57 protein-coding genes and 2 pseudogenes (1 of these 59 cut by a window edge) are annotated in these 56,909 nt (G+C 66.6%); 16 read left to right on the top strand and 43 right to left on the bottom strand.

All coding sequences use genetic code 11. From position 1 onward, the window contains the following. Positions 1 to 631: the 5' portion of a triose-phosphate isomerase gene (gene tpiA, locus M0208_RS17290; RefSeq protein ID WP_258892902.1), read on the bottom strand. Its footprint begins 131 nt before the window's first position; only the first 631 of its 762 coding nucleotides appear in the window; its start codon is at positions 629 to 631; its stop codon lies off the left edge, out of view. Between the two features lie 108 nt (positions 632 to 739). On the opposite strand from tpiA, the gene M0208_RS17285 reads away from it, so the two are divergent. From M0208_RS17285 to M0208_RS17275, 3 genes are all read left to right on the top strand, one after another. Then, positions 740 to 2,689 (top strand): peptidylprolyl isomerase, encoded by a 1,950-nt coding sequence (locus M0208_RS17285; protein WP_258892901.1) that lies wholly within the window; start codon positions 740 to 742, stop codon positions 2,687 to 2,689. After that, complete coding sequence (trpE, locus tag M0208_RS17280; protein ID WP_258893298.1) at positions 2,682 to 4,172, top strand: anthranilate synthase component I; 1,491 nt, start codon at positions 2,682 to 2,684, stop codon at positions 4,170 to 4,172. Before M0208_RS17285 ends, trpE begins: the two co-directional genes overlap by 8 nt. A 164-nt stretch (positions 4,173 to 4,336) precedes the next feature. Beyond that, positions 4,337 to 5,431: an alpha/beta fold hydrolase gene (locus tag M0208_RS17275; RefSeq protein WP_258892900.1), complete on the top strand. Its 1,095-nt coding sequence runs from the start codon at positions 4,337 to 4,339 to the stop codon at positions 5,429 to 5,431. Here M0208_RS17275 and M0208_RS17270 read toward each other — a convergent pair whose 3' ends face one another. After that, positions 5,432 to 5,854, bottom strand: coding sequence for a hypothetical protein (locus M0208_RS17270; RefSeq protein ID WP_258892899.1), 423 nt, complete (start codon positions 5,852 to 5,854; stop codon positions 5,432 to 5,434). 119 nt (positions 5,855 to 5,973) lie between these two features. Between M0208_RS17270 and M0208_RS17265 the strand changes: the two genes are divergently transcribed. Genes M0208_RS17265 through moaC form a run of 4 tightly spaced genes read left to right on the top strand, consistent with a single transcriptional unit; the run spans position 5,974 to position 8,808 of the window. Then, positions 5,974 to 6,570, top strand: coding sequence for an aminodeoxychorismate/anthranilate synthase component II (locus tag M0208_RS17265; protein ID WP_258892898.1), 597 nt, complete (start codon positions 5,974 to 5,976; stop codon positions 6,568 to 6,570). After that, positions 6,567 to 7,562, top strand: coding sequence for an anthranilate phosphoribosyltransferase (trpD, locus tag M0208_RS17260; RefSeq protein WP_258892897.1), 996 nt, complete (start codon positions 6,567 to 6,569; stop codon positions 7,560 to 7,562). Before M0208_RS17265 ends, trpD begins: the two co-directional genes overlap by 4 nt. Beyond that, entirely contained in the window at positions 7,559 to 8,341 is a 783-nt protein-coding gene (trpC, locus tag M0208_RS17255; protein ID WP_258892896.1) for an indole-3-glycerol phosphate synthase TrpC, read from the top strand. Before trpD ends, trpC begins: the two co-directional genes overlap by 4 nt. Next, positions 8,338 to 8,808 carry a cyclic pyranopterin monophosphate synthase MoaC gene (moaC, locus tag M0208_RS17250; RefSeq protein WP_258892895.1) on the top strand — a complete coding sequence of 157 codons (471 nt, stop codon included), beginning with the start codon at positions 8,338 to 8,340 and terminating at the stop codon, positions 8,806 to 8,808. The genes trpC and moaC overlap by 4 nt, the downstream gene beginning before the upstream one ends. Positions 8,809 to 8,811: 3 nt before the next feature. On the opposite strand, the gene M0208_RS17245 is transcribed toward moaC, so the two are convergent. Further along, a complete protein-coding gene (locus tag M0208_RS17245; RefSeq protein ID WP_258892894.1) occupies positions 8,812 to 10,149 on the bottom strand; it encodes an aminopeptidase P family protein in 1,338 nt (445 codons plus the stop codon). A gap of 225 nt (positions 10,150 to 10,374) precedes the next feature. On the opposite strand from M0208_RS17245, the gene M0208_RS17240 reads away from it, so the two are divergent. Together M0208_RS17240 and lexA are read left to right on the top strand one after the other, a co-directional pair. Beyond that, a complete protein-coding gene (locus tag M0208_RS17240; protein ID WP_258892893.1) occupies positions 10,375 to 11,556 on the top strand; it encodes a molybdopterin molybdotransferase MoeA in 1,182 nt (393 codons plus the stop codon). 55 nt (positions 11,557 to 11,611) lie between these two features. Beyond that, positions 11,612 to 12,268 carry a transcriptional repressor LexA gene (lexA, locus tag M0208_RS17235; RefSeq protein ID WP_258892892.1) on the top strand — a complete coding sequence of 219 codons (657 nt, stop codon included), beginning with the start codon at positions 11,612 to 11,614 and terminating at the stop codon, positions 12,266 to 12,268. Between the two features lie 10 nt (positions 12,269 to 12,278). Here the strand turns inward: lexA and M0208_RS17230 are convergent. Further along, positions 12,279 to 14,396, bottom strand: a pseudogene (locus M0208_RS17230) (ComEC/Rec2 family competence protein); the annotation flags it as partial. Positions 14,397 to 14,425: 29 nt separating this feature from the next. Between M0208_RS17230 and gltX the strand changes: the two are divergent. From gltX to M0208_RS17215, 3 genes are read left to right on the top strand one after another with little or no spacing between them, the layout of a single operon-like run. After that, complete coding sequence (gene gltX / locus M0208_RS17225) at positions 14,426 to 15,847, top strand: glutamate--tRNA ligase (RefSeq protein ID WP_258892891.1); 1,422 nt, start codon at positions 14,426 to 14,428, stop codon at positions 15,845 to 15,847. Positions 15,848 to 15,899: 52 nt separating this feature from the next. Continuing rightward, a complete protein-coding gene (locus tag M0208_RS17220) occupies positions 15,900 to 17,183 on the top strand; it encodes a citrate synthase (RefSeq protein ID WP_258892890.1) in 1,284 nt (427 codons plus the stop codon). A 1-nt stretch (position 17,184) separates the two neighbouring features. Next, positions 17,185 to 17,388 carry a hypothetical protein gene (locus M0208_RS17215; RefSeq protein ID WP_258892889.1) on the top strand — a complete coding sequence of 68 codons (204 nt, stop codon included), beginning with the start codon at positions 17,185 to 17,187 and terminating at the stop codon, positions 17,386 to 17,388. A gap of 21 nt (positions 17,389 to 17,409) precedes the next feature. Here M0208_RS17215 and M0208_RS17210 read toward each other — a convergent pair whose 3' ends face one another. Genes M0208_RS17210 through M0208_RS17195 form a run of 4 tightly spaced genes read right to left on the bottom strand, consistent with a single transcriptional unit; the run spans position 17,410 to position 21,388 of the window. Further along, positions 17,410 to 18,744, bottom strand: a complete 1,335-nt coding sequence (locus M0208_RS17210) for a HAMP domain-containing sensor histidine kinase (protein ID WP_258892888.1) — start codon at positions 18,742 to 18,744, stop codon at positions 17,410 to 17,412. Continuing rightward, positions 18,741 to 19,829, bottom strand: a complete 1,089-nt coding sequence (locus M0208_RS17205; protein ID WP_258892887.1) for a DUF2336 domain-containing protein — start codon at positions 19,827 to 19,829, stop codon at positions 18,741 to 18,743. The genes M0208_RS17210 and M0208_RS17205 overlap by 4 nt, the downstream gene beginning before the upstream one ends. Before the next feature lie 43 nt (positions 19,830 to 19,872). Continuing rightward, the gene (locus M0208_RS17200; protein WP_258892886.1) at positions 19,873 to 21,048 is read right to left on the bottom strand and encodes a hypothetical protein; all 1,176 of its coding nucleotides are present in this window, start codon (positions 21,046 to 21,048) and stop codon (positions 19,873 to 19,875) included. 46 nt (positions 21,049 to 21,094) lie between these two features. Then, positions 21,095 to 21,388: an Hpt domain-containing protein gene (locus M0208_RS17195; RefSeq protein ID WP_258892885.1), complete on the bottom strand. Its 294-nt coding sequence runs from the start codon at positions 21,386 to 21,388 to the stop codon at positions 21,095 to 21,097. Between the two features lie 81 nt (positions 21,389 to 21,469). Between M0208_RS17195 and M0208_RS17190 the strand changes: the two genes are divergently transcribed. Continuing rightward, a complete protein-coding gene (locus M0208_RS17190) occupies positions 21,470 to 23,767 on the top strand; it encodes a hypothetical protein (protein ID WP_258892884.1) in 2,298 nt (765 codons plus the stop codon). Between the two features lie 139 nt (positions 23,768 to 23,906). Here the strand turns inward: M0208_RS17190 and M0208_RS17185 are convergent, their stop codons facing one another. From M0208_RS17185 to thiE, 26 genes are all read right to left on the bottom strand, one after another. Continuing rightward, positions 23,907 to 24,170 carry a DUF1467 family protein gene (locus M0208_RS17185; protein ID WP_258892883.1) on the bottom strand — a complete coding sequence of 88 codons (264 nt, stop codon included), beginning with the start codon at positions 24,168 to 24,170 and terminating at the stop codon, positions 23,907 to 23,909. Between the two features lie 6 nt (positions 24,171 to 24,176). Continuing rightward, positions 24,177 to 25,814: a ribonuclease J gene (locus tag M0208_RS17180; protein ID WP_258892882.1), complete on the bottom strand. Its 1,638-nt coding sequence runs from the start codon at positions 25,812 to 25,814 to the stop codon at positions 24,177 to 24,179. Between the two features lie 98 nt (positions 25,815 to 25,912). Beyond that, entirely contained in the window at positions 25,913 to 26,707 is a 795-nt protein-coding gene (locus M0208_RS17175; protein ID WP_258892881.1) for a type III pantothenate kinase, read from the bottom strand. Between the two features lie 11 nt (positions 26,708 to 26,718). Next, positions 26,719 to 27,423 carry a biotin--[acetyl-CoA-carboxylase] ligase gene (locus M0208_RS17170; RefSeq protein ID WP_258893297.1) on the bottom strand — a complete coding sequence of 235 codons (705 nt, stop codon included), beginning with the start codon at positions 27,421 to 27,423 and terminating at the stop codon, positions 26,719 to 26,721. 2 nt (positions 27,424 to 27,425) lie between these two features. After that, the gene (gene nuoN, locus M0208_RS17165) at positions 27,426 to 28,886 is read right to left on the bottom strand and encodes an NADH-quinone oxidoreductase subunit NuoN (protein ID WP_258892880.1); all 1,461 of its coding nucleotides are present in this window, start codon (positions 28,884 to 28,886) and stop codon (positions 27,426 to 27,428) included. Next, on the bottom strand, positions 28,886 to 30,421 hold the full coding sequence (locus M0208_RS17160; RefSeq protein WP_408988117.1) for an NADH-quinone oxidoreductase subunit M: 1,536 nt from the start codon (positions 30,419 to 30,421) through the stop codon (positions 28,886 to 28,888). The genes nuoN and M0208_RS17160 overlap by 1 nt, the downstream gene beginning before the upstream one ends. Next, positions 30,418 to 32,502 (bottom strand): NADH-quinone oxidoreductase subunit L, encoded by a 2,085-nt coding sequence (nuoL, locus tag M0208_RS17155; protein WP_258892879.1) that lies wholly within the window; start codon positions 32,500 to 32,502, stop codon positions 30,418 to 30,420. The genes M0208_RS17160 and nuoL overlap by 4 nt, the downstream gene beginning before the upstream one ends. 4 nt (positions 32,503 to 32,506) lie before the next feature. Next, the gene (nuoK, locus tag M0208_RS17150) at positions 32,507 to 32,809 is read right to left on the bottom strand and encodes an NADH-quinone oxidoreductase subunit NuoK (RefSeq protein WP_258893295.1); all 303 of its coding nucleotides are present in this window, start codon (positions 32,807 to 32,809) and stop codon (positions 32,507 to 32,509) included. A gap of 8 nt (positions 32,810 to 32,817) precedes the next feature. Beyond that, entirely contained in the window at positions 32,818 to 33,429 is a 612-nt protein-coding gene (locus M0208_RS17145; protein ID WP_258892878.1) for an NADH-quinone oxidoreductase subunit J, read from the bottom strand. 10 nt (positions 33,430 to 33,439) lie between these two features. Beyond that, complete coding sequence (gene nuoI / locus M0208_RS17140) at positions 33,440 to 33,925, bottom strand: NADH-quinone oxidoreductase subunit NuoI (RefSeq protein ID WP_258892877.1); 486 nt, start codon at positions 33,923 to 33,925, stop codon at positions 33,440 to 33,442. Positions 33,926 to 33,927: 2 nt separating this feature from the next. After that, positions 33,928 to 34,974, bottom strand: coding sequence for an NADH-quinone oxidoreductase subunit NuoH (nuoH, locus tag M0208_RS17135; protein WP_258892876.1), 1,047 nt, complete (start codon positions 34,972 to 34,974; stop codon positions 33,928 to 33,930). A gap of 133 nt (positions 34,975 to 35,107) precedes the next feature. Beyond that, the gene (gene nuoG / locus M0208_RS17130; RefSeq protein ID WP_258892875.1) at positions 35,108 to 37,102 is read right to left on the bottom strand and encodes an NADH-quinone oxidoreductase subunit NuoG; all 1,995 of its coding nucleotides are present in this window, start codon (positions 37,100 to 37,102) and stop codon (positions 35,108 to 35,110) included. Between the two features lie 137 nt (positions 37,103 to 37,239). Further along, on the bottom strand, positions 37,240 to 37,890 hold the full coding sequence (locus M0208_RS17125; RefSeq protein ID WP_258892874.1) for a hypothetical protein: 651 nt from the start codon (positions 37,888 to 37,890) through the stop codon (positions 37,240 to 37,242). Between the two features lie 65 nt (positions 37,891 to 37,955). Next, positions 37,956 to 39,257, bottom strand: a complete 1,302-nt coding sequence (gene nuoF / locus M0208_RS17120) for an NADH-quinone oxidoreductase subunit NuoF (RefSeq protein ID WP_258892873.1) — start codon at positions 39,255 to 39,257, stop codon at positions 37,956 to 37,958. After that, positions 39,257 to 39,922: an NAD(P)H-dependent oxidoreductase subunit E gene (locus M0208_RS17115; protein ID WP_258892872.1), complete on the bottom strand. Its 666-nt coding sequence runs from the start codon at positions 39,920 to 39,922 to the stop codon at positions 39,257 to 39,259. The genes nuoF and M0208_RS17115 overlap by 1 nt, the downstream gene beginning before the upstream one ends. Next, positions 39,915 to 40,199: a hypothetical protein gene (locus tag M0208_RS17110; protein WP_258892871.1), complete on the bottom strand. Its 285-nt coding sequence runs from the start codon at positions 40,197 to 40,199 to the stop codon at positions 39,915 to 39,917. Before M0208_RS17110 ends, M0208_RS17115 begins: the two co-directional genes overlap by 8 nt. Continuing rightward, positions 40,196 to 41,455, bottom strand: coding sequence for an NADH-quinone oxidoreductase subunit D (locus M0208_RS17105; RefSeq protein WP_258892870.1), 1,260 nt, complete (start codon positions 41,453 to 41,455; stop codon positions 40,196 to 40,198). The genes M0208_RS17110 and M0208_RS17105 overlap by 4 nt, the downstream gene beginning before the upstream one ends. A gap of 147 nt (positions 41,456 to 41,602) precedes the next feature. Then, positions 41,603 to 42,433 carry an NADH-quinone oxidoreductase subunit C gene (locus M0208_RS17100; RefSeq protein ID WP_258892869.1) on the bottom strand — a complete coding sequence of 277 codons (831 nt, stop codon included), beginning with the start codon at positions 42,431 to 42,433 and terminating at the stop codon, positions 41,603 to 41,605. Between the two features lie 130 nt (positions 42,434 to 42,563). After that, a complete protein-coding gene (locus M0208_RS17095) occupies positions 42,564 to 43,106 on the bottom strand; it encodes an NADH-quinone oxidoreductase subunit B family protein (RefSeq protein WP_258892868.1) in 543 nt (180 codons plus the stop codon). Continuing rightward, positions 43,097 to 43,471: an NADH-quinone oxidoreductase subunit A gene (locus tag M0208_RS17090; protein WP_258892867.1), complete on the bottom strand. Its 375-nt coding sequence runs from the start codon at positions 43,469 to 43,471 to the stop codon at positions 43,097 to 43,099. Before M0208_RS17090 ends, M0208_RS17095 begins: the two co-directional genes overlap by 10 nt. 237 nt (positions 43,472 to 43,708) lie before the next feature. Then, positions 43,709 to 44,521 carry an inositol monophosphatase family protein gene (locus M0208_RS17085; RefSeq protein ID WP_258892866.1) on the bottom strand — a complete coding sequence of 271 codons (813 nt, stop codon included), beginning with the start codon at positions 44,519 to 44,521 and terminating at the stop codon, positions 43,709 to 43,711. A gap of 130 nt (positions 44,522 to 44,651) precedes the next feature. Continuing rightward, entirely contained in the window at positions 44,652 to 45,215 is a 564-nt protein-coding gene (gene efp / locus M0208_RS17080; protein ID WP_258892865.1) for an elongation factor P, read from the bottom strand. 52 nt (positions 45,216 to 45,267) lie between these two features. After that, a complete protein-coding gene (locus M0208_RS17075) occupies positions 45,268 to 45,855 on the bottom strand; it encodes a M23 family metallopeptidase (RefSeq protein ID WP_258892864.1) in 588 nt (195 codons plus the stop codon). Positions 45,856 to 45,859: 4 nt separating this feature from the next. Next, positions 45,860 to 46,870, bottom strand: a complete 1,011-nt coding sequence (locus M0208_RS17070; protein ID WP_258892863.1) for a L,D-transpeptidase family protein — start codon at positions 46,868 to 46,870, stop codon at positions 45,860 to 45,862. 40 nt (positions 46,871 to 46,910) lie between these two features. After that, complete coding sequence (locus tag M0208_RS17065; protein WP_258892862.1) at positions 46,911 to 47,405, bottom strand: GFA family protein; 495 nt, start codon at positions 47,403 to 47,405, stop codon at positions 46,911 to 46,913. Further along, positions 47,402 to 48,082: a thiamine phosphate synthase gene (gene thiE, locus M0208_RS17060; RefSeq protein WP_258892861.1), complete on the bottom strand. Its 681-nt coding sequence runs from the start codon at positions 48,080 to 48,082 to the stop codon at positions 47,402 to 47,404. The genes M0208_RS17065 and thiE overlap by 4 nt, the downstream gene beginning before the upstream one ends. A 235-nt stretch (positions 48,083 to 48,317) precedes the next feature. On the opposite strand from thiE, the gene M0208_RS17055 reads away from it, so the two are divergent. Further along, positions 48,318 to 49,502, top strand: a complete 1,185-nt coding sequence (locus tag M0208_RS17055) for a VacJ family lipoprotein (RefSeq protein ID WP_258892860.1) — start codon at positions 48,318 to 48,320, stop codon at positions 49,500 to 49,502. 173 nt (positions 49,503 to 49,675) lie between these two features. Here M0208_RS17055 and M0208_RS17050 read toward each other — a convergent pair whose 3' ends face one another. The 9 genes and pseudogenes from M0208_RS17050 to gap form a co-directional block, all read right to left on the bottom strand. Beyond that, positions 49,676 to 50,326: a hypothetical protein gene (locus M0208_RS17050; protein ID WP_258892859.1), complete on the bottom strand. Its 651-nt coding sequence runs from the start codon at positions 50,324 to 50,326 to the stop codon at positions 49,676 to 49,678. A gap of 520 nt (positions 50,327 to 50,846) precedes the next feature. Beyond that, positions 50,847 to 51,536: an O-methyltransferase gene (locus M0208_RS17045; RefSeq protein ID WP_258892858.1), complete on the bottom strand. Its 690-nt coding sequence runs from the start codon at positions 51,534 to 51,536 to the stop codon at positions 50,847 to 50,849. A gap of 3 nt (positions 51,537 to 51,539) precedes the next feature. Further along, positions 51,540 to 51,926 (bottom strand): putative quinol monooxygenase, encoded by a 387-nt coding sequence (locus M0208_RS17040; protein WP_258892857.1) that lies wholly within the window; start codon positions 51,924 to 51,926, stop codon positions 51,540 to 51,542. Between the two features lie 2 nt (positions 51,927 to 51,928). Further along, the gene (locus M0208_RS17035; RefSeq protein WP_258892856.1) at positions 51,929 to 52,837 is read right to left on the bottom strand and encodes a class I fructose-bisphosphate aldolase; all 909 of its coding nucleotides are present in this window, start codon (positions 52,835 to 52,837) and stop codon (positions 51,929 to 51,931) included. A 60-nt stretch (positions 52,838 to 52,897) separates the two neighbouring features. Continuing rightward, positions 52,898 to 53,221, bottom strand: a complete 324-nt coding sequence (locus M0208_RS17030; protein ID WP_258892855.1) for a type II toxin-antitoxin system PemK/MazF family toxin — start codon at positions 53,219 to 53,221, stop codon at positions 52,898 to 52,900. Continuing rightward, entirely contained in the window at positions 53,218 to 53,451 is a 234-nt protein-coding gene (locus M0208_RS17025) for a ribbon-helix-helix domain-containing protein (RefSeq protein WP_258892854.1), read from the bottom strand. Before M0208_RS17025 ends, M0208_RS17030 begins: the two co-directional genes overlap by 4 nt. Before the next feature lie 40 nt (positions 53,452 to 53,491). Then, positions 53,492 to 54,682: a phosphoglycerate kinase gene (locus M0208_RS17020; protein WP_258892853.1), complete on the bottom strand. Its 1,191-nt coding sequence runs from the start codon at positions 54,680 to 54,682 to the stop codon at positions 53,492 to 53,494. 8 nt (positions 54,683 to 54,690) lie between these two features. Beyond that, positions 54,691 to 55,089 (bottom strand): annotated as a pseudogene (locus tag M0208_RS17015) (MOSC domain-containing protein); the annotation flags it as partial. A 53-nt stretch (positions 55,090 to 55,142) separates the two neighbouring features. Next, entirely contained in the window at positions 55,143 to 56,147 is a 1,005-nt protein-coding gene (gene gap / locus M0208_RS17010) for a type I glyceraldehyde-3-phosphate dehydrogenase (RefSeq protein WP_258892852.1), read from the bottom strand. A 125-nt stretch (positions 56,148 to 56,272) separates the two neighbouring features. On the opposite strand from gap, the gene M0208_RS17005 reads away from it, so the two are divergent. Next, positions 56,273 to 56,458 carry a hypothetical protein gene (locus tag M0208_RS17005; RefSeq protein WP_258892851.1) on the top strand — a complete coding sequence of 62 codons (186 nt, stop codon included), beginning with the start codon at positions 56,273 to 56,275 and terminating at the stop codon, positions 56,456 to 56,458. Then, positions 56,458 to 56,766 (top strand): cell division protein ZapA, encoded by a 309-nt coding sequence (locus tag M0208_RS17000; RefSeq protein WP_258892850.1) that lies wholly within the window; start codon positions 56,458 to 56,460, stop codon positions 56,764 to 56,766. The genes M0208_RS17005 and M0208_RS17000 overlap by 1 nt, the downstream gene beginning before the upstream one ends. Positions 56,767 to 56,909 lie beyond the last annotated feature (143 nt).

The raw sequence follows: 56,909 nt of genomic DNA, 5'->3' as shown, positions 1-56,909 counted from the left end.
CAGTGACCGATCCGCCATAGAGGATACGCACGCCTTCTCCCTCTTCGCCCAGCAATTCGACCAAGGTCCGCCGGATCGCGGCGTGCATCGCCGCCACGTCGTCGACGGTCGCGGTCCGCCCCGTGCCGATCGCCCAGATCGGCTCGTACGCGATCGCCAGCCAGTCTCCGCCCGCGCCATCGGGCAAGGACGCGCGAACCTGCGCAGTCACCACCGCCTCGGCATCGCCCGCCTCGCGCTGATCAAGCGTTTCGCCGACGCACAGGATCGCGTCCATCCGGTGCCGCAACAGCGCCTCGGCCTTGGCTTTCACCTCGGCGTCCGTCTCCCCCTGCCCGGCGCGGCGCTCGGAATGGCCGACGATCGAGAACACCGCCCCCGCCTCCTTCGCCATCGGCGCGGAGATGCAGCCGGTATGCGCGCCGCTGTCGGCGGAATGCACGTCCTCCGCCCCGATCCCGAACGACGCCCGCGCCGCGGCGGGGGCGATCAGCGTCGCCGGAACCGCGACCGCGACATCGACCGCGCTGCCCCCCCCTGCTCCAGTGATCGCCGCACCGATCGCGTCCAGCTCGGCCAGGCTCGCCAGCGTCCCGTTCATCTTCCAATTGCCCGCCACTAGTTTGCGCATGATCCCTCCCGGATGTGTTTGCCGGGGCGATAGCGGGGACGTTCGCTTGATGCCACCGCATGTCCCCCCTAAAGCGAGCGCCATTCAACGATATTGGTAGCTGTACGGATGCTCGGTTTTTTTCGTCGCATGGTGGGGTCGAAGTTCGGCGGGCTGATCGCCTTCGCGATCCTGGGCGTCATCGCGCTCGCGTTCGCCGCGGGCGACATCACCGGACTGCGCGGCAGCGGCAGCGGCGGCGGCGCGACCGGCTCGGCGGTCGCGACGGTCGGCAAGGAAAAGGTAACCAGCACCGAGCTGACCAGCCGCGTGCAGGACGAACTGAACGGCGCGCGTCAACAGCAGCCGACGCTCGACATCGCGCAGTTCGTGTCGATGGGTGCAGTAGAGGGCGTGCTCGACCGGATCGTCAACGGCCTGGCGCTGCAAAGCTTCGGCGAAGCGCAGGGCATGGCGGTCAGCCCCGCTCTGATCGGCAGCCAGCTACAGGCGATCCCCGCGCTGCAGGGACCGACCGGCAAGTTCGATCAGGCGATCTACGAACGCATCCTGGCGCAGCGCAAGCTGACCGACGCGCAGGTGCAGGACGACATCGCGCGTGAAACGATGGCGCAATTCCTGATCGCGCCGACCGTCGGGGCCAGCCAGGTGCCGGCCGGCATGGCGCTCCCTTACGCCTCGCTGCTGCTGGAAAAGCGCGCCGGCCAAGTCGCGTTTATCCTCACCGCCGCGATGGGCGCAGGCGTTACGCCGACCGCGCAGGAATTGCAGACCTGGTACACACGCAACATCGCGCGCTACACCGTGCCCGAACGCCGCGTGATCCACTACGCTCGCGTCACCGCCGATCAGGTGAAGGCCGCGCCGACCGAGACCGAGATCGCGCAGGCCTATGCCGCCAATCGCGCGCGCTTCGCCCCCAGCGAACGCCGCACGATCGCGCAGGTCACCGTGCTGGATCAGAAAGCGGCCGATGCGCTCGCCGCAAAGGTGAAGTCCGGCACCTCGATCGCCGACGCCGCGCGCGCGGCGGGGCTGGAGGCGCGCACGATCAGCAGCGTAGACAAGGCCGCCTACACCCGTCAGGCGAGCCAGCCGCTTGCCGACGCCGCTTTCTCCGCGGCGCAGGGCGCGGTGGTCGGTCCGGTGCGCGGCGCGATCGGCTTCGTCGTGGCGAAGATCGACAAGATCGAGCAGGTTCCCGGCAAGACGCTGGATCAGGCGCGCGCCGAACTGACCGGCGAGGTCGCGGCGCAGAAGACAACCGAATCGCTCGGCCGCATCCGCGATGCCTTGGACGATGCGATCGGCGACAACGCCAATTTCAACGAACTGGTGAAGGATCAGAAGCTGACGCCGGTGACGACGCCCGCGTTGCTCGCCACCGGGCAGAATCCTGACGATCCCGCCGCCAGGCCCGATCCGGCCCTGACCCAGCCGCTCGCCGCCGCCTTCGCTGCCGAAGAAGGCGATTCGCCGACGATCGTGCAATTGACGCCCGACGGCAGTTTCGCGGTCGTCGCGCTGGAGCGGATCGTCCGTTCCGCGCCGCGTCCGCTGGCGCAGGTCCGCGACGACGTGGCGCGCGACTTTACGGTCGATCGCGCGCGACGCGGCGCGCAGACGGTCGCCCGCGCTGCGCTGACCAAGGTCAACAAGGGCATGCCCCTCGCCACCGCGCTGGCGGAAACGAAGCTGCGGACCCCGGCGGTGCGTCCGCTGGCGGCATCGCGCGCGCAGCTGTCGGCCAACCCGCAGGGCGTCGATCCGACGCTGGCCTTGCTGTTCAGCATGGCGGGCGGCACCGCGAAGATGCTGGAGGCCCCGAACAATCAGGGTTGGTTGCTGGTCAAGCTGAACCAGATCACGCCCGGCGATGCGGCGAAGATCCCCGGCGTCATCAATGCGACGCGCGGCGATCTGGGCCGCGTGATCGGCCGCGAATACGTCCAGCAGTTCAGCGAAGCGGTGAAGGCCGAGTTGAAGGTGTCGCGCAACCCGGATGCGGTCGCCAGCGTGAAGGCGCAGCTGACCGGCCAGGGCGGCTCCAATCCGTAAAGACGCCATCGCGGCGCTGGCGGACGGGCGTCCCGCGCTCGTCTGGCGGCGGCGCGTCGCGGATACTGAAACGCCGGTCGCCGCCGCGCTGAAGCTGATCGAACCGGGGCGTGGCGATTTTCTGCTTGAATCGGTCGAGGGCGGCGCGGTGCGCGGGCGGCACAGCCTGATCGGCCTCGCGCCCGATCTCGTCTTTCGCGCCGAGGGCGAACAGGCGGCGATCAACCGCGACTGGCTGACCGATCGCGCGGCGTTCGTCCCCTGCGCGGAGCCGACGCTTCCGGCGCTCCGCTCGCTGGTGGCGTCATGCCGGATGGACGTGCCCACCGAACTCCCGCGCGCGCTGGCCTGCCTCGTCGGTTATTTCGGATACGAAACGATCGGGCTGGTCGAGAAATTGCCGCCGCCCAAGGCCGATCCGCTCGGCCTGCCCGATATGATGTTCGTGCGGCCGACCGTGATCCTGGTGTTCGACCGGCTGGCGGACGCGCTGTATTTCGTCGCGCCGGTCTGGCCGGGCGGCGATCCGGAAGCGACCTTTGCCGCGGCGGAGGAACGGCTGGATACGATCGAGGCGACGCTCGCCACCGCCGGTCGACCGCCGCGAATCACCGGCGACGCAGGCGAGATCGCGCTGACCCCGACAATGCGCAACGGCCGCTATGCCGAGATGGTCGCCGCGGCGAAGGATTATATCGTCGCGGGCGACATCTTTCAGGTCGTGCTCGCACAGCGCTTCACCGCGCCGTTCGGGCTGCCGCCGTTCGAGCTCTACCGCGCGCTGCGCCGGATCAACCCGTCGCCGTTCCTGTACCACCTCGACCTGCCGGGCTTCGCGCTGACCGGATCGAGCCCCGAAATCCTCGTCCGCGCGCGCGACGGAGAGATAACGATCCGCCCGATCGCGGGCACGCGTCCGCGCGGGAAAACCGACAGCGAGGATGAGGCGAACCGCGCCAGCCTGCTCGCCGATCCGAAGGAACGCGCCGAACATTTGATGCTGCTCGACCTCGGCCGCAACGACGTGGGGCGGGTAGCGGAGGCGGGCAGCGTGCGCGTGACCGACAGCTACAAGGTCGAATTCTACAGCCACGTCATGCACATCGTGTCGAACGTCGTCGGCAGGCTGGATGCCAAGCACGACGCGATCGACGCGCTGTTCGCGGGCTTTCCCGCCGGCACCGTCAGCGGCGCGCCGAAAGTCCGCGCGTGTCAGATCATCGCCGAACTGGAAGGCGAAAAGCGCGGGGCCTATGCGGGCGGCGTCGGCTATTTCTCCCCCGACGGATCGATGGATTCATGCATCGTCCTGCGCACCGCGGTGGTGAAGGACGGCATGATCCACGTCCAGGCGGGTGCAGGCATCGTCGCCGATAGCGACCCGGCCTACGAACAGCGCGAATGCGAAGCAAAGGCCGGGGCCTTGCTAGCGGCGGCGCGCGAAGCGATCGCGCGGGCCAGCGACGCGGGGTTCGGGCAGTAGCTGCGCTGAGGCAGCAGCAATGAAACACCACCCCGGCGAAGGCCGGGGCCCAGTCCGGAAGACGCTCGTCGCGGAAGGATGTTCTCGCCAACTACAAGCGGTGCGACTGGGCCCCGGCCTCCGCCGGGGTGGACTAAAGAAGCGTGGGCAGTAGCATCGGCGGTATGCGTCAAATCTTCCCCCTGCTCGCCCTCCTCGCCGCCCCTGCCACCGCCCAGACGACACCCCCCATAGCCGCGACGCCCGCCCCCGCCCCCGCCTCGCGCTGGCCCATCAAAGAAGCCGACGTCACCCTCCCCGACTTCCGCTTCCAGTCGGGCGAGACGCTCAAGAACCTCCACCTCCACTACACCACGCTCGGCACCCCGCGCCGCGATGCGCGGGGGAAAATCGACAATGCCGTCATGGTGCTCCACGGCACCGGCGGCACGGGAAAGCAATTCCTGTCGCCGCAATTCGCCGACGAACTCTATGGCCCGGGCCAGCCGCTCGACATCACGCGCTACTTCGTGATCCTGCCGGACAATATCGGCCACGGCGCCTCGTCGAAGCCCAGCGACGGGCTGCGGATGAGATTCCCGAAATACGATTATGCCGACATGGTCGCCGCGCAAAAGGCGATGCTGAAAAAGATTGGCGTCGATCGCCTCGAACTGATCCTCGGCACGTCGATGGGGTGCATGCACGCCTTCGTCTGGGGCGAGAGCTATCCCGGTGTCGCGAAACGCCTCGCCCCGTTCGCCTGCCTGCCGGTCGAGATCGCGGGGCAGAACCGGCTGTGGCGAAAGCTGTCGATCGACGCGATCGAGGCCGATCCGGCATGGAACGGCGGGAATTACACCACTCAGCCCACCGCAGGTCTGCGCACTGCGACCAGCCTCCTGCTGATCGCGGGCGCAAATCCGCGTGCGCTACAGCAACAATATCCGACCCGCGCCGCGGCGGAAGGCTTCCTCACCACCGCCTACGCCCGCGCCGCTGCCGGGCGCGACGCGAACGACCTTATCTATCAGCTGGACGCGTCGCGCACTTACGATCCGTCGAAGGCGCTGGAAAAAATCAAAGTCCCGGTCCTGTGGATCAACTCCAGCGACGATTTCATCAATCCGTCAGGTTACGGCATCGCCGAACCCGCGGCGAAACGAATGCCGAACGCACGCTTCATCCTGATCCCGGCAACGCCCGAAACGAAAGGCCACGGCACGCACACCTGGGCGAAATTCTGGAAGGCCGACCTCGCCAGGCTTATGGCGCGATAATCACTGTTCCCCGCCAGGCACCAGAGCGTCGTTCCGTTCCGCCGCACGGCGTTCAGCCGCCCACGCACGCCCTGCGGCGATCGCACAACCAGTCTGCCCGCCCGTACCGACCGGCGAGCACGTGTTGGGCAACCCGCCCGCGACGCGTCCGACCTGATCCGCGGCGGCGGTTTTGTTTACCCAGCTCTGGTTCTGTGACGGCACCTCGGCCCTGTTGCGCAGCTCCTTCGGCACGCGATACTGCTCGTCAGGATCGATCGTGCCGCAAACGACGACTTCATTATCGGTCGACGGCGGACATTTCTCGCCCGGCTTCAGCGTTACACTGCGGACACGATCGGGGGTACGGCCCGTCTCGGCCTGCTGCGCGAAGGCGGCGGTAGGGGAAAGGATAAGCAAAGCGGCGGCGAACGAGCGGAACATGGGAAGCGACCTCCTGGGGACAATATAACGATCGGCGCGCGGACTTTTATCCCCCCTGAACGTGCGCGAAACATTACGTCGCATTGCACGCGCGCGACAACCGGCTATGGGCTGGCGCCATGATCCTGGTGATCGACAATTACGACAGCTTCACCTGGAACCTGGTCCACTATCTGATGGAGCTGGGGACGGAGGTACGCGTCGAACGCAACGACGCGTTGAGCGCGGCGGACGCGCTGCACACCAATGCCGAGGCTTTCCTGATCTCCCCCGGCCCGTGCACGCCAACGCAGGCTGGGATCAGCCTCGATCTGGTCGCCGCCTGCGCCGACGCCGGGCGGCCGTTGCTCGGCGTGTGCCTCGGTCATCAGGCGATCGGGCAGCATTTCGGCGGGCAGGTGGTGCGTGGCGGTCTGATGCATGGCAAGACCTCGCCGGTCAGCCATGATGGCAGCGGCGTATTCGCGGGCCTCCCCTCGCCGTTCATTGCCACGCGCTACCATTCGCTGATCGTCGAGGAGACGCCCGACGCGCTGATCGCCAATGCGACCGCCAGCGACGGATCGGTGATGGGACTGCGCCATGCCACGCTGCCGATCCACGGCGTGCAATTCCATCCCGAGAGCATCGCGACCGAACACGGCCACGCGCTGCTCGCCAATTTCATGGCCATCGCGGGCATCGCGCACCGGATGCCAGAACGGCTGCGCGCGTGACGTCGTTCGTTTCGCTCCCCGATCCGGCGACGCCGCTCAGCCAAGAAGCGGCCCGCTCCGCGTTCGCCGACATCCTCGACGGCCGCGCGTCGGAGGAGGCGATCGCGACGTTCCTGATCGCGCTCAGCGATCGCGGCGAAACGTCGATCGAGATCGCCGAGGCCGCGCGGGGCCTGCGCGAACGCCTGATCCCGATCGCCGCCCCCGCGGGTGCCATCGACGTGTGTGGCACCGGCGGCGACGGGCACCACACGCTCAACGTCTCGACCGCGGTCAGCCTGGTCGTCGCGGGCGCGGGCGTGCCCGTCGCCAAGCACGGCAATCGCGCCGCATCGTCGAAGGCCGGCGCGGCGGACACGCTGGAAGCATTGGGCCTCGACATGGACCGGGCGGGGGCGCTGGCCGAGCAAACGCTGGCCGACCTCGGCATCTGCTTCCTCTTCGCCGCCAACCATCACCCCGCGATGAAGCGCATCACCCCGATCCGGCGGCGGATCGGCAAGCGCACGATCTTCAACCTGATGGGCCCGCTGGCCAATCCCGCGCACGTCACGCGCCAACTGATCGGCATCGCACGGCCCGACTACGTGTCTGTCTACGCCGAGGCGCTGGCGATGCTCGGCGCGGAGGCGGCGCTGATCGTGTCGGGCGCGGAGGGGCTGGACGAGGTTTCCGGCGCAGGACCGACTGTCGCGGTGTCGATCGGCACGGTCGACCTGCCCGCGACGCTGACGCCCGAGGATGCCGGGCTGCCGCGCCACCCGATCGCCGCGATCCACGGCGGCGACCCGTCGTACAATGCCGCCGCACTGCGCGGTTTGCTCGATGGCGAGAGCGGGGCCTATCGTGATGCAGTGCTGCTCAACGCCGCCGCGGCGTTCGTTCTTGCGGGACTGGACGGCGATCTGATGTCCGGCGCGGAACGAGCGAGAGAATCGATCGACAGCCGCGCCGCGGCTAACCTGCTCGATCGCTGGATCGCTTACAAATGAACATCCTCGACCGGATTCTTGCGACCAAGCGCGAGGAAGTCGCCACGCGTAAGTCGGCGTCGTCGGTGGCCGAACTCGACGCCCGCGCGGCCTCACAGACCGCACCGCGCGGCTTCCGCGCCGCGCTCGACGCGAAGGCCGCACACGGCCACGCGCTCGTCGCCGAGATCAAGAAGGCCAGCCCGTCGAAGGACCTGATCCGCGCCGATTTCGATCCCCCCGCACACGCGCGCGCTTATCAGGCAGGCGGTGCGGCGTGCCTGTCAGTGCTGACCGACGAAAAGTATTTCCAGGGGTCCGACACCTATCTGATCGCCGCGCGTGCCGCGTGCGACCTGCCGGTGCTCCGGAAGGACTTCATGGTCGATCCGTGGCAGGCCGCAGAGTCGCGCGCGATCGGCGCGGACGCGATCCTGCTCATCATGGCCGCCATCGACGATGTAACGCTGGCCGAGATCGAGGCAGCCGCGACCGAACGCGGCATGGACGTGCTGGTCGAGGTCCACGACGCGCGAGAACTCGACCGCGCGCTGAAACTCAAATCCCGCCTGATCGGTGTGAACAACCGCGATCTCAGGGACTTCTCGGTCGATTTTGCACGCACCTATGAACTGATCGGCAACGCGCCTGCGGACTGCACCTTCGTCGCCGAAAGCGGCCTCACCACCCGCGCCGACCTAGACGCGATGGCCGAACACAATATCCACTGCTTCCTGATCGGCGAAGCGTTGATGCGCCAGCCCGACGTCGAATCCACCACCCGCGCGCTCGTCGGATGACCCGCCTGACGCATATCGATGAAGCAGGCGCGGCCCGGATGGTCGACGTCGGCGATAAGGCCGCGACGAAGCGCGAGGCGATCGCCACCGGCCGCATTACCATGTCGCCCGAAGCCGCCCGCGCGATCGCCGATGGCGCGGTCTCCAAAGGCGATGTGCTCGCGGTTGCGCGCGTCGCCGGGATCATGGCGGCAAAACGCACCAGCGACCTCATTCCGCTCTGCCACCCGCTGCCGATCACCAGGGCGACGGTGGACCTGAGCGTTGATGACGGGGGCGTAATCGCCACGGCGACCGTCGCCACGACGGGCCAGACCGGTGTGGAAATGGAGGCGCTAACCGCGGTGTCGGTCGCGCTGCTGACCGTATACGACATGGCAAAGGCGATCGACAAGACTATGATAGTAAACGATGTTCACTTGCTGAAAAAGCGCGGCGGCAAATCCGGAGACTGGTCTGCTGCCTGATGGTCACCGATCCCCGATCAGATGAAACCGCGTCTGCCGCCCGTCGAGATACCGCACCGACCGTCCATCGAAATACGCATCCTCCTCCAGCCGGAACTGCACCTTCTGCCCGCCCCATTCCGGCACAGCGCGCGCCGCCGACAGTTCGATCGACCAGGCGGTGTCGGCGCGTAACGGATGCTCCCCCGCCGGCGATGCCTGCTGATTGTCCCAGAAACCGATCGCGCTGCCCGCGGCGTGGCCGTGATAGCCGATCGGATGCGAATAGATCGTCGGCTCCAGCCCGCCCGCCCGCGCCGCCTTGCGCGCATCGGCCAGCATCTGATTGCCCGTCCGCCCGGTCCGGAACGCAGCGGTCAGGTGGTCCTGCACCGCATTGGCCGCCGCCATCCCGGCGCGCAGCCCCGCGGGCGCATCGCGCTCGCCCGGCTTCAGGACATAGGCCAGATGCTGCGTATCGGTGTTGAGGCCCAAGTACGTGATCCCGAAATCGGTCCACAGCATATCGCCGGGCAGGATCACCGCATCGCCGGTCAGTTCCTCCTTCGATCCCTGCCTAAAGATATGCAGCGACGGCTGGAACCACGTCGCCAGCTTCAGCCCGGCGATCCGCTCGCGGAACCACCACACCACGTCGTCCGCCGTCGTCTTCCCCGGCACGACGACCTTGTCCGACAACCCCTCGGCGATGATCGCGTGCGCGTTCCGCACGATTGCCGGATAGCGCGCCATCTCCGCCGGAATGCGCGTTTCGAGCCAGCCGATCGCCAGCGCTCCCGCCGGTGCAATCCGCGCGGCGTATTCGGGCGGCAGCGCCCCGCGCAGTTCCTCATATTCGCCGTGCGTCAGCCCATCGGCCAGCGCGGTCTGCGCGGAGATATTTAGCGCGATCTTCTTCGGCTTGCGCTCCGCCACTAGCGCGGCGAAGCGTTTCCACTGATCGGGTTCCGCCTCAGGCTTCCACGCAGCTTTGAACAGCGTGCCAAGACCGTAGCGGCTGACCGTCATCCGCTCGACCGGCCTGCCCCCGCCGGGATCGAAGAACATCAGGATCGTGCGACGCCGCGCGGAAAAACTCTCCGCGTCCAGCATCGTCGCCACGACCGGATCCTCGACATATTCGCGCGCCACCAGCACCCACATGTCGACGCCCGCCCCACGCATCAGCCGCGGTACGACGGTGTCGAGCCGCTCGGCCAACCATGCGTCCTGAACCTTTGCACGCTCGCGCAGCGGCAGGACGGGCGGAACAGCGATGTCGAACCGCTCGGGCTGGCTCGGCGGCGCAGCCCCGCCCAGCAACAATGCGCCCGCCAGCGCGATCGACATCGGAATCCGCATGGTCGTCCCCTTTTCCCCAAGCCTTACTAGCCGCCCGGAGCATGGTGACAAACGCCGACCGCCTGTGAATGTTGGAAATGTTCTGGCAAGGCTAAAGGCGATGCCGCGCGATCGCCCCCTTCCCGCCCGCCGCCGCCTGCCGCGATCCTTGCCGACGATCGTGAAAAACGCGCTATCGTCTCAACATTCTCAACATTCGCGCGTGGTTTGTCGCGCCGGACACTCGTGAGCCTGCTTCCCGTCGCGGAGGCGCAGGTGCGCCTGCTCGCCTCGGTCGCGCCGGTCGCGGCCGAAACCCTCCCGATCGGTGCGGCGCTCGGGCGATGGGCGGCCGAACCGGTGATCGCCGCGCGGACGCAGCCCGCCGCGGACCTGTCGGCGATGGACGGTTACGCCATCCGCTTCGCCGATCTGCCCGGACCGTGGCGAGTCATCGGGGAAAGCGCGGCGGGGCGGCCGTTCGACGGCACGATCGGAGCCGGTGAGGCCGCACGCATCTTCACCGGCGCGGCGATGCCGAAGGGCGCGGATACGGTGATGGTGCAAGAGGAAGCCGGGCGCGATGGCGATCGTCTGACGCTGGACGGCGAAGGACCGCTCGCGCTCGGCCGCAACACGCGTCGGCGCGGACTCGACTTTTCCGCAGGCGACGTGCTGATCGAAGCGGGTGCGCGACTGACCGCCGCCCGGTTGGCGGTGGCGGCGACTGGTGGCGTCGGCGCCGTCACGGTCCGCCGCCCCGTCCGCGTGGCGATCGCGGCAACCGGAGACGAACTCGTCGAACCCGGCACCCCCGCGTCCGACACCGCGCTCCCCGAATCCAACCGGCTGCTGTTGCGATCGTTGCTCGCAGATTCGCCGGTCGAGATCGTCGACCTCGGTATCCTGCCCGATCGGCTCGACGCCCTGACCGAGGCGTTTCGCGACGTTCAGGCTGACCTGCTCGTCACCACAGGCGGCGCGTCGGTCGGCGACCATGATCTGGTCCGCCCCGCGCTGGAAGCGGCGGGCGCGCAGATCGATTTCTGGCGCATCGCGCTGCGCCCGGGCAAGCCGATGATGGCCGGACGGCGCGGTCAGATGCTGGTGCTCGGGCTTCCCGGTAACCCGGTGTCGGCGTTCGTCACCGCGATCCTGTTCGTCAAACCCGTCGTCGCCGCGCTGGCGGGCGCACACAACCCGCTGCCGCGCACGACCCGCGCGATCCTCGGCGAAGACCTGCCCGCGAACGGCCCGCGCACCGATTATATGCGCGCCGCGTTGACCGATGGCCGGGTCAGCGTTTCGGGCATTCAGGACAGCTCGATGCTGCTCACGCTGGCGCGCTCCGACTGCCTGGTGATCCGCGAACCGCACGCGCCACCAGCGGCGGCTGGCGAATCGGCGGAAATCCTCATGATCGCTTGACGGCAAGCAAAGTGTTCCATATTGGTTCCGCGTCTGTTCGCCGGAGGAACCCGCGATGCTTACCAAGAAGCAGCATGAGCTGATCTGTTTCATCAACGATCGGCTCGCCGACAGTGGCGTGTCACCTTCGTTCGAGGAAATGAAGGACGCGCTGGACCTGAAGTCCAAGTCCGGCGTCCACCGTCTGATCAGCGCGCTGGAAGAACGTGGCTTCCTCCGCCGCCTGCCGAACCGCGCGCGGGCGCTCGAAGTGCTGAAGATGCCCGAGCGCGCCGAGCCGAAGCGGGCGGCCCCGCCGCCGCGCCGCGCCGCGCCCGAACCCGCCAACGACATCATCGAAATTCCGCTGCACGGCCGGATCGCCGCGGGCGTCCCGATCGAGGCGTTCGAGGGATCGACCATGCTGCCCGTTCCCGCCGCCCTGCTCGGCGCCGGCGAACATTTCGCACTGGAAGTGTCGGGCGATTCGATGGTCGAGGCGGGCATCCTCGATGGCGACTACGCGCTGATCCGACGGCAGGACGTCGCCCGTGACGGCGAGATCGTCGTGGCGCTGATCGAGGATCACGAAGCGACGCTCAAATATTTCCGTCGCGAAGGCGCGATGATCCGGCTCGATCCCGCCAACCGCGCCTACGATCCGCAGCGTTATCCCCCCTCGCACGTCCGCGTGCAGGGTAAGCTGTCGGGGCTGCTGCGCCGCTACGATTGATTGCGGCCAGCGTCCACGGATGCTGGTCGCCTGCGCGGTGGACGGTGGTGATGCGGCCGTTCGCCAGCGTGACCGCGATCCCGCCGGTCTGCGCCAGCGTCGGCCGGTCGAGCTTCAGCCAGCGCGGCGTGCAGGTGCGCGGCAGGCGGCGTTCGCTGATCACGATATCCGCCGCGCGGCACGCCGCGACCAGTTCGGCGACCGGCACCAGATAAGCGCTGCGCGTCGCCACGATCCGCCACCGCCGCCCGCCCGCCTCGCGCGTCGCGATGCACAGGTCACGGCTGCAGCGCGCCTCGCGTTGTTCCGCCAGCAACAACGGCTCGCCATCGGCCCCGCCGTTCTCGGCCAGCATCGCCTTCGTATAGTCCCCCGCCCGATCCCGCAGCATCGCCACCGCACCGCTGCCCGTCCGCAACGCGACGTGCCGCCCGTCCCCGGTCACCAGCAGATCGGGCGCAGGCGTCATCATTGCCCACACCGCCCCGGCCGCCAACGGCCCCAGCCCGAGCCGCCGCCATTTCGTCCGCCACAATGCGAGCCACAGCCCGCCAGCGACCATCAATCCGTAGGCTTCGCCGGGCATGGCAGGCAACGCCGCGACCGACCCCGGCGCCGCGGCGACGGTGTGGGCGATCCACAGCAACAGCGCCAGCGCTTGACCGGTCAGCCACCACAGTGGCGCGCCCAGCCCGACCGTATCAAGCAGCAACGCCCCCGCCTCCAGCGGCATCACCACGAACGTCGTCAGCGGGATCGCGACGATATTGGCGACCGCGCCGTAAATGCCCGCCTTGTGGAAATGAAACACCGCGATCGGCATTAGCGCGAGTTCGACCGCCAATCCGGTCATCAGCAACGACGCAAGTCCACGCACCGCCCAGCGCACCCACCCGTCATCCCGCGCCATGAACCATTCTCGCACGCGCGGATGTTCGTGCAGCGCTACGATCGCGGTCACCGCGGCGAACGACAGCTGGAAACTTGGTCCTGCCAGCGATTCCGGCCACAATAGCAGCACAATCACCGCCCCCGCCGCGACGAGCCGCAGCGTCACCGCCTCGCGCCCGATCGCCATCGCGGTAAGCACCAGCAAGGCCGCGACGCACGACCGGATCGTCGGCACCTGGCTGCCCGTCAGCAAGGTATAGCCGACCGCCACCACCGCCGCGACGCCCGCCGCGATCAACGGCACACGGCCCGTCAGCGCCAGCCACGGGCTGAGCGCCAGCAGCCGCGACGCGAGCAGCATCGTCAAACCGACCGCCGCGGTGATGTGCAACCCGCTCACCGACAGCAGATGCGCCAGCCCCGACCGCCGCATCGCCTCCGCATCGTCATCGCTGATCGCACCGGTATCGCCGGTCGCCAGCGCCGCCGCTATACCACCCGCGCTCCCCTCAAGGCGAACGTGAATATGCCGCGACAGCCGCGCGCGCAGCCCTTCCTCGCCCGCGCCGCCGCTAACGATCTCGACTGGCGCGAACCCCCGCCCGGTCGCGCCGATCCCGGCGAACCACGCCACGCGCGCAAAGTCATAAGCGCCCGGCACCGCCGCCGATGGCGGCGGCATCAGCCGCGATCGCAGCCGGACGACTGCGCCTTCGGTCAGCCCCGCCGGCGCATCGGCGGTCGCAACGTTGACCCGCAGCCGCGTCGGCGCGGGATCGGGCGTCCGGTCGATCCACCGCGTCGGCGCGAGCCGCAGCCGCACCAGATCGCGCGCCGGAAGCGCGTCGAGCTGCTCCACTCGCGCCTCGAACTGGACGATCGTCGGTCGCTCCAGGACCGGCGCGCGCACGCGTTCGGCCCGCCACCACACCAGCGACAGCCCGAGCGCGACCGCCAGCGCGCCGATCGCCACGCTGCGGCCCGCTCGGCCACTCCTGCCAAGAGCCACAGCAATCGCGGCGACGGCCAGCGCCGCCAGAACTGCCGCGGTCCACAGCGCCGGATCGGGCAGCACGAACCACGCCGCCACGCCCGCGCCGATCGCCACCGGCAGCCAAAGGAACAGCTGATCGCGCTCCGCCTCAAGCCAACGCTCGACCGCGTCACGCGCCCCGCCGACCGCGGTTTGAAGCGGCCGGAAGCGCGTGCTAGGGGCATTCGCGGCCTTGGTCGCCATCTCGTTTCACAGCCTGGGAGCAAGCGCGCTTGAGCGCAACCATCGATACCGCGGCACCGCCGCGCGACCGAAACGTCGTCACGCGCTTCGCGCCATCGCCTACGGGATTCCTGCATCTCGGCGGCGCGCGCACCGCGTTGTTCAACCTGTTGTTCGCGAGAGCCCACGGCGGGAAATTCCTGCTTCGGATCGAGGATACCGACCGCGCGCGCTCCACCCAGCCCGCGATCGACGCGATCCTGTCGGGGATGACGTGGCTCGGGCTCGACTGGGACGGCGACGCCGTGTTCCAGGCGACCCGCGCGGAGCGTCACGCCGAGGTCGCGCACCAAATGCTCAATAGCGGCCACGCCTATCGTTGCTATCTGACGCCCGACGAGCTTGCCGCGATGCGCGCCGCAGCGGAGGCGGCGAAGAAGCCGCTGCGCATCCGTAGCCCGTGGCGCGACCGAACCGACTGGCCGGACGACAAGCCCTATGTCGTGCGCTTGAAGGCCCCGACCGAGGGCGCGACGACGATCCCCGACCTGGTCCAGGGCGACGTGACGGTTCAGAACGTGGAGATCGACGACCTCGTCCTGCTGCGGTCGGACGGCACGCCGGTCTATATGCTCGCGGTGGTGGTCGACGATCACGACATGGGCGTCACCCACGTCATCCGCGGCGACGATCATCTCAACAACGCGTTCCGCCAGCTACCGATCTATCGCGCGATGGGCTGGCCCGAACCCGCCTATGCGCACATCCCGCTGATCCACGGATCGGACGGCGCGAAGCTGTCGAAGAGGCACGGCGCGGTCGGGATCGAGGCGTATCGCGACGAACTCGGCATCCTGCCCGAAGCGATGGGCAATTACCTGCTCCGGCTCGGCTGGGGCCACGGCGACGATGAAATCATCGACCGCGATCAGGCAGTCGAATGGTTCGACCTGGCGGGCGTCGGCAAATCGCCGTCACGCTTCGACCTGAAGAAACTGGAGAACCTGAACGGCCATTACATCCGCGCCGCCGACGATGCGCGACTGACCGGACTGGTCGCCGAAAAATTCGGTTTCGAGGATGCGGCACGGCGCGACCTGCTTACGCAGGCGATGCCGTCGCTGAAGGCGCGCGCGGCAAATCTGAACGAACTGGCCGCCGGGTCGGCGTTCCTGTTCGCCACCCGCCCGCTGCAGATCGACGAAGCCGCCGCGCCGTTGCTCCAGGATGGCGCATCTGCGCTGCTCACCCGGCTCCACGCCGCGCTTGACGCAGTGCACAACTGGGATACGGAGACGCTCGAAGATGCGGTACGCCGCGTGGCCGAGGATGCGGGCGTAAAGCTCGGTCAGGTCGCGCAGCCGCTCCGTGTCGCACTCACCGGCCGCAAGACGTCGCCGGGCATTTTCGACGTGCTGGTCCTGCTGGGCCGCGACGAAAGCCTGGCGCGCATTGCGGACCACGCCGTCTGACGAGCCTTGACTGGCACCGTCGCAATCGAACGATAAGGGAAGGACGCCCTCCATGACCGATACCGCCAAGCTGTCCATCGCCGGTAGCGACCACGATTATCCGGTGATGTCCGGCACGGTCGGCCCCGACGTCGTCGACATTCGCAAACTCTATGCGCAGACGGGCGCGTTCACCTACGATCCCGGTTTCACCTCCACCGCCAGCTGCCAGTCGAAACTGACCTATATCGACGGCGACGAGGGCGTTTTGCTGCATCGCGGCTATGCGATCGGCGATTTGGCCGAAAATTCGACCTTCATGGAGGTCGCATACCTGCTGCTGAACGACGAGCTGCCGAAAAAGGGCGAGCTGGAACAGTTCGAAACGACGATCACACGCCACACGATGCTGCACGAACAGCTGGCGATGTTTTACCGCGGGTTCCGTCGCGATGCACATCCGATGGCGATCATGTGTGGCGTCGTCGGGGCGCTCAGCGCGTTCTATCACGATTCGACCGACATCCATGATCCGACGCAGCGCATGATCGCGTCGCACCGGCTGATCGCGAAGATGCCGACTATCGCGGCGATGGCGTACAAATACAGCGTCGGTCAGCCGTTCCTTTATCCCGACAATTCGCTCAGCTACACCGGCAACTTCCTGCGCATGACGTTCGGCGTGCCCGCGGAGGCGTATGAGGTCGATCCGGTCATCGAAAAGGCGCTGGACCGCATCTTCATCCTGCACGCCGACCACGAACAGAATGCCTCCACCTCGACCGTGCGGCTCGCCGGTTCGTCGGGCGCGAACCCGTTCGCGTGCATCGCGGCGGGCATCGCCTGCCTGTGGGGTCCGGCGCACGGCGGCGCGAACGAGGCCGCGCTCAACATGCTGCACGAGATCGGGACGGTCGACCGTATCCCCGAGTTTATCGCCCGCGCGAAGGACAAGAATGACCCGTTCCGCCTGATGGGCTTCGGCCACCGCGTGTACAAGAATTACGATCCCCGCGCGACCGTGATGCAGAAGACCGTGCGCGAGGTCTTCGCGGCGATGAAGGTCAGCGATCCGGTGTTCGACGTCGCGCTGAAGCTGGAAGAACTGGCGCTCAGCGACCCGTATTTCGTGGAAAAGAAGCTGTTCCCGAACGTCGATTTCTATTCGGGCGTGATCCTGTCGGCGATCGGTTTCCCGACTTCGATGTTCACCGCCTTGTTCGCACTCGCCCGCACCGTCGGCTGGGTCGCGCAGTGGAACGAGATGATCACCGATCCCGACCAGAAGATCGGCCGCCCGCGCCAGCTTTACAACGGCCCGGCCGAACGAACCTACGTTCCCGTCGGGCAGCGCTGAGATGCGCCGGCTGCGCCCGGTGCTGATGGCGCTGGGCGCCGTCATGGCGTTGATGGGTTTGCTGTGGATCGGCCAGGGGCTCGGCTACATCAACTGGCCCGCCTCCAGCTACATGCTGCAACAGCGCGTCTGGGCAGATTACGGCGCGGCGCTGGCGGTGGCGGGTTTGCTGCTGATCCTGGTGGCGCGTCGGATCAAGCGCTGAGCCAGCCCACCAGCATTCCGTTCACCGCGCAGGCAACGCCAGCATAAACCGCGCGCCCTGCCCGCTCACGCTTTCCACCGTCAGGTCGCCCCCCATCGCACGCGCCAGCCGTCGCGCGATGTACAGGCCCAATCCGCTGCCGCCGGGCTCCCCCGCATCGACGCGTTCGAACTTTTCGAAGATTCGCGCCTGATCGTTCGGCGCGATGCCCTTCCCCTCATCCTCGACCGTCACGACCGCGCGATTTCCCTCGCGCGCCAGACTCAGTCGCAGCGTGCTGCCGCGCGGTGAATAGCGCACCGCATTGCCGATCAGGTTGACCAGGATCTGCAACGTCCGGCGAAACTCCGCCGTCGCAGGCAACGGCCGGTCGGTCGCGCCGCGGTCGATCGTCACCCCGGCATCCGCGGCCCTTACTCCGAGCAGCCCGGCCGCACGCCGCACCACGTCCGCCAGATCGATCTCGTCGGGCGCGGGCGCGAAATCGGGGCGTTCGATCGCCTCGATATCAGCCAAATCGTCGACCAGCCCCATCAGATGCCGCCCCGCGCTCGCGATGTCGGCGGCATAGTCGACGTAATGCGGATCGAGCGGCCCGTCGGTCGCCGCATTGATGCTGTCGGCATTGGCGATGATCCGCCCCAGCGGCCCGCGCAGGATCGGCTCCAGGCGACGGCTGAACGCGGCCGACAATGGCGCATCCTCGCGCGTCGGCTCGGTTGAGACGAACGCGCCGCCGACAAAACCCGCGAATGCGCCCGACGCATCGCGCCGCGCGACTGCGGCGATCAGATAGCGCCGCCCGGTCGGCCGCAACGTCGCTGGCTGATCGGTGAAATCGCGCCGCGCGGCGACCGCATCCAGAATCGGCAATGCGCCGTCGTCATCATTCTCCAGCACGAACAGCGTCGTCAACGGACGACCCAGCACCACCGCCGAATCGAACCCGTGCCGCGCCGCGGCCTCCGCCGGCACGCGCATCACGTTCAGCGCCGCATCGGTCTCCCATATCCAGTCCGCCCCCGGCGGCGGAGCGACATCCGCGGTCGCAGCCGCAGGCGCACACCACGCGGGCCGTTCGCGCAGCGGCGACACCGCGATCGTCACACCATGCTCGCCCGGCGTCGCCCGCACCCAGCAATCGACGTCCTTCTCGCCATCCGCGATCGTCACGCCGCGCGCGACGAGAATGCGCAGCCGCCGCGCCAGCCGCACGATCGTCGCCAGCTGCGGCACCGCGAGTAACTGCCCCGTCCCGCCCCCGGCGCGCGTGTTGAGCGCCGCAAAGTCCGCATCGGCGTCGACCAGCCGATCCTCCCGGTCGACCCGGGCGGTAAGGATGCCGGCGTCGCTCACCGCCTGGATCGCGCCAATGCGCGGACCGCCACGCGGAAATCGCGATGCAGCGCGAGCGGGGCCAGGCTTGCCCGCGCCGCCTCCGAAGGAATGTCGGCGATCGCATCGAGTTCGTCGGCGAACGCCTCGATATCGCGGCGCGGATCAGCATCGGCGAGCGCCAGCCCGATCCGCGCGATGATCGCACGTTCCAGCCCCTGCGTGCGGAGCGCCAGCCACAGCCGGTCGCCCGCCGGATCGAGCACGATGTCGCGCGCCTCGGCGAAATCGATCCCCTGCGCGTGCGCGATCAGCGCGGCGAACAGGGCCACGCGGCCCTCTTCCAGCGCCTCGATCAGCAGGTCGGGCAGCTCCTCCCCGCGCGCATCGATCGCAGCCGCCAGCCGCGTCGCCACCCCCGCGATCCGGTCGCCCTCGTCATGCGCGGACAGGCTGCGCTCCGCCGCATCGGCCAGCGCGCGATCGACCGCGGGCTGCGCGACGCCGCCTTCGTGACGCTCGCGCAGGGCCGCCGCCGTCCACCACACCACGCGGTGATGCAGTTCGGCGGGCAGCTCGCTGCGTCGTCCGACCGCGCGGCGGCGGCTGTCGGCGACCAGATAGGCGGTAGCGGCCTGTGCGATCACCCCGTCGCCGAAATCCACCAGCCGCGGCAACAGGAGCGGCGCAGACCCAGGCTGACGGTTGGCGGCCAGCGCATCGCCGAGCAATTCCTGCCGTACCTGCCCAAGCAATTCGGCCATCAGTTCGCCATCGCGCAGCAATCCCGAATCGATCAGCCGCGCGAAGACCGACGCGGCGGGATCGCCGAACGACGCCGCCTGTCCGGCGAAGCCCTGCGTCGCCAGCGTCCGCCCGGCGTGCGCCGCAATCTCGCGTTCCACGCTGGTCACGACGCTGCGCACGCGTTCGGTCATCGCGGCACGCGTGCGATCGTCGAGCCGCCCGTCCTCGTGCAAGAAGAAATCGTCGATCGCCGTGCCCAGCCGCGCCTCCGCCCACGCCTCCGCGGCGACCGCGCGCGCGAAAATCGGCGCGGCGTCCGGGGGGACTGCCCTTGCGGGGTCGTTGGATTCGACCGTCATGAACCGGGCCATACGGCGAATGTCGTTAAAGCGCCGCTAAGCCTCAGCGTTTCAACGCTTCGATCGCCGCCGCCAAGGTCGCGGTCGCATAGAGCGCGGCGATCGACAGCCCCAGCGTCGGCGCGCCGAGCAGGGTCAGCAGCGTGACGATGATCAGGTAACCGGGCGGACTGCCCCACCAGATCGGGCGCGCCAGGCCCTTCATCGCGCGTTCGCCCATCGCACCGACGGCGACCAGCGCGACCGCGATCACTTCCGCGGTCGCGCCCCCGGCGGTCAGGTCCACCGCGCGTCCCAGCAGCAGCGCCGCCACCGCGGGCGCGACCGACGCGCCGATCGTCAGCGCGCGCGACACGCCCGCCTCGTCGCGCAGCCAGGCATAGGCCGACCCGAGACTGGCGAGCGTCACTCCGGCCAGCGTCAGCGCCAGCCCCAATGTCTCGTAACTCGCCGCGATCCCGATCCAGCCCGACAGCGCAAGCGCGCCCGCCCCCGCCGCCACCGCTGCTCCGGGCACCGTGCGGCGCAGCGCGTGCGGCAATACGATCCGCGCGAGCGGCCGGACGACCCAGCGATCGAACCACCCCGGCCGCGCCGCGATCGTCGCCGCCATCACCGCACGGCTGCGCTCGTCGAGCGCCGCACCACGCCGTTCGATCCCGTGCCCGGCGCGCGCTTCGCCATCGGACAGCGGCAGATGCACCGCGCCCGCCTGCGCCGCGGCGTGGAGCAACGCCGATTGGACGTCGTAATCGCGCGGCATCGCCGCCACCTCGCCCAGACGGCGTGCATCGAGCCGCGCCGCGCCTGCCCACAACCAGCCGCCGCCGATCCGCTCGAACCCGCCCGAAACATCCTCGTCCGACACCACCAGCAACGTATCGCGGCCCTCGCCCGACAGCGGCGCGATCACCGGCTCGGTCGTGACCAGCCCGTCGGCGAGCATCAACAGCCGCGCGAGCGGGTGAAGCTTCGCCGCCGCCTCGGCCGCGGTGCGCACGGTATCGACCGTCACCCCGCGCCGCCCGATCCGCGCCACTGCGCCCAGCAGTTCGGGGGTCAGCCGCGCGACGACGACGACGATCTGCGACGCGCCTGCGTCGATCAGCAGTCGCGCCTGATATTCGATCACCGTCAGCCCCGCGAACGGCAGCGTCGCGGCCAGCGTCCCGGGACGGTCATCGGCATCCTGAACGGCGAAGATCAACCCTGCGAGCATGACGCGCTGTTAGGGCGCGATCCCGCCAATGGCAAAGGGATGAACGCTAAAGCCGCGCCACCGCGCGCTTCAGCTTGCGCAACATGACCGCATCGCGCGAAGGCCCCGTCGCGGCCTCTGTCGCCAGCGACATCAGGCGGACCGCGCCGAAGCTCGCCGCCAGCCCTTTCAGCCGCCACGCCGCGGCGCGCCAGTCGTCCGCCCCGTTCGCCGATTCGAGCGCGATCAGCGCGCGCTGCGCCGAATCAGTGAAGGCTTCACGCAATTCGGCGATCAGCCCGGGCTCGTCGCCCACGGCTGCGGCCAGCGTCGCGTCGATAGCTCCCGGATCATAGGCCATTTCTTAACGGTACGTCGAAAACGTTAACCGCGCGTTGCCTGGGCGGGTTTTTCGGGGCGCGAAACCTGTTACACCTTGGATATGAATGGGGGAACGATCGTCGGGATCCGCGCGGCCGAGGCCGATGCGGTGGAAACGCAACAACCAGCAGCGGTGGAGGCGCAGGAGGGATTCGTGTCCGAAACGCCGGATCATGGCGACTACGGCGATGGTTACGTCGCGCCGTCGCCGTGGCGGATGGCCGGACCGATCCTGCTCGTCGCGCTGTCGGCGGCGTGGGTGCTGGGGTTGCTGTGGCTCGCGCGCGGATCGCTCGGCACGATGCCGCCGCTGGCGCTCGCGCAATTCGCCGCCGCGCTCGCGACCATCCCGGCGCTGGCGGGCATCGTCTGGCTGGTCCTGCTCCGCAGCAGCACCGCGGAGGCACAGCGTTTTGCGACCACCGCACGCGCCATGCGCGAAGAAGCTGTCGCGCTGGAGGCGACCGTCGCGGTGCTGACGCAAACGCTCGACGCCAATCTCGAACGGCTGACCGAACAGTCGCGGATGCTAGGCTCGCTCGGCGACGGCGCGACCGCGAAACTGACCCAGGTCGGCCGTGGTCTGTCGGAGGAGATCGATCAGGCCGACGTCCACGCGCGCTCGCTGGCGCAGGCGGCGGAGACTGCGCAGAACGCGCTGTCGGTGCTGCTGTCGACGATGCCGCGCGCGCAGACTGACACCGAAGCGCTGTCGATGCTGCTCGACCGCACCGGCCTTGCCGCCAGCCAGCACGTCTCGGCGCTCGACGCGCAGATCGTCGCGCTGACCGAACGTGGTCGCGAGGCGGAAGCGGTCGCGGGCGGCGCGGCGCAGAAGCTTGCCGCGCACATGGCGAAGATGGAATCGACCAGCGAAACCGCGGGCGCTCGGCTCGAATCGGTCACCGCGGACATGGCGCGGTCGGTCGACGCGCTGCTCAATCGCACCGCCGATGCGGTCGACGAATCGCGTCGTGGCATCGCCGCGCAGGGCGATGCGATGCTGGCGATGGTCGGAGCGAACCAGGCCGCGCTCGACACCGCCGCGCGCGAAAGCGCCGAATCGCTCGCCGAACGGATCGCGATCATCGAAATCGTCATCGACCGGATCGCCAAGCGGCTGGATACGCAGCGTGTCGCAGGCGACGGTCTGGTGTCCGACCTCGAAGGCGGGCTGGGCCGCGTCGAACAGCGGATCGAGGCGCTTCACGCGCAGGGCGTCGAACGATCGCAGATGCTCGCCGCTTCGATCAGCGCGCTCGGCGGGTCGGCCGACGCGATGACGCTGGCGCTGCAGGCCGGTGACACGATGGCGACCAAGACGATCGCCACCACCGAAACGCTGCTGCTGGCGCTCGACGCCGCGGCGCGCGAGATCGACGAGACGATGCCCGCCGCGATCGACCGGCTGGATGGCCGCGTCGCCGCATCCAAGGCGATCGTCGTGTCGGCGAAGCCCGAACTGCTCGCGCTCGTCACCGCCGCCGAAAGCACGCATGACGCGATCGAGGCGATCGCGCAGGTCATCGCGGATCAGCGCCGCAACGTCGACACGCTGACCGCGACCTTGCTCAACGCGCTGACCAGCGGCCGCACCAAGGCGGACGCGATGGGCGTGATGGTCGACGAGGCGGCCGAACGCGCCAATCGCTTCGCCGACGAAGCCGCGCCGCGCCTGATCGAGGTGCTGATGCGCGTCCGCGACACCGCGACCGCGGCCGCGGAACACGCGCGCGACACGCTGGCGCGGGTCATCCCCGAAGCCGCCGAGGCGCTCGAACGCTCCGGGTCCGCGGCACTCGCGCGCGCGGTGGAGGACGGGCTGGACCAGCAGATCGCGCAGATTGCGACCGTCGCCGAAACCGCGGTCGGCGCGGCGTCGCGCGCTGCCGACCGGCTCGATCGCCAGATTCGCACGATCGACGACGCCGCCGCATTGCTCGACACGCGCATCGACCTCGCGCGCGCCGAACGCGAGGAAGGCGAACAGGACAGCTTCGCCCGCCGCTCGACGCTGCTGATAGAGGCGATGAACTCCGCCGCGATCGACATCACGCGCAGCTTCGGCCCGGAAGTCGCCGACAGCGCATGGGCGGCGTATCTGAAGGGCGATCGCGGCGTCTTCACGCGCCGCGCGGTGCGTCTATTGGAGGCCACCGAAGCGCGCGAGATCGGCGACCTGTACGACAGCGACCCCGGCTTCCGCGATCAGGTGAACCGCTACATCCACGATTTCGAGGCGATGCTGCGCACGATCCTGATCCAGCGCGACGGGTCGTCGCTGGGCGTAACGTTGCTGTCGTCGGATATGGGCAAGCTCTACGTCGCGCTGGCGCAGGCGATCGAGCGGCTGCGGTGATTCAGTAATTCCTCCCCGGAACGGGGAGGTGGCAGCGCGCAGCGCGGACGGAGGGGCAGCCAAGCAATTCCGTCGCTTGTGGCTACCCCTCCACCATGCTGCGCATGGTCCCCCTCCCCGTTCCGGGGAGGAATTTAGATCAGGGCATCAACGCCGAAAACGTCTGCGGCGTCACCCACCCGAACACATAGTTCGCATAGAACAACGCGAACAACGCCGTCGCCACCATGGTCACCCGCACCGCGATCCGCTTCACGCTGAACTCATGCGGCGCGCTTTCGGCTTGGCCCGGCACCAGAGCCGCACCCGCCTCGGCGCTGGTCCGAACCCCGAAGGGCAGGACCAGGAACACCGAAAACGCCCAGAACAGCAAATATATCGCCAGCATCGATGTCCAGCGCATGGCCGCTCAGACCTCGACGATCAGCACGTCGACGACGGGCTTCTTGCCGGTCCAGCGCGTCGCGACGCGGCGTACCGCCAGGCGGATGTCCTCGCGCATCCGGTCGAGATTGCGCGCGTTCTTGCGCGCCGCCTCGCTCGCGGCCTCTTCGGCATCGGCGACGAACGGTTCGCGGTCTTCTTCGACCGGCACGCCCTGCACGCGCACCTGCGGATTGCCCGCCAGCCGCCCATCACGCCCGACCGCGACCGCGACGGCGATCATCCCGTGCAGCCCCAGCCGGCGGCGTTCGTTGATCGTCGTGCCGTCGGCGGGCAGGATCACATCGCCGTCCAGCACCAGCCGCCCGATTGCGGCGTTGCCGACCTTCTGCGGCGCGCCGGGCGCGAGCCGCACGATATCGCCATTGGTCTGCACCAGCGCGCGCGGCACGCCCTGCGACAGCGCGAACCGCGCCTGCTCCATCAGATGCCGCATCTCGCCGTGCACCGGGATCAGCACCTCGGGCTTCATCCAGCCATATAGCGCGGCCAGTTCGGGGCGCCCGGGATGGCCGGACACGTGGACATGCGCCTGCTTCTCGGTGACCATCTCCACGCCGCGTCCAGCCAGAATGTTCTGGATGCGGCCGATCGCGACTTCGTTGCCCGGAATCTGCTTGGACGAGAAGATCACGGTGTCGCCCGCGTCCAGCTTGATCGGATGCGATCCCTCGGCAACGCGCGACAGCGCCGCACGCGCCTCGCCCTGCCCGCCGGTCGCCACGATCAGCACCTTGTCGCGCGGCAGCCGCATCGCGGTTTCCGCATCGATCGTGTCGGGCAGACCCTTCAGATAGCCGGTCGCCTGCGCCACGCGGATGATCCGGTCGAGCGACCGCCCCGCGACGCACAGCTTGCGCCCCGTTTCTTTCGCGACCTCGCCCAATGTGTGCAGCCGCGCCGCATTCGACGCGAACGTCGTCACCAGCACGCGGCCCTTGGCCTTGGCGACGGTCTGCGACAGGCCAAGCCGGACCTCGGCCTCGGAGCCGGACGCCTCGGCGTTGAACGTGTTGGTCGAATCGCAGACGAGGAAATCGATCCCCTTCTCGCCGATCGCCGCCAATTGCTCGCCGGTCGCGGGCGAACCGATGACCGGCGCGGAGTCGAGCTTCCAGTCGCCGGTGTGAAACACGCGGCCATGCGGCGTGTCGATGATCAGCGCGTTCGCTTCGGGGATCGAATGCGCCATCGGCACGAATTCGAACCCGAATGGCCCCACCTTGAACGGCGCGCGCGGCTTCATGACCTTGATCTGGACGCGATCGGCGATACGCTCTTCGTCCAGCTTCCCCCGGATCAGCCCGGCGGTGAACGGCGTGCAGTACAGCGGCACGCCAAGGTCTTCGGCCAGATACGGCAGCGCGCCGATATGATCCTCATGCCCGTGCGTGATGACGATCCCGACCAGATCGTCGCGGCGTTCCTCGATGAAGGCCAGGTCGGGCAGCACCAGATCGATGCCCGGATAGGCGTGGTCGGCAAAGGTCACGCCCATGTCCACCATCACCCACTTTCCCTGGGTGCCGTAGAGGTTGACGTTCATGCCGATCTCGCCCGAGCCGCCAAGGGCGCAGAAAAGTAGTTCGTTCTTGGGAGTCATTATATTCCTAGCTTCGTCGCCGCGGCGTATGCCGAGGCCCATGCCGCATCATGCGGCGCTTCATTTATCTGGGACGCGCCGCGCGCGGCGGGCGATACTTACGGCGTGATATGGGCGCGTTCCCACATGATCGCCAGTCCCTGGATCGTCAGATCGGGTTCGATCGTATCGAATACGTTGGTATGTTGTTCGAAAAGCGTGGCGAGTCCGCCGGTTGCGATGACTTTGACGGGGCGTCCGACCTCGGCCTTCATCCGGCCGACCAGCCCTTCGATCATCCCGATATAGCCCCAATAGATGCCGATGTTCATTTGATCGACCGTGTTGCGGCCGATCACCGACAGGCTTGCGGGCGCCTCGATCGCGATCCGTGGCAGTTTCGCCGCGGCGGCAACCAGCGCGTCGAGCGACAGGTTGATTCCCGGCGCGATGATCCCGCCCTTGTACGCGCCGTTATAGTCGGACAGGTCGAACGTCGTCGCGGTGCCGAAATCGATCACGATCAGGTCGCCGTCGTGTAGCGCGTGCGCCGCGATCGTGTTGACCGCGCGGTCCGCGCCCAGCGACGCGGGTTCGTCGACGTCGATCGCGACGCCCCATTCCACCGGCGGCTTGCCCGCGATCAGCGCGTCGGTCTTGAAATATTTCGACGCCAGCACCTCCAGATTGTGCTGCGCGCGCGGGACGACGGTGGATACGATGACCCCGTCGACCTGGCTACGGTCATAGCCCTCCAGGCTCAGCAGCTGGCTGAGCCACACCGCATATTCGTCCGCGGTGCGGCGCGGATCGGTCGCGATGCGCCACCGCGCCTTGATCTCGCGGCCCCCATTCTCATTGGCCACCAGCGCGAAGACGACATTCGTGTTTCCGGCATCGATCGCGAGCAGCATAAGCGGACCTTTCAGACCAGAAACACGTCGGCGGCGTGAATGACACGGACGCCGCCGTCCGCCAAGCGCAGCACCAGCGCCCCGTCGGCGGCGAGCGTGTCGAACGTCCCCTCGACCGCTTCGCCATCGGGCAATCGCGCGATCAGCGGGGTGCCCGGCGGATGCGCGCGCTCGGTCCAGCGCGCGACGATCGGGGACAGGCCGTCGTGCCGCCAATGGTGCAGCCACGCGGCGAACATCTCCGCCAGCCGCGTGACGAACTCGGCAGGCGTCACCGCAACGCCCTGTTCGGCCAAGCTGGTCGTGACGCGATCGGGCAGATCGGGATGATGCGCGATGTTGACCCCGAACCCGATCACGATCGCATCGTCGGCGCGTTCGAGCAGGATGCCGGACAGCTTCGCGCCATCGAGCAACAGGTCGTTCGGCCATTTCAGCACCAGCCCGCGGGGTGTCGGCAGGAGCAGGCGAACCACCTCCTCCAGCGTCACCGCCGCGACCAGCGCCAGTGTCGCCGGTGGCGGATCGCCCGGCCGTAACCGCACCAACGTGCTGGCGTACAAATTTCCTTCCGGTGAATCCCACGCCCTGCCCTGCCGCCCGCGCCCCGCGGTTTGCCGCTCGGCGCGCAGCCACAGGCCGTCGTCGGCCCCGCTGCGCGCCAGCAGCAGGAGATCGGCGTTGGTCGACCCCGTCTCCGCGACGGTCCGGATCACGGTCAGAACAGCGACGCCGCCGCCGCGTTGGTCCACAGCGCCAGCGCGGGGATCGCCAGATAACCGAGCGGCGACACCAGCACCGCCGCCACCGCGATCAGCCCGCCTTCGACCTTGTCGGTCGGTGCGAACGCCGCGGCGGGTTCGTCGAAGTACATCGTCTTCACGATGCGCAGGTAGTAATAGGCCCCGATCACCGACGCCGCGATGCCGATCACCGCCAGCGGGAACAGCCCCGCCTCGACCGCGGCGTAGAATACCGCGAACTTGGCGTAGAAGCCGAACAGCGGCGGGATGCCCGCGAGCGAGAACATGAAGATGGCCAGCGCCGCCGCCAGCCCCGGCCGCGACCGCGACAGACCCGACAGGCTCTCGATCGTCTCGACCGGCTGACCGTCCTCGCCGCGCATCTGGAGCACGACCAGGAACGACCCGAGCGTCATCGCGACATAGATCGCCATATACGTCATCACCGCCGCGACGCCCTCGGGCGTGCCAGCGGCGAGGCCGATCAGCGCGAAGCCGACATTGTTGATGCTGGAATAGGCCAGCAGGCGCTTGATGTTCGACTGCCCGATCGCCGCGACCGCGCCGAGCACGATCGAGGCGAGTGCGGCGAAGATCACGATCTGCCGCCACTGATCGTCGGCCGGTCCCATCGCCTCGACCGCCACGCGCACGGCGAGACCCATCGCCGCGACCTTCGGGGCCGAGGCGAAGAACGCGGTGACCGGGGTCGGCGCGCCTTCGTAGACGTCGGGCGTCCACATATGGAACGGCACCGCGCTGATCTTGAACGCGATTCCTGCGAACACGAACACCAGCCCGAACAGCAGGCCGAGCGACTTCGCATCACCTGTCATCGGCGCGGCGGCATATGCCCCGGCGATTTCGTTGAACAACGTAGAGCCGGTGAACCCATACACCAGGCTGATGCCGTACAGCAGGATGCCGCTCGCCAGCGCGCCCAGCACGAAATACTTCAACCCCGCCTCGGCCGAGCGCGAATCGCGCCGCATGAAGCTGGCCAGCACGTAGGCGGCAAGGCTCTGCAACTCGAGCCCGACATACAGCGTCAGCATATCCGCCGCCGACACCATGATCCCCATGCCGCACGCCGACAGCAGGATCAGCACCGGATATTCGGGCCGCAGGTCGTCGCCCGCGGTGCGTTTGAAGAACCCCGGCGCCATCACGATCGCCACCGCGGACGCGATGTAGATCAGCACCTTGGCGAACCCGGCGAAGGCGTCGGCGCGGTACAGGCCGTCGAACGCGTCGCCGCCGGTCGAGGCCGGGCCGATCAGCGACAGGCACGCGCCGAGCAGCACTGCGACCGCGGTCCACGACACCGCCTTCGTCGACGCGGTTCCGCCCCAGGCAGCGACCAGCATCAACGCCAGTGCGCCGAGTGTCAGCACAACCTCTGGCAGGGTCATCGCGATCTGCGCTGCGTAATCCATTAGTGCGCGCCCCCATGCGCGGTTTCAGCGGGCGCGGCGGGGACGACCCCGCTTCCGGCGGTCGGCAAGGAATCCCCCGCAGGCTTCGCGCGACCGATCCGCGCCAGCAGCGTCTGCGTATCCTTGCGCATCGGCGCGAGGAAGCTTTCGGGATAGACGCCCATCCACAGCACCACCGCCGCGATCGGCGCGAGCAGCCAGACTTCACGCCGCGACAGATCGGTCATCGCACGCACGTCCTCCGATTTGATCTCGCCGAATACGACGCGGCGATAGAGGTACAGCATATATGCCGCACCCAGGATGATGCCGGTCGTGCACAGCAAGGTGATCGTGGTCGAGACCTGATACGTGCCCATCAGCGCCAGGATCTCGCCGGGGAAATTGCTCGTCCCCGGCAAGCCGACCGAAGCCATCGTGAACAACATGAAGAGTAACGCGTAGCGCGGCATGTTGATCGCCAGCCCGCCGTAACGGCTGATCTCACGGGTATGCAACCGGTCGTAGATCACGCCGACGCACAGGAACAACGCGCCCGACACGAGCCCGTGGCCGAGCATCACCAGCATCGCGCCTTCGATGCCCTGCTGGTTGAACGCGAACAGCCCGATCGTCACGATCGCCATGTGCGCGACCGACGAATAAGCGATCAGCTTCTTCATGTCCGATTGCACCAGCGCGACCAGACTGGTGTAGATCACCGCCACCGCCGACAGGCCAAACACCAGCCACACGAACTGCGCCGACGCCTCGGGAAACATCGGCAGGCTGAAACGCAGGAAGCCGTAGCCGCCCAGCTTCAGCAACACCCCCGCCAGGATCACCGACCCGGCGGTCGGGGCCTGCACGTGCGCGTCCGGCAGCCAGGTGTGGACCGGCCACATCGGCATCTTCACCGCGAACGACGCGAAGAACGCCAGCCACAGCCATGTCTGCACGCTGGCCGGGAAATCATACGCCATCAGCGCGGGGATGCTCGTCGTGCCCGCTTCGATGCTCATGTAGAGCATCGCGATAAACATCAGCAGCGAGCCGAGCAGGGTGTAGAGGAAGAACTTGTAGCTCGCGTAGATCCGGTTCTGCCCGCCCCAGATGCCGATGATCAGATACATCGGGATCAGCCCGGCTTCGAAGAAGATGTAGAACAGGAACAGATCCTGCGCCGCAAAGGTGCCGATCATCAGCACCTCGGTCAGCAGGAACGCGGCCATATATTCGGGCACGCGCTTTTCGATCGCGGCCCACGATGCGCCGATGCAGATCGGCATCAGGAACACGCTGAGCATGATGAGCAGCAGCGCAAACCCGTCGATGCCCAGCGCCCAGCCGAACCGCCCGAACAGCGGCGCATATTCGACGAACTGCCACTGCGCGCCGCCGATGTCGTAGCTGGTCCACAGGATCACGCCGAGCGCGAGGTCGACCAGCGTCGCCGCCAGCGCCAGCCAGCGTGCGGAGGGCGCAGACAGGAATAGGCACGCGACCGCGGCAATCGCGGGTACCGCGAGCATGACGGAAAGGATCGGGAAACTCACGACGCGATCACCCAGGTTACCGCGGCGGTCAGTCCGATCAGCATGACGAAGGCATAGGTATAGACATATCCGGTCTGGAGCTTGCCCGCCGCGCGGCTGCCCATCTGCACCAGCCACGCCGAGCCGTTCGGCCCGAACCGGTCGATCGTCCTCTCGTCACCCTTGTGCCAGAGCAGACGTCCGATCGCGAAGGCGGGACGGACGAACAGCAGATGGTACAGCTCGTCGAAATACCATTTGTGATGCACGAAATCGTACAGCACGTCGAACGTCGCGGTGAACTTCGCCGGGATATTGGTCGAGCGGATATACGCCATCCACGCGATCGCGAACCCGATCACCATCGCGATCGTCGCAGCCAGCTTCACCAGCAACGGCACCTCATGCATGTGATGCATCAATTCCTCGCGGAACGCGATCGACCCGCGCCAGAAGCCTTCGCCCGCCTCGGGCTCGATGAACCAGTGATGGAACACGAAGCCCGCCGCGACCGCGCCAACCGACAGCAGGATCAGCGGCACCAGCATCGACCACGGGCTCTCGTGCGGATGATAGCCGCCTGTCCCCGCAGGCGTCTCCGCCGCGCCCGCCGCGTGCGCATTCGGCGCGTGGCTCGCATCCTCATGCGCCACGTCGCCGTGATGCGCCTCCCCACTACTATCATGGCCATGATCGTCGTGCCCGTGCGCGTCGTGAAGCGCGTGCTGGATATGCTCGCTCGCCGCCCAGCGCGGCTTGCCCCAGAAGGTCAGGAACATCAGCCGCCACGAATAGAAACTCGTCAGCAGCGCCGCGAACGTCCCGACCCAGAACGCCCCCGGCTGACCCGCGGCCCAGCTCACCTCGAGGATCGCATCCTTCGAATGATAGCCCGCAAACCCGCCGACACCATAGATGCCGACCCCGGTGATCGCCAGCGTGCCGAGCAGCATCGCCCAGAAAGTGATCGGGATTTCCTTCCGCAGGCCACCGTAGAACCGCATATCCTGTTCGTGGTGCATCGCGTGGATCACCGATCCTGCACCCAGGAACAGCAACGCCTTGAAGAATGCGTGCGTGAACAGATGGAACATCGCCGCGCCGTATGCGCCGACGCCCGCCGCGAAGAACATATAGCCGAGCTGCGAGCAGGTCGAATAAGCGATGACACGCTTGATGTCGGTCTGCGTCGTGCCGACGGTCGCCGCGAACAGGCAGGTCGCCGCCCCGACGCCGGTCACCACCGCCAGCGCAGTCGGCGACGTCTCGAACATCGGCGACAGGCGGCACACCATGAACACGCCCGCGGTGACCATCGTCGCGGCGTGGATCAAAGCCGACACCGGCGTCGGCCCCTCCATCGCATCGGGCAGCCAGGTGTGCAGCCCCAATTGCGCCGATTTGCCCATCGCGCCGACGAACAGCAGCAGGCACAGCACGGTCATAGTGTCGAAACGATAGCCGAGGAAGCCGATCGTGCTGCCCGCCATGCCGGGTGCGGCGGCGAGGATCTCGGGGATCGAGACGGTGTCGAACACCAGATAGGTGCCGAAGATGCCGAGCATGAAGCCGAGATCGCCGACGCGGTTCACCACGAACGCCTTGATCGCCGCGGCGTTGGCGCTTGGTTTCCTGAACCAGAAGCCGATCAGCAGATAACTGGCGAGGCCGACGCCTTCCCAGCCGAAGAACATCTGGATCAGATTGTCCGCCGTCACCAGCATCAGCATCGCGAAGGTGAACAGCGAGAGATAGGCGAAGAACCGCGGCTGATCCGGGTCTTCCTCCATATAGCCCCAGCTATAGAGGTGGACGAGCGCGGAGACGCTGGTGATGACGACCAGCATGACCGCGGTCAGCGCATCGACCTTCAGCGCCCACGACACGTCGAATGACCCTGAGCTGATAAAATGCAGCACCGGCGTGACGCTCGGCGCGTTCGTGCCGCTCAGGAAGCCGATGAATACCGGCCATGACAACAGGCACGACGCGAACAGCGCGCCGGTCGTAATGACCTTCGCAGGCACGTTGCCAATCGCGCGATTGCCAAGCCCAGCGACGATCGCCGCCAGAAGCGGCAGGAAGACGATGAAAAGGATCAACGGATTACCCCTTCATCCGGCTGGGATCGTCGACCGAAATCGTCCCCCGACCGCGGAAATAGATGACCAGGATGGCGAGGCCGATCGCCGCCTCCCCCGCCGCGACGGTCAGCACGAACATCGCGAAGACCTGCCCGACCAGATCGTTCAGCGCGGCCGAGAACGCGACCAGATTGATGTTCACCGCCAGCAGGATCAACTCGATCGCCATGAGGATGACGATGATGTTCTTGCGGTTCAGGAAGATGCCCAGCACCCCCATCGTGAACAGGATCGCCGCAACGACCAGATAGTGAATCAGCCCGATCGACGCGTTCACAACTGCACCCCCGCACCGATTTCAGGCCGCACATTGCGGGTCGCATCTTGCGGACGGCGCGCGATCTGGCGCGCGATATTCTGTTTCAGCACGCCGGTCCGTTCGCGATGCGTCAGCACGATCGCGCCGATCATGGCGACCAGCAGGACCAGCCCCGCACCCTCGAACACGAACAGATAGCGCGTGTAGAGCAATTGCCCGATCGCCTCGATGTTCGGCACCTCGTCGCGCATCGGGGCAGCGCGTCGTGCCAGGTCGACCCCACCCGCACTCCACGCGCCGACCGCAATGAATATCTCGGCGACGAGCGCCACCGCCAGCGCCAGCCCGATCCACGCATAGCGCACGAACCCGGCGCGCAATTCGGCGAAATCGACGTCGAGCATCATCACGACGAACAGGAACAATACCGCAACCGCGCCAACATAGACGATGACCAGCAGCATCGCGATGAACTCCGCGCCGACCAGCACCATCAGCCCTGCGGCGTTGAAGAACGCCAGGATCAGCCACAGCACCGAATGCACCGGATTGCGCGACGAAATCGTCATCGCGCCGGACACGATCACAGTGAACGCGAAGAGGTAAAAGGCGATCGCCTGAATCATGTCGGCGCGCCTACCGGTATGCCGCATCGGCGGCAAGGTTCGCCGCGATCGCGCGTTCCCAGCGGTCGCCGTTGTCGAGCAGCTTCGCCTTGTCGTAGATCAGTTCCTCGCGCGTCTCTGTCGCGAATTCGAAATTCGGCCCCTCGACGATCGCATCGACCGGGCACGCCTCCGCGCACAGCCCGCAATAGATGCACTTGGTCATGTCGATGTCGTAGCGCGTCGTGCGGCGGCTGCCGTCGTCACGCGGCTCGGCCTCGATCGTGATCGCCTGTGCAGGGCAGATCGCCTCGCACAATTTGCACGCGATGCACCGCTCCTCGCCGTTCGGATACCGCCGCAACGCGTGTTCACCGCGGAAACGGGGCGAGATCGGGTTCTTCTCGAACGGATAGTTGATCGTCGCCTTCGCCTTGAAGAAATACTTCAGCGTCAGCGCGTGCGCCTTCACGAACTCCCAGAGCGTGAACGCCTTGATTGTCGAAGCGATACTCATGCTTAGAATCCCACCCGCTGCCACATGAGCACGCCGGAAACGAGGAACACCCAGAACAGCGACACTGGCAGGAACACCTTCCAGCCCAGCCGCATCAGCTGATCGTAGCGGTACCGCGGCACCGTCGCCTTGATCCAGCTGAACACGAAGAAGAAGAACAGGATCTTCGCGAACAGCCACAGGATGCCCGGCACCATGTACAGCGGCGCCCAGTCGATCGGGGGCAAATATCCGCCCCAGAACAACGTCGCGTTCAGCGTGCACATCAGGATGACGTTGGCATATTCGCCGAGCCAGTAGAGCGCGAACGACATGGACGAATATTCGGTCTGATACCCCGCGACCAGTTCGCTCTCAGCCTCGGTCAGGTCGAACGGCGCGCGCTGCGTTTCGGCGAGGCTCGAGATCAGGAACATGATCGCCATCGGGAACAGCAACGGGTTCAGGAAGAAGCCGTTGATGCCGCTGTTCAGCACGCTGCGCTGCGCCTCGACGATCGCGGTCATGTTGAAGCTGCCCGCCCACAGCACAACCGAGATCAGGATGAAGCCGATCGCGACCTCGTAACTGACCATCTGCGCCGCGGCGCGGATCGCGGAGAAGAACGGATATTTCGAGTTCGACGACCAGCCCGCCAGGATGATCCCGTACACGCCCAATGACGACGCCGCGAGCACGTACAGCAGCCCGACGTTGATGTTGGCGAGTACGACCTCAGGTTGGAACGGCACCACCGCCCACACGATCAGCGCGACGGTGAAGGTGATGATCGGCGCGAGCAGGAACAACCCGCGGTTCGCCGCGGTCGGGATGATCGTTTCCTGCAGGAACACCTTCAACCCGTCGGCGAACGACTGCAGCAGCCCGAACGGCCCGACGACGTTCGGCCCCCGCCGCAGCGCCATCGCCGCCCAGATCTTCCGGTCGGCATAAATGATCATCGCCACCGCCAACATCAGCGGCAGCGCGATGACCAGGATACCGATGATCGTAGCGAGGAACCATGCCCAGCCGTAGTTCATGCCGTAAGAGGTGAAGAACGCGGTCACCAGCAAATCCTCCCCTGCAAGGGGAGGTGGCAGCGCGAAGCGCTGACGGAGGGGTGTTGCGCCATCGAGAAGGTGATACCCCTCCGACGCTGCGCGCCACCTCCCCTTGCAGGGCAGGATTTAAGGTATGCCATCACTCTGCTGCCTCCGCGAATTCCTCGCCGTGCAGCAGTTCCGCCGAACAACGCTGCATCGTCGGGCTGGCGCGGCAGATGGCATTTGTCAGGTAGAAGTCCTGGATCGGATACCCTGCCAGCACCCCCTCCGCCTTCGCATCGAGCGATGGCGGCGACCAGTCGAACGTCTTCAACCCCGGCTCGGCCAGCAACGGCTGCTCCGCCGCCATCGCGCTACGCAATTGTTCGATCGTGTCGAAAGGCAACGTCTTTTCCATCCGTTCCGACAAGGCACGGAAGATCGTCCAGTCCTCGCGCGCATCGCCCGGCGGGAATACCGCGCGTTCGCCACGCTGGACGCGACCCTCCAGATTGACCCACGTCCCCGATTTCTCGGCATAGCTCGCGCCCGGCAGCACGACATCCGCCGCCGCTGCGCCCTTGTCGCCGTGATGCCCGACATAGACCTTGAAGCCCGCAAACTTGCCGAAATCCGCCTCGTCTGCGCCCAGGAAGAACGTCAGCTTCGCATCATGCAGCGCCGAAATTCCCGCCTTCTGCGCATAGCCGAGCATCAGCCCACCCATCCGCGCGGCCGAGAAATGCACGACGTTGTAACCGTTCCAGCCCTCACGAACGACGTTCAGCGTCTTGGCGAGCGCCAGCGTCGCCCCCTGCCCGCCCTTCAACGCCGCGCCGCCGACGATCATCACCGGCCGCTCGGCCTTGCCGAACACTTCAGCCACCGCCTCGGGCAAATCGTTCAACAACGCCAGATCGTCGCCGAGCCATTCGACCTTGTAGGTCAGCTCGGTCTCCGGCCCGATCGCGAAGACCTTCGCGCCCTTCTTGATCGCTTTGCGCACCCGCGTGTTCACCAGCGACGCTTCCCAGCGCAGATTGGTGCCGACCAGCAGGATCGCGTCCGCTTCCTCGACGCCAGCGATCGTCGTGTTGAAATTCACCGCGGCCAGGCTGGACGTATCGTAGTCCATCCCGGTCTGCCGCCCTTCGAGCAGATCGGAGCCGAGCGACGCCAGCAACGCCTTGGCCGCATACATCGTCTCGCAATCGACCAGATCGCCCGCGACCGCCGCAGCGCTCGACCCTGCGTCCACCGCCGCAATCGCCGCGAACGCCTCGTCCCACGTCGCCTCGACCAACCGCCCGTCACGCCGCACGAACGGCCGGTCGAGCCGCCGCCGCACCAGCCCGTCGACCGCGTGGCGCGTCTTGTCGGTCGCCCATTCCTCGTTCACGTCGTCGTTCACGCGCGGCACGCAGCGCAGCACCTGCCGCCCGCGGCTGTCGAGCCGGATGTTGGTGCCGACCGCGTCCATGACGTCTATCGTCAGCGTCTTCTTCAGCTCCCACGGCCGCGCCTCGAACGCATAGGGCTTCGAGGTCAGCGCACCGACCGGGCACAGATCGACGACGTTGCCCGACAATTCGCTCGTCACCGCCTCTTCGAGGTACGACGTGATCTGCATGTTCTCGCCGCGATAGATCGCACCGATCTCCTCGACCCCCGCGACCTCCTCGGCGAAGCGGATGCAGCGCGTGCATTGGATGCACCGCGTCATCACCGTCTTCACGATCGGCCCCATATATTTCTCGGTCACCGCGCGCTTGTTCTCGAGGTAACGCGTGTGCCCGCGGCCGTAGGCGATCGACTGGTCCTGCAGATCGCATTCGCCGCCCTGGTCACAGATCGGGCAATCGAGCGGGTGGTTGATGAGCAAGAACTCCATCATCCCTTCGCGCGCGTGCTTCACCATCGGCGTGTTGGTGAAGATCTCCTGCTTGTCCGCGGCGGGCAGCGCGCACGACGCCTGGGGCTTCGGCGGACCCGGCTTCACCTCGACCAGACACATCCGGCAATTGCCTGCGATGCTCAGCCGTTCGTGATAGCAAAAGCGCGGGATTTCCTTCCCCGCCAGCTCGCACGCCTGCAGCACGGTCGCGCCCTGCGGGACTTCGATCTCTACGCCGTCGACCTTGACTAAGGGCATCAATTCTTCCCTGACGACCCGCGTGCGCGTCGTCGCTTTCCATCATCGCCGCGGCCCCCGCGGCGTTTCGTTCAGTTGACGCGCGGCGCTTGCCCCGGCTTGCCGCCGCGCGCAAGCGTCGTGGGTCCGGTTACCGCTCAACCACCGGTCGGACCTGCCATCTGGTACAGCGTTTCCGCGAGCACCCCGGCGAACATCGATTTGGTCATGTCGCCGCTTTTTTCGGACAGGCACGCCTCGAACGCCGGCTGCAACGCGATCAGCGCAGCCTGTTCCGCCGCGCTTTCAGTATCGGCCAACACCACCGCCCGTGCGGCCGCTGGATCGCGCCGTATGACACATTCAGTGAATCGGCGTTGCTTCACGGGATTATCTTGCCCCGCCGACACATCGCCCTGAACAGCCACCGGCGTGTTTGTCAGCGGCGGCGCGGCGTCTGCATAGTCATTGATGTACGACGCCTTGAACAACGCGCCGCGAAGCGCCGCCGCGCTGAATTGCATCGAGATCGAACCGGTCGACCCGTCGACGCAGTCGCCACGGTTCAGATAGGTCGCGGTCCGCGCCGCATCGCGGCTGTCGGGATCCATCCTCAGGAAGCTGCGGACGTTGCTCGGCTTTTCCCGCAACAGGCACTGCGCACCCGTGGCCAGCGCGCGGCGCGCCTGCTGCGCCTGGCTCATCGTCCCCACCGCCTTGGGAATTTCGGTTTGCATCTGCGCGGCGGCGGGCAATGCGGTCATCGCGACGGCGATCGCCGCCAGGGAACGGAACGTCACAACAGTCATTGCACCCTCCTTCACGATTATTCCGACCGAACTTCCGATAGTGTTATCACCCAACGCCGCGGATTTCACTCCGCCGCCTCCTGCATCGGCGCAAGGTCACCGCCACGCTCGGTGATCCGCCGCTCCAGCTCGGGCCGGAAATGCTTGATCAAACCTTGGATCGGCCACGCCGCGGCGTCGCCCAGCGCGCAGATCGAATGGCCCTCGACCTGCTTCGTCACCTGCTGCAGCATATCGATCTCACCGATCTCGGCGTCGCCGGTGCGCAGGCGCTCCATCACGCGCCACATCCATCCGGTGCCCTCGCGGCACGGGGTGCACTGGCCGCAGCTTTCGTGCTTGTAGAAGTACGAGATGCGGCTGATCGCGCGGACGATGTCGGTCGATTTGTCCATGACGATGATCGCCGCGGTGCCCAGGCCCGATCCGACCGCCTTCAGCCCGTCGAAATCCATCGGCGCGTCCATGATGTCCTTCGCGGGCACCAGCGGCACCGACGATCCGCCGGGGATCACCGCGAGCAGATTGTCCCACCCGCCGCGGATGCCGCCGCAATGTTCGTCGATCAGCTGGCGGAACGGGATGCTCATCGCTTCCTCGACCACGCAGGGTTTGTTCACATGGCCACTGATCTGGAACAGCTTCGTGCCGCGGTTGTTCTCCGCGCCGAAGCTGGCGAACCAGTCCTCGCCGCGGCGCAGGATCGTCGGCGCGACCGCGATCGATTCGACGTTGTTGACCGTCGTCGGGCAGCCGTACAGCCCCGCCCCGGCCGGAAACGGCGGCTTCAGCCGCGGCTGGCCCTTCTTGCCCTCGAGCGATTCGAGCATCGCGGTTTCTTCGCCGCAGATGTACGCGCCAGCGCCGCGGTGGCAGAACACGTCGAAGTCATAGCCCGAACCGCAGGCATTCTTGCCGATCAGCCCGGCGTCGTACGCCTCGGCGATCGCCGCGAACAGCACTTCGGCCTCACGGATATATTCGCCGCGGATGTAGATGTACGCGGCGCGCGCGCGCATCGCGAACCCCGCGATCAGCGCGCCCTCGATCAGCTTGTGCGGATCGTGACGGATGATCTCGCGGTCCTTGCACGAACCGGGCTCGGATTCATCGGCGTTGATGACCAGGAAGTTCGGCCGGTCGGGCTTCGGCTCCTTGGGCATGAACGACCATTTCGTGCCGGTCGGAAACCCCGCCCCGCCACGCCCGCGCAGGCCGCTGGCCTTGATGCAATCGATGATCGCATCCTGCCCGCGCAGCATCAGCGCCTTCGTATCGTCCCAGTCCCCCCGCTTGCGCGCGGCGTCCAGGTTCCACGGCTGGAACCCGTACACGTTGGTGAAGATGCGGTCCTTGTCGGCTAGCATTACCACTGATCCCGGTAATCATGGTTCGCGTCGACCATCTCGCGCAGGCTCGTCGGCCCACCCTCCGGACAACTCACCCGCCTGCCGATCGTCGATCCCGGCTCGGGCCGCTCGCCGTTGGCCAGCGCCTCCAGCACCGCGACCGTCCGGTCATAGTCCAGGTCTTCGTAATTATCATCGTTGATCTGCACCATCGGCGCATTGGCGCACGCGCCCAGGCATTCGACCTCGGTCAGCGTGAACAGGCCGTCGGGGGTCGTTCCGCCCTTCACCAGCCCGCGGTTCTTGCACGCCGACAGCACGTCGTCCGACCCGCGCAGCATGCACGGCGTCGTCCCGCACACCTGCACGTGATAGCGCCCGACCGGGGCCAGATTGAACATCGTGTAGAAGGTCGCGACCTCGTACACGCGCATGTACGGCACGCCGATCGCGCGCGCGACGAACTCGATCACCGGCACGGGCAGCCACCCTTGCGTATTCGTCTCCGCCCCGACCTGCCGCTGCGCCAGATCGAGGAACGGGATCGACGCCGACTGCTCGCGGCCCTTCGGATAGCGCGCGAGGATCTCGTTCGCCTTGCGCTGGCTGTCCTCGGACCACGCAAATCCGCCCCAGCGGGCGCGGGTTTCGGCTTCGTCAGGAATTTGGATTGCGTCAGCCATTCTTCTTTTCCAGTGCCTCGGCAGCGCCCAATGCTCTGATACGCCAGAACTCTCGCCATCCGTGAAGCGCCATTCGCCACGTTCCGAGCGCAAGCCAAAATCCGGCAAACCCAATCATCAACCAAAGGTGCATGGGCTCTGCATCGGCCGGCACGCCGATTGCTAACGCCCAAATCAACAACGGAGCGACACCGATACCCCAAGTTGCGAGCGGCGTACCTGACCAACGCGCCACGTCACGATCGACAAAACCAACGAGCGAACCGAGTACACTCACCGGTCACACTCCCCGAACACGATATCCATCGCGCCAAGAATAGCCGTCGTGTCCGCCAGCATATGCCCGCGGCTCATGAAATCCATCGCCTGTAAATGCGAAAACGCGGTCGGCCTGATCTTGCAGCGGTACGGCTTGTTCGACCCGTCCGACACCAGATACACCCCGAACTCGCCCTTCGGACTTTCGGTCGCGACATACACTTCGCCCGCGGGGACATGATAGCCTTCGGTATACAGCTTGAAGTGATGAATCAGCGCCTCCATCGACTGCTTCATCTCGGCGCGCTTGGGCGGCACGACCTTGCGATCGAGCGATGCGATCGGCCCCTCGGGCATATCGCGCAGGCACTGCTTCATGATCCGCGCCGACTGGCGGACCTCCTCGACGCGCACCATGAAGCGGTCATAGCAGTCGCCGCGCGTGCCGACCGGCACGTCGAAATCCATCTTCGCATAAACGTCATACGGCTGCGACTTGCGCAGATCCCACGGAATGCCCGCGGCCCGGATCATGGGGCCGGAAAAGCCCCACCGGATCGCGTCATCACGGCTGACCGTCGCGATATCGACGTTGCGCTGCTTGAAGATGCGGTTGTCCGCGACCAGCGAAATCGCATCCTCGAACAGCCGGGGCAGCCGCGTGTCGAGCCAGTCGCCGATGTCGGTCAGCAGCTTCAGCGGCGCATCCTGATGCACCCCGCCGGGCCGGAAATAGTTCGAATGCATCCGCGCGCCGCTGACACGTTCGAAGAAGTTCATGCAGTCTTCGCGGATTTCGAACAGCCACAGGTTCGGCGTCATCGCGCCGACGTCCATGACATGCGACCCGAGGTTCAGCATATGGTTAGAGATGCGCGTCAGCTCGGCGAAGAACACGCGCAAATATTGCGCCCGGACCGGCACCTCCAGATCGAGCAGTTTCTCGATCGCCAGCACGAAGCTGTGCTCCATGCAGAGCGGCGAGCAATAATCGAGCCGGTCGAAATACGGGATCGCCTGCGCGTAGGTCTTGTATTCGATCAACTTTTCGGTGCCGCGGTGGAGCAGCCCGACGTGCGGATCGATCCGTTCGATGATCTCCCCGTCCAGCTCCATCACCAGCCGCAGCACGCCGTGCGCCGCGGGATGCTGCGGGCCGAAATTGATCGTGTAATTCTGGATCGCGACATCGCCGACGGTGTCGTGCGCATCGTCGGTCTGGTGGAGAATCTTCGCCACCGCGGGGTCCAGCGTGTCGTGGAGCGTATCAATCATGCCCAACTCCCCACACCACCCCGGCGAAGGCCGGGGCCCAGTTGCCAAGGCCGAGGTCACCGAGCGACGTTCCAGCCAACAAAGCGGTCGCAACTGGACCCCGGCGTTCGCCGGGGAGGTGCAAGTGGGCGAAGAGATACAGCATACTCACTCGCTCTTCTCCGATCCGTCACCCTTGACCACATCAGGATCGCGCGGCTTGCCCTGCGGCGCGTTTCCGGGATGCGATTCGCCCGCGCCGGTCTTCGCGGTGCTGTCGGAGGTCTTCGCCTCGACCGGCTGCTTCACCGGCGTTTCCTTCGCGTCGGCCTTCATGATCTGATCCGCCTTCAGCGGCGTCGGCGCGCCCTTCGCTTCAGGCAACGCCGCCTTCTCGTCACCCGGCAGGACGTATTCCGCGCCCTCCCACGGGGACGTGAAATCGAACGTGCGGAAATCCTGCGCCAGCTTCACCGGCTCGTACACCACGCGCTTCGCTTCTTCCGAATACCGCAGCTCGACGAAGCCCGTCAGCGGGAAATCCTTGCGCTGCGGATGCCCGCGGAAACCGTAATCGGTCAGGATGCGGCGCAGGTCGGTGTTGCCGGTGAACAGCACGCCGTACATGTCGTACACCTCGCGCTCCAGCCATCCCGCGACCGGCCACAGCCCGGTGACCGACGGAACCGGGCTGTCCTCGTCGGTCGATACGTGAACGTGCAACCGGTGGTTGCGCGTCAGGCTGAGCAGGCAATAGACGACCTCGAACCGCTCCGCGCGATCGGGATAGTCGACGCCTGCGATCTCCATCAGCTGCTGATATTCCAGCCCCGGCGTATCGCGGAGCGCAGTCAGCGCCGCGACGATCCCGTCGCGGTGGACGTGCAGCGCGATCTCCCCCGCCCGTTCACAGGAATGGACGAGCGCCGACCCGATCGCCGCCGCAGCCGCGTCGATAATGCCGTCGTTGGTGGTGAAGGCGGGCGCGGGCGACCTCATGAAATCCTCCCCTGCAAGGGGAGGTGGCGCGCGCAGCGCGACGGAGGGGTGACACCCTCTCGACAGCGCGACACCCCTCCGGCGCTGCGCGCCACCTCCCCTTGCAGGGGAGGATTTAGATAGGAGACAATCACCGTTCGATGCTCCCGCTCCGGCGGATCTTACGCTGCAACTGCATGATGCCGTACAACAACGCCTCCGCGGTCGGCGGGCAGCCGGGGACGTAGATGTCGACCGGCACGATCCGGTCGCACCCGCGCACGACGCTGTAGCTATAATGATAGTACCCGCCGCCGTTCGCGCACGATCCCATCGAGATCACGTATTTCGGCTCGCTCATCTGATCATATACGCGGCGCAGCGCGGGGGCCATCTTGTTGCAGAGCGTCCCCGCCACGATCATCACGTCCGACTGGCGTGGGCTCGCGCGCGGTGCGGCACCGAACCGCTCCAGATCATAGCGCGGCATGTTGACGTGGATCATCTCGACCGCGCAGCACGCCAGCCCGAACGTCATCCACCACAGGCTGCCGGTGCGCGCCCATTGGAACAGATCCTCGGTCGAGGTGACCAGGAAACCCTTGTCGTTCAGCTCGCCGTTCAGACCGTCGAAGAAACCCTGATCGGGCGGCAGGATCGCCGCACCCGGTGCAGGCGTAAGTTCTACTCCCAATCGAGTGCTCCCTTCTTCCAGGCGTAAACGAGGCCGAGCGCGAGTTCGGCGATGAAGATCATCATGCTGATCCACGCGGTCCAGCCGAGATCGAACACCGTCACCGCCCAGGGATACAGGAATGCGGCCTCCAGGTCGAAGATGATGAACAGGATCGCGACCAGATAGAAACGCACGTCGAATTGACTGCGGCTGTCCTCGAACGCGGGGAAACCGCATTCATATTCGCTGAGCTTTTCGACCGTCGGCTTGTGGCTGCCGGTCAGCCGCGACACGACCATCGGCGCGAACACGAACGTCCCCGACAGCGCCAGCGCGACGCCCAGAAACAGCAGGATCGGCAGATATTGCGACAGGTCAACCAAGGCGTATCTCGCAAGTGCGAACGGAACGGGGCCGCTTTAGGCGCGTGGGATATGAGGGGCAAGGCGTTGGGGCGGTGAGAATGAATCGCAAAACCCACTAATTCCTCCCCGGCACGGAGAGGGGGACCATTCGCTTCTTCAGCGAATGGTGGAGGGGCAGCCAAGCAAGTCTGTCGCGTGTGGCTGCCCCTCCGTCTCGCGTCGCGAGCCACCTCCCCGTTCCGGGGAGGAATTAGCTTACCTGAGCGCCCCAGCCACAAGCTTGTGCAGCTTGGAATGAATCACATCGTTCGCCGCCAGGAACTCGTTCCGCTCCATCGCCCGATCGCCGCCGCGGAAATCGGTGACGAAACCGCCAGCTTCCTTCACCAGCAATATCCCGGCCGCCACGTCCCACGGCTTCAGGTCGCTTTCCCAATAGCCATCGAACCGCCCCGCCGCGACCCACGCGAGATCAAGCGCAGCCGACCCCAGCCGCCGGATGCCCGCCACCTGTGGCGCCACCGCACCGAAGATGCGGCTCCACTGCACGAAATCGCCGTGCCCCATGAACGGAATACCCGTCGCGATCAGCGTTTCCGACATATCGCGCCGCGCCGACACGCGCAGCCGCGTATCGGTATTCCACGCCCCGCGGCCCTTTTCGGCCCAGAAGCTCTCGTCGGTCAGCGGTTGATAGACGAGTGCCGTCGTGATCTCGCGCTTGCCGTTCGGCAGCATTTCCTCAACCGCGATCGACATCGCGAAATGCGGAATGCCGTGCAGGAAATTACTCGTCCCATCCAGCGGATCGACGATGAAGCGCGGCTTGTTCGGATCGCCCGCGATCTCGCCGCGCTCCTCCATCAGGAAACCCCAGTCGGGCCGCGCCTTGCTGAGTTCCTCGTACAGCGTCTGCTCGGCGCGCTGGTCGGCCTGCGTGACGAAGTCGGCCGGGCCTTTCTTGCTGACCTGCAGATGCTGCACTTCGTTGAAGTCACGACGCAACCGCGGCGCAGCCTTGCGCGCGGCGCGTTCGATGACGGACATGATGCCGGAATGGCTGGGCATTTCTAATCCTTCTCCCTCTCCCCTTCGGGGAGAGGGTCGGGGAGAGGGGCAGTCGGACGGTGGCGCACTGCCCCTCTCCCGACCTCGCTACGCTCGGCCACCCTATCCCCGTCGGGGAGAGGGAGACAGGTCAGTCCGCGCGACGAACGTACGTCTGCTCATACACATCCACGACAATCCGCGTCCCCGCGCCGATATGCGGCGGGACCATCACGCGCACGCCGTTTTCCAGGATCGCGGGCTTGTAGCTGGACGAGGCGGTCTGCCCCTTCACCACCGCGTCGGCCTCGACGATCAGCGCCTCGATCGTGTCGGGCAGCTGCACCGAGATCGGGCGTTCCTCCCACAATTCCATCACCACATCCATGCCGTCCTGCAGGAAGGCCGCGGCATCGCCCAGGATATCGGCGTCCAGCGTGATCTGCTCGTAATTCTGCTTGTCCATGAAGGTCAGCGTATCGCCCTCACGGAACAGGAACTGGAAATCGACCGTGTCGAGCCGCACGCGCTCAAGACTTTCCGCCGAACGGAAACGGACGTTGTTCTTTCGCCCGTCGATCAGGTTCTTCATCTCGACCTGCATATACGCGCCGCCCTTGCCGGGCTGGGTGTGCTGGATCTTGACCGCGCGCCAGATGCCGCCTTCATATTCGAGGATGTTGCCGGGACGAACCTCGACCGCGTTGATCTTCATGAAATGCCTGTGACGTTGAAAAGAGCGTGGGGGAAAGAGTGAAGCGCGGGCCTTAGCGGGGAGAGGCTTTTCCGGCAAGCAGCGGGTAGGGATTGACCGGCTCCCCTCCCCACCAGCCATCGCCTGCGCGCATTCGCGATACCCCGAAATGAAGGTGCGTGTTGCCCGGCCCCGCATTGCCGGTATCGCCGACGAACCCGACCGGATCACCCGCCGCCAGCCGCTTTCCCTCCGCCAGCCCCGGCGCATAGCCGCTGAGATGGGCGTAATAATAAACCCAACCGCGGCTCGGCGAGCGGACGTAGGCGGTGATGCCCCCCGCGTCGCTCTGGAACAGTTTCTCCACCGTTCCCGCCGCCGCCGCGACAACCGGCGCGCCGCCCGGCGCCATAATATCGACCGCCTCGTGATGCCGCGTGCCACCCCCGCGCGGCGCACCCCATGTATCGACCAGCGAGGCGCGCGCCACGCCCGCGACCGGGATCACCAGCCCTAGGTCGTTCGGCGTCGCTTTCTCAAACCGCGCCTTCATGCGTGCGACCGGTGACGGTCCATTACCGGGGCCGAACGACAGCATCGATCCGAACGCCAGCACCGACAAAACGATCAGCGTCAGGATCGTCCAGCCGAGCTTCGTCACGGCTTCACGCCTGGAACAACGCGGGCGTCCCCGCCTTCACCATAAGGCTCAGCCGCGCCACGTCCCAATTGGTCAGCCGGATGCAGCCGTTGCTCTCCGCGCGCCCGATCTCCTTCGGCTCGCTGGTGCCATGAATGCCGTAATGATCCTTCGACAGATCGATCCAAACCACGCCGACCGGATTGTTCGGCCCGGGCGGGATGAGTTGCGTTTCCTTGGTGTCCTTGACACCCTTCAACAGCTTCGGCGTCATCCGCCAATCGGGGTTCGGCGCGACGCCCAGCACCTTCCAGTTCCCCAGCGGCAGCGGATCGGTGTTCGACCCCATCGTCGCGGAGAATTGCGCGACCAGTTTGCCCTGCGCGTCCAGCACGCGCAGCACGCCGTCCGATTTGTCGACGACGATCTTCGCGCCCTTCGGCTGGCGCGCATCGACGTTCAGGCTGGCCAGCGTCGCGCGGAAATCGTCCTTCACATCCGCCGGATAGTCGCGCGACGACGGCAGCGCGTTGGGGAACACCATTTTCTGCCCCACCGCCAGCCGCGTCCCCGGCCCGTTCAACGCCACCAGCACCTCGGGCGTGGTATGGAACATCTCCGCCAGTTTCTCGATCGGCGTGCGGTATGGCACCGCCTTCAACGCGGCCTGATCGGCATAATCCTTTGGCGTCGGATTGAGGAACGGCCCCGCCAGCGCCGCCTTGCTCAGCGCCAGCGTCACCGTCGGGCGCGCGGCACGATACGGGTACAGCGCCTTCAGCGTCGCCGCATCCGCTTTCCCCGTCTTCGGCAGACCCCGGCTCTCCTGAAACCCCTTCAGCGCGGCAACCAAAGACTGCCCGCCGCGCCCGTCGAGCACACCCGGCCCGAAGCCCAGCTTGTCGAGGATCACCTGAACGTGCAGGATATTGCGATCGACCTGCACCGGCTCCTGCGCCGGAGCCGCCTGGTTCTGCGCCTGCGCCGCCGATAGCGCCAAGCCCGCGCCAAGCGCCGCCACAATGAATTTCCGCATGAACCTGACCCCTTACTGATACGCTATGAGGCCGAACGGATCAGCGCGGTTTTGTTTCCACCCCGGAACGAGCCATCGCGATTTCAAGCCGCGCCTGACGCTCGGGCGGTAGTCGCGCGCCCACGCCATCGTTCGGCAACGTATCGTGCGCCGGAACGCCCGCCGGAATCGTCACCCACGGATGCTTGCTCCGAACGAAGAAATGCGCGTCGGGCGATAGCCGCTGGTTCTCGTCCAGCGTCCCCGCCCGCACGAAACGGATCGCATCGCCCAGCATCGGATGGTCCGCCCACAGCAACGTCTCGCATCGGCCGCAACGCCACGCGCGCGTTTCGCCCGATCCCTCACGCTGCAGGCTGCGCACCACCGGCTCGCCGGTCGTGACCTCGACGCACGCCGTCTCGATCATCGCGTTCAGCGCAAAGGCCGAACCCGTGATCCGTTGGCAATCGCGGCAGTGACAGCAATTGACCATCATCGGTTCGGCGGTGATCCGGTAGCGCACGTCGCCACATTCGCACCCGCCGCCCATCATCCCAGCACCTCCTGAAACGCCTTCACCGCCGCCGCCTCGTCCCCGCCCCACACCGCGTTGCTGACCGCGATGAAGTCCGCCCCCGCCTTCACCAGCGGCGCGGCGTTGGCGGGCGTGATCCCGCCGATCGCGACCGACGGCATCTCGAACAATGCCGCCCACCACGACAGGATCACCGGCTCGGGCGTGTGCTTCACCTCCTTCGTCGTCGTCGGATAGAAGCTGCCGAACGCGACATAATCCGCCCCCGCCTCGCCCGCTTCCATCGCCAGATGACGGCTGTCGTGGCACGTCACGCCGATCTGCACCGACGGCCCCAGCACGCTGCGGGCTTCACGAACGTCGCCATCCTCCTGCCCCAGATGCACCCCGTCCGCCCCCAGCCGCTTCGCCAGGCTGACGCTGTCGTTGACGATGAACGCGACGTCCGCATCGGCGCATATCCGCTGCAACGGCTCGGCCAGCGCCGCCGCCTGATGCTGATCGACATCCTTAACCCGGAACTGGAACGCCGCCACCGGCCCCGCCTCCAGCGCGCGCCGCAACCGGTCGGCGAACCCGCCGGTCACGTCCAGCGGCGATATCAGATAAAGCTGGCACGGCGGCCGCCGTACATCGCGTTTGAAGGCGGCGGCGAAATTGGGATCGAGCGGGCCGAGCGGGTCTTGGGTGTCCATGCCCCGCGCTCTAGCGCGTCGGTCGTCGAAGCGAAATGACCACGATTCGGCGCACAGGCGATCGCGCGGACATTGACGGATCGGCAACTCGCATATGGTAGAGCGGCGTTCCGATGTCGTCGCTTGCCTTTACCACGCCATTTGCCACAAGAGCGAAACGATCGAATGTCGGCCCGGCCGGGTTACCGTATCGATGTCGAGCGGAGCGGGACGACAAAGTGGGTAACGCGTAGATATGATCGCCACGACGACCGCGATCCTCATGGCGGGGACGTTCGCCCAGACCGGCGCGTCGCCCCCGCCGACTATTACGCCGCCGCCTATTTCCGTGACGATCGACCCGGTGCCGCCGGTCGCGACGATTCCACCGGTGGAAGCGACGCCCGAACCGGCCACCCCGCTGCCACCGGTGGTTCAGCCCATCGATCTGCCCGTGCCGCCCATTGCAAAGGCCGATTCCCAAACCGACGTCGTCGTCGTCGGAAAGCGGGACGCCGCCGGCGATCCCCTGATCTCGGTCAACGCCAAGGCGTTCGGCGCGACGCAGGCGGTCGACAGGGCCTTCGTCGGCCCGGTCTCGCTCGCCTACAAACGCTCCATCCCCTCGCCGATCCGCAGCGGGATCCACAATTTCCTCTACAACCTGCGTGAACCGATCGTGTTCGTGAACTTCCTGCTGCAGTTCAAGGTCGGCAAGGCGGCCGAGACTGCGGGCCGGTTCGCGATCAATTCCACGGTCGGTGCGGCGGGGCTGATCGACATCGCCAAGCGAAAACCTTTCCGCCTGCCGCGCCGATCGAACGGTTTTGCCAACACGCTGGGCTTTCATGGGGTGAAGAACGGCCCGTTCCTGTTCCTGCCCCTCGTCGGGCCGACGACGGTCCGCGACCTGATCGGCGGGACGATCGACCGCCTGTTCTTGCCGGTTGCGGTCGGAAAGCCCTTCACCAGCACCGAATTCACCGCACCCGCGGGTGCGCTGGGCGCGCTGGATCATCGCGCGGAGTTCGACGAAACGCTGAAATGCCTGCACGACGACAGCACCGATCCCTATACGTCGTCCCGCGCTTTCTATCTGGAGCGTCGCCAGGCCGAGATCGACCATCTGAAGGGCCGGGTCAGAAAAACGACGCCACGCTGCGAAACCGTCGGCTTCGGCATCGGCAGCACGCCGCCAGCGGCGGGAACGTCCGCTCCGGCGAAGACCAGCGTCCAGCCGCCTGCAGCAACAACGCCTTCCATGCCCGTCGATACGTCGAGCGGCGTATTGCCAGAAGTGTCACCGCCCACGCCGATACCGGCGGACGCGCCTGCGCCGCCGGTCGCGACCTCGCCAGTTCCGGCTGCACCCCCATCAGACCCTGCCGACAGGCCGATCGTCCCGCCTGTCAATGAAGACCGGATTACCGAACCCCGCTGACCGCGCCGATTATCTGACCGAGATCCTCGCGGGGGATCGGGCGGCAAATCTTTAATACCCGTACTCCGCCTGCTTCGGCGTGAAGCAATCCATCCCCCATACCGCTGCTGAATGGCGCTGCCCGCTAAAGAAGGGGCACACCGATTTTAACCGCTTTACTCCGCCAAAGGTGATCAAGCGGGCCTAGCTGCTTCGACCACCCAATCCACCACATCGCCGCGATACTCGCTCGCCCAAAATGACAGGTGCGGCACATTTCCGAATGCGACACGATGCCCGAAGGCGATCGCGGCTCCCCGATGCGCCTGCCACTTGCCGTGTCGCGCATCGATGCTCTCCATCGTCAGAATCTCAACCCCTCGCGAGAAGTGCTTGAGGTTGCCAAAGGTCATGACGAACCGTGGGTTGATCGCGGCGATGAAGATGCGGTGGACGGGTTCGCATAGATCGATGGCCCCCTGAAATCCGGGATGGCTGGAGATGCCCGTGGATCGCGTGAAGGCCAGGTTTGATGCCGGAACATCGCGGGTGTCCCGGCCCATGGCCTTGCAAAGGGCTTGAATGCGCCTTTGAAGCGGCGCTTCGCCCTTACGATAGCGCCGTCCACCCGGCACCCATTCCTCATCGAGATAGGCGTTTTTCGCTGCTCGGCTTCCGGCGATCGACTCCGCGAGCGTGGCACCGGCCGCACCGCCCGGATTGAGCCCAAGCAGATAGACCGGTCCCGCCACGAGCGTGACGTCGGCGGAATACAGGACGGCCCCCGAACGGTCGATCAGACCGGAATCCGTCAGATACGCTTCGGCTGCATCCAGCGAATTCATGTGATTGGCCTTCGGGTACCTACAAACTCGACAGGACGATCATCCGGCAATCGCGAATGTCTTCAAGCAGGCATTTGCAGATGCGAACCGCGCGCTTTCCTACAGATCGAGACTTGTGGTATTTCATTGCCGGGCACCATACGCCTCGCTCTTTCACATAATTGGTCAAAATCGTTCAAGCGACGCGTTTCGTGTGAACTTGTGTGAACTTTGGTCGTCCGCGCCTGTCAATGGATACCGGAGGTACTAGCGTTTTCCCGCGCACCGCCGCGCCGACGCTCTTCGCTGACCGCACTCCGTCACCAGCGCGCGAAACCGTACGTTCAACGTTCGCGACGAAAATAACGCCAGCGTCTCAACATTCTCAACATTCGCGGGCATGGAGCCATGTGGCGCTGCGCCGTCAAACGGCCGGTTCGTGATCATCGGACCACCGCAGAACGCGTCCGACGCGCGTACGCAGGTGCGACTTTCCTGACTTTTGGCGCCCGCCGAAAACGCGTCTTGGCCTAACCTTAGACTAACTTTCCGTGCGATCCGGCGACGCTCCGACCACCGCGAGCAGGAACCCGTCCCATTTCTTCGCCCCCACTGTCTGCACCGCGGTCGCGGACAGCCGCGGTTCGGCGGCTACCGCATCGAACAGCGCGCGGGTGCCCCGGATGCGGTCGTCGTCGCTGTCCGCCTCCAGCACGCCGCCCTCGCGCACGACATTGTCGAAGACGATCACCGTCCCCGGCCGCGACAGCGTGAGCGCCTCGCGCAGATAGACGACGTTCGACGGCTTGTCGGCGTCGACGAAGATCAGGTCGAACGCGCCGTCCAGCGTCGCCAAGGTCTCCACCGCCGGCCCGACGCGGATGTCGACGCGCTCGCCCACGCCCGCCGCATCGACATTACCGCGCGCGACCGAAGCATGGTGCGGATCGACCTCCAGCGTCACGACCTCGCCGCCATCGCCCACCGCGCGCGCCAGCCAGATCGTCGAATAGCCGCCGAGCGTGCCGACCTCCAGCACGCGCCGCGCCCCGGCCATCATCGCGAACAGGTGGAGCATCTTCCCCTGCGCCGCCGACACGTCGATGTCGGGCAGCCCGACCGCGGCATTGGCGGCCAGCGCAGCGACCGGATCGTCACCGATCAGCTTGTCCGCGATGTATCGATCGACCGCCACCCAGCCCGCGTCGGGTTCGTTCAGGCGCTCGACCATCGGCTAGCCCCTACCCAGCCCGACGCCGCCGATCGGGCGCAGCTCGGCGGCGGTGTCGAAGCCCGCGATCAGCGGCCTCGCCGCCGCGATCGCGGCACGCACCGCGGGCAGCGACAGCGACGCGGCATGGCTTTCCTTGCTGTCCCATGCTTCCGACACCCAAAGCGCGTCGGCGTTCGCCAGGTCTTCGGACACGACATAGCTGAGACACCCCGGCATCGCCGCGCTGCCCGACAGCAACAGCCGCGCCAGCGCCTCCCGCTGCCCCGGCTTGGTGGTGACCTTCCCGATCATCCCGTACATCTGGCCCTCGGCCGTCGCCGCGACCGCCGAGCCGCCCAGCAGCGTAGCCACCGACGCCGACACGACGAAGCCGCGGCGGTCGATCACGATTATTCCGCGCCCTGATAGATGCTCACCAGCCGGTCGAGCATCGCCAGCGCCTCGCCGCGTTCACGTTGGAACGTGTTGCGGCCAATGATCGAACCGTTGCCGCCGCCGTCGCGAATGTCGCGCGCGTCCTGATACACGTCGTCGGCGCCCTTCGCCGCGCCGCCCGAAAACACCACGATCCGCCGCCCCGCGAAGCACGCCTGCACGACGTGCGCGACGCGCTTGGCCTGCGTCGACGAATCGAAGCCCTCATACGCCTTCTTGGCGTCCTTCTGCTCGATATGGTCGCCCGGCAGCTTCACCTTGATGATGTGCGCGCCCAACAGCGCCGCCATGTGCGCCGCATAGGCTCCGACATCCAGCGCCAGTTCGCCCGACTTCGGCAAATCGCCGCCACGCGGATAGGACCACAACACCGTCGCCAGCCCGACCGCCTTGGCGTGCGCCGCCAGTTCGCGGAATTCCTCCATCATCTCGAAGATGTGCTCGGAGCCGGGATAGATAGTGAAGCCGATCGCCGCGCAGCCCAGCCGCAACGCATCCTCGACCCCGCCGGTCACGCCCTGATCGACGCTGGTCGCCCAGCTGTTCGACGAATTGACCTTCAGGATCGTCGGGATCTGCCCCGCGAACGTGCTCGCCCCGGCCTCCAGCATCCCGAGCGGCGCGGCATAGGCGCTGAGCCTCGCGTCGATCGCGATCTGGTAATGGTAATGCGGATCGTACGCCGCCGGGTTGATCGCGAAGCTGCGCGCCGGGCCATGTTCAAACCCCTGATCAACCGGCAGGATCACCAGCTTGCCGGTCCCGCCAAGGCGGCCATGCATCAGGATTTTCGCGAGATTCGCCTTCGTGGCGGGGCTGTCCGATTCGTATTTGTCCAGGATCGTCTTCACCGCCGGCGTCATCGTCGTTTCCTATCGCATACGTATGTTGCGGTGGCTGTTAGCGGGGCAGGCCGCGATCGGCTAGAGGTCCAGCCACATCCGCACCGCATTCTCGACCTGGATCATCGACGACCGGTCGATCGCCCCCGCGACCCGGGAAACCGATGCCGCCCGCAGCGTGATGATCTTGTCCGCCAGGACAAACGACGCCTCTTCCAATCCGTTCGTCGCGGTCGGCAAGACCGAAACGCGGAATAGCGCCGCGTCGGCCGTGGAGGAGATCATCGCGACTGTTATGGAAAACGGGTCATCCAGAAAATCGTCGGCCTGAAGCACCAGCCACGGTCGCGGCTTACCCGCAAAGCTGCCGCGTTCGCCCGCAATCACGACGTCGCCGCGCTTCACGGCAGATCGAGTTCCCTTGCCGCACCGTCCAGAACGTCGCCGACCTCGGGATCGTCGCGCTCGCGCTCACTGATCCGCCGCCATTCCTCGCGCGCCAGCGATACGGCGTCGCTCCGCGCGACATAGGCGCGGATCGCATCACGCGCGATCTGACTTTTGGGGCGCTTCGTGCGCCGCGACAGGGATTCGAGCGCGCGTTCCGTCTCGCTGTCCAGCCTAACGCCCAGCATCTCAGCCTCCGTTCAACATGTTGAACGTAAACCTCGTGGCCTATCGCGTCAACGCGGCCACCCCCGGCAACTCCCGTCCCTCCATCCATTCCAGGAACGCCCCGCCTGCGGTCGACACGAAAGTGAAGTCGTCCGCCACGCCCGCATGGTTCAGCGCCGCGACGGTATCCCCGCCCCCCGCGACCGACACCAAGCTGCCGTCCTGCGTCAGCGCCGCGGCGGTCTTGGCCAGCGCGACCGTCGCGGTGTCGAACGGGGGTGTTTCGAACGCGCCCATCGGGCCGTTCCACACCAAGGTGCGGCAATTCTTCAGCACATCCGCCAGCGCCTCGATCGCGGCGGGGCCAACGTCCAGGATCATCTCGTTCGCCGCCACCTCATGCACGTTGACCGTGCGCGTCGCCGGGTTCGCCCTGAACTCCTTGGCGACCACTATGTCATACGGCAGATGGACGGTGCAATTCGCTTTCTCCGCCGCCGCCAGTATCTCCTCCGCGGTGCCGGTCAGGTCATGTTCGCACAGGCTTTTGCCGACATTCACCCCCCGCGCGGCGAGAAACGTGTTCGCCATACCCCCGCCGATAATGAGGTGATCGACCTTGCCCACCAGATGCCTCAGCACGTCGAGCTTGGTCGACACCTTCGCCCCCCCGACGACCGCCGCGACCGGATGTTCCGGTGCACCCAGCGCCTTTTCCAGCGCGTCGAGTTCGGCCTGCATCGCCCGTCCCGCAAACGACGGCAACTTGTGCGCCAGCCCCTCGGTCGAGGCGTGCGCGCGGTGCGCGGCGGAGAAGGCGTCGTTGACGTACATCTCGCCCAGCGCCGCGAAGCGTTCGACCACTGCCGGATCGTTCTTCTCCTCGCCGCCGAAGAACCGCGTATTCTCCAGCACCGCGACATCCCCGGGTTGCAACGTCGCGACCGCCGCCGCGTCGCCCTCCCAATCGATGTAGCGCACCGGCCGCCCCAGCACGCCCTCATACGCCTTTGCGATCGGCTCCAGCGAAAGGTCGGCGCTCGGCACGCCCTTGGGCCTTCCGAAATGCGCCAGGATCAGCACGATCGCGCCCTTGTCGGACAGTTCCGCGACGGTCGGAACGGTCGCCCGAAAGCGCGTGTCGTCGGTGACCTTCCCGTCCGCGACGGGGACGTTCAGATCCTCGCGGACGAGGACTCGTTTGCCACGCACATCGCCGATGTCGTCGAGCGTTCGGAAGGACTTCGCCATGCTTCTTCGATCCTGATTTCATCGCCGACGGCGATCCTGCCGCCCGCTTTCACCCGCGTACACACGCCACCGCGCCAATCGGGGGTCAGCGCCGCACGCAGCCCCGCCGCCAATGCCTCCATCCGCTCGCACGGATCGCATTCGCGCGTGATCTCCAGCAACACCTCCGCGCCGATACGCAGCCGCACACCTGCGACCTGCGGCAGATCGAGCCCCTCGACCAGCAGGTTCGCGCGCCGCTCGGCCCACGAAATCACGTGCCCGACCTCGGCCATCGCCGCGTCCCAGTCGCTGCGCTCTATCAGCGTGACCTGCCGCCGCCCCTTCCCGCCGGGCTTCAAGGCCCCGCGGAAATCACCGTGGATGCCGCCCTTGACAGTCACCTCCACCGCATCGAGCGTCTCCATCGGCGCCTTCGAAAAGGCGTGACGAGCGATTCCGACGAGGCGCCCGGACGGGTTCACCCCAGCTTCGCCATCACGCTCGCGGTGTCGACCATGCGGTTGGAGAAACCCCATTCGTTGTCGTACCAGCTGACGACGCGCACCAGCTTGCCGTCCAGCACCGTCGTCTCCAGGCTGTCGATCGTCGACGACGCGGGTGTGTGGACGATGTCGATCGAAACCAGCGGTTCGTCCGAATAGACCAGAACGCCCTTCAACGGCCCGCTCTCCGACGCCGCCTTCAGGATCGCATTGACCTCTTCCTTCGTCGTGTCGCGCTTCGGCGTGAAGGTCAGGTCGACAAGGCTGCCGTCGGGCACCGGCACGCGGATCGCCGATCCGTCCAGCTTGCCCTTCAGTTCCGGCAACACTTCGCCCACGGCGCGCGCGGCCCCGGTGGTGGTCGGGATCATGCTCATCGCCGCCGCCCGCGCACGGCGCAGGTCGGGATGGATCTGATCGAGGATCTTCTGATCGTTCGTGTAGGCATGGACCGTCGTCATCAGCCCGCGTTCGATCCCGATCGAATCGTTCAGCACCTTGGCGACGGGGGCCAGGCAATTGGTGGTGCATGACGCGTTCGACACGATCGTGTGTTTGCTCTCCAACTTGTCGTGGTTCACGCCGAACACGACGGTCAGGTCGACGCCCTTGCCCGGCGCGGAGATCAGCACCTTTTTCGCGCCCGCATCAATGTGCTTCTGGCAGCTCTCGCGGTCTGTGAAGAAGCCGGTGCATTCCAGCACCAGTTCGACGCCCAGTTCCTTGTGCGGCAGATTCGCGGGGTCGCGCTCGGCGGTGACGCGGATGCGCTTGCCGTCGATCACCAGATCGTCGCCGTCGGCCTCGACCGTGCCGGGATAGCGGCCATGCACGCTGTCGCGGCTGAACAGCCATGCGTTCGATTTGGCGTCGGCCAGATCGTTGATCGTCACCAGTTCCAGATCGCCGCCACGCTCGATCAGCGCGCGCGCCACCAGACGGCCGATTCGCCCGAACCCGTTGATCGCTACCTTCGTCATGTCGCCACGTTCTCCCATGCCCCGTTTTGCCGCGGCCTTTGCGCGACTGACGCCGCACCCGTCAACCTTGGGACGGTACTAAAGCGGCTTGTCGTCATCGCGCGCGCGACCTATTCCCCGCGGATATGGCCGATCCCGCTTCCCGTATCGATGCCGCCATCGACCGTATCGTGGCCGCCGCCAGCGTGTGCCTGGAAGACAATGAAGCGTTGCGCCGTCGTCACGCTGCGCTGCACGAGGCAATGACCGCCGCAGTGGCTGCGCTGGACGAGCAGGTCGCGCGTCAGGACACGAACCGGATCGACGCCTGATGGGACGCGTGGTGCTCAAGATCGGCGATCAGGAATATCCCGTCGCCTGCCGCGATGGCGAGGAATCGCGGCTCGAAATGCTCGGTGCGATGCTCGCCGAACGCTTTCCCGATGCGCAAAAGGCCGCGGGCAATGCGGGCACCGTGCGAGAGATGCTGTTGATGGCGCTGATGCTGGCCGATGACCTAGCCGATGCCAAGGCCGCTGCCATTCAACCACGCTCGGTCGACGACGCGACGCTCGACCGTTTGGCGGTAAGGCTCGAAGCGCTCGCCATCGCTCTTGAGGAAAGCGTCGGGAACGCCTAGATTGGTGGTGGCGGGTACTGCCCGGTACGAGCGAGCGAACATCCCTGAGGCTATTCATCTTCCATGGGGGCTGTCCCTGCCCGGATCCTGGTCCGACGCACATGGTTCCCACCTGACGTTACAAGCGTCAGAGGATATTCTTG

Origin of the sequence: Sphingomonas sp. SUN019, from assembly GCF_024758705.1 — a bacterium.
Classification (GTDB): Bacteria; Pseudomonadota; Alphaproteobacteria; order Sphingomonadales; family Sphingomonadaceae; genus Sphingomonas.
Note: the sequence above shows the minus strand (reverse complement) of the source record. Positions and strands in the feature narration are given on the sequence as shown.

Coding starts and splice junctions, on each gene's coding strand:
- M0208_RS17285 (WP_258892901.1), top strand. CDS start 740: ATGCTCGGTTTTTTTCGTCGCATGGTGGGGTCGAAGTTCGGCGGGCTG.
- M0208_RS17275 (WP_258892900.1), top strand. CDS start 4,337: ATGCGTCAAATCTTCCCCCTGCTCGCCCTCCTCGCCGCCCCTGCCACC.
- M0208_RS17270 (WP_258892899.1), bottom strand. CDS start 5,854: ATGTTCCGCTCGTTCGCCGCCGCTTTGCTTATCCTTTCCCCTACCGCC.
- M0208_RS17265 (WP_258892898.1), top strand. CDS start 5,974: ATGATCCTGGTGATCGACAATTACGACAGCTTCACCTGGAACCTGGTC.
- trpC (WP_258892896.1), top strand. CDS start 7,559: ATGAACATCCTCGACCGGATTCTTGCGACCAAGCGCGAGGAAGTCGCC.
- moaC (WP_258892895.1), top strand. CDS start 8,338: ATGACCCGCCTGACGCATATCGATGAAGCAGGCGCGGCCCGGATGGTC.
- M0208_RS17245 (WP_258892894.1), bottom strand. CDS start 10,149: ATGCGGATTCCGATGTCGATCGCGCTGGCGGGCGCATTGTTGCTGGGC.
- lexA (WP_258892892.1), top strand. CDS start 11,612: ATGCTTACCAAGAAGCAGCATGAGCTGATCTGTTTCATCAACGATCGG.
- M0208_RS17220 (WP_258892890.1), top strand. CDS start 15,900: ATGACCGATACCGCCAAGCTGTCCATCGCCGGTAGCGACCACGATTAT.
- M0208_RS17215 (WP_258892889.1), top strand. CDS start 17,185: ATGCGCCGGCTGCGCCCGGTGCTGATGGCGCTGGGCGCCGTCATGGCG.
- M0208_RS17205 (WP_258892887.1), bottom strand. CDS start 19,829: ATGACGGTCGAATCCAACGACCCCGCAAGGGCAGTCCCCCCGGACGCC.
- M0208_RS17200 (WP_258892886.1), bottom strand. CDS start 21,048: ATGCTCGCAGGGTTGATCTTCGCCGTTCAGGATGCCGATGACCGTCCC.
- M0208_RS17195 (WP_258892885.1), bottom strand. CDS start 21,388: ATGGCCTATGATCCGGGAGCTATCGACGCGACGCTGGCCGCAGCCGTG.
- M0208_RS17190 (WP_258892884.1), top strand. CDS start 21,470: ATGAATGGGGGAACGATCGTCGGGATCCGCGCGGCCGAGGCCGATGCG.
- M0208_RS17185 (WP_258892883.1), bottom strand. CDS start 24,170: ATGCGCTGGACATCGATGCTGGCGATATATTTGCTGTTCTGGGCGTTT.
- M0208_RS17180 (WP_258892882.1), bottom strand. CDS start 25,814: ATGACTCCCAAGAACGAACTACTTTTCTGCGCCCTTGGCGGCTCGGGC.
- M0208_RS17175 (WP_258892881.1), bottom strand. CDS start 26,707: ATGCTGCTCGCGATCGATGCCGGAAACACGAATGTCGTCTTCGCGCTG.
- nuoN (WP_258892880.1), bottom strand. CDS start 28,886: ATGGATTACGCAGCGCAGATCGCGATGACCCTGCCAGAGGTTGTGCTG.
- M0208_RS17145 (WP_258892878.1), bottom strand. CDS start 33,429: ATGATTCAGGCGATCGCCTTTTACCTCTTCGCGTTCACTGTGATCGTG.
- nuoI (WP_258892877.1), bottom strand. CDS start 33,925: ATGAGTATCGCTTCGACAATCAAGGCGTTCACGCTCTGGGAGTTCGTG.
- nuoG (WP_258892875.1), bottom strand. CDS start 37,102: ATGCCCTTAGTCAAGGTCGACGGCGTAGAGATCGAAGTCCCGCAGGGC.
- M0208_RS17125 (WP_258892874.1), bottom strand. CDS start 37,890: ATGACTGTTGTGACGTTCCGTTCCCTGGCGGCGATCGCCGTCGCGATG.
- nuoF (WP_258892873.1), bottom strand. CDS start 39,257: ATGCTAGCCGACAAGGACCGCATCTTCACCAACGTGTACGGGTTCCAG.
- M0208_RS17115 (WP_258892872.1), bottom strand. CDS start 39,922: ATGGCTGACGCAATCCAAATTCCTGACGAAGCCGAAACCCGCGCCCGC.
- M0208_RS17105 (WP_258892870.1), bottom strand. CDS start 41,455: ATGATTGATACGCTCCACGACACGCTGGACCCCGCGGTGGCGAAGATT.
- M0208_RS17100 (WP_258892869.1), bottom strand. CDS start 42,433: ATGAGGTCGCCCGCGCCCGCCTTCACCACCAACGACGGCATTATCGAC.
- M0208_RS17085 (WP_258892866.1), bottom strand. CDS start 44,521: ATGCCCAGCCATTCCGGCATCATGTCCGTCATCGAACGCGCCGCGCGC.
- efp (WP_258892865.1), bottom strand. CDS start 45,215: ATGAAGATCAACGCGGTCGAGGTTCGTCCCGGCAACATCCTCGAATAT.
- M0208_RS17070 (WP_258892863.1), bottom strand. CDS start 46,870: ATGCGGAAATTCATTGTGGCGGCGCTTGGCGCGGGCTTGGCGCTATCG.
- M0208_RS17065 (WP_258892862.1), bottom strand. CDS start 47,405: ATGATGGGCGGCGGGTGCGAATGTGGCGACGTGCGCTACCGGATCACC.
- thiE (WP_258892861.1), bottom strand. CDS start 48,082: ATGGACACCCAAGACCCGCTCGGCCCGCTCGATCCCAATTTCGCCGCC.
- M0208_RS17055 (WP_258892860.1), top strand. CDS start 48,318: ATGATCGCCACGACGACCGCGATCCTCATGGCGGGGACGTTCGCCCAG.
- M0208_RS17050 (WP_258892859.1), bottom strand. CDS start 50,326: ATGAATTCGCTGGATGCAGCCGAAGCGTATCTGACGGATTCCGGTCTG.
- M0208_RS17045 (WP_258892858.1), bottom strand. CDS start 51,536: ATGGTCGAGCGCCTGAACGAACCCGACGCGGGCTGGGTGGCGGTCGAT.
- M0208_RS17035 (WP_258892856.1), bottom strand. CDS start 52,837: ATGACGCCGGCGGTGAAGACGATCCTGGACAAATACGAATCGGACAGC.
- M0208_RS17025 (WP_258892854.1), bottom strand. CDS start 53,451: ATGCTGGGCGTTAGGCTGGACAGCGAGACGGAACGCGCGCTCGAATCC.
- M0208_RS17020 (WP_258892853.1), bottom strand. CDS start 54,682: ATGGCGAAGTCCTTCCGAACGCTCGACGACATCGGCGATGTGCGTGGC.
- gap (WP_258892852.1), bottom strand. CDS start 56,147: ATGACGAAGGTAGCGATCAACGGGTTCGGGCGAATCGGCCGTCTGGTG.
- M0208_RS17005 (WP_258892851.1), top strand. CDS start 56,273: ATGGCCGATCCCGCTTCCCGTATCGATGCCGCCATCGACCGTATCGTG.
- M0208_RS17000 (WP_258892850.1), top strand. CDS start 56,458: ATGGGACGCGTGGTGCTCAAGATCGGCGATCAGGAATATCCCGTCGCC.